Below are 57,671 nucleotides of genomic sequence, written 5' to 3'. Positions count from 1 at the left end.
CGGCGATTCCGGTGAAACTGTAGCGGATGTAGCCATTTATGAGCGGGTTGAATTTGTCCGTGGTGCAACCGGCTTACTGACCGGCGCCGGCGATCCTTCAGCATCGATTAACCTGGTGCGTAAACGTGCAGCCAGTAAAGAATTGAAAGGTTATGTAAACCTTGCAGCAGGCAGCTGGAGCAAAAAGCAAATAACGGCTGATGTTGCTAATAGCCTGAACAGCACAGGTTCTGTGCGGGGCCGTCTGGTAGCCAAATACCTTAACAGCGACTCTTACTGGGATTTCTACGAGGAAAACAGTGCCGTATTATACGGTGTAGTGGAAGCTGACATAGCGGCAGCCACCACCATACGTGTCGGCGGAAGTTATCAAAACCGCGATCCCAAAGCCGCCACCTGGGGAGCACTACCTGCACTGTTTACCGATGGCAGCTATACAGACTGGGATGTCGCTACTACTACCGGCACCGACTGGACTAAGTGGGACACTTCTAACACCAATTATTTTGCCAGCCTTAACCATGGTTTTAACAATGGTTGGCAACTGGTGGTGAACTACAACCGTATGGAATATGAAAAAGACAGTAAACTACTGTATGTATACGGTGCACTGGATAAAGACACCGGCGCAGGTTTAAGTGCCCAGCGCTACCGCGCTTATGGCGAAACCACGCAGGATAGCTTCGATGCGCAACTGAAAGGTGATTATCAGTTGTTTAATCAACAGCACGAGTTTGTTATTGGCGCCATTTCCAGCAAGCAGGATATTGCTACCGACTCCTATACCCCCATTGGTGGTGATATGAGCGGTGGTTATGACCGTGTCGATATTGATAATTTTTATCAGTGGGGCGGCTTGGCAGAACCAGAATGGCAAGCTACAGCGGTGCGTGCGGAAGATGTCAGCATTAAGCAAACCGGCGTTTATGCTGCTACCCGCTTATCTGCCACTGATGATCTGAAGTTTATCCTTGGTGGCCGGGTATCCAGCTGGGATCGTGAAGGTATTTGGTACGGTGCAGCAGAAGATTATGGTAACAGTGGTGCCTTTGTACCTTATGTTGGCGCCCTGTACGACCTGACAAGTCAACACCGCTTGTATGCCAGCTACACCGAGATTTTTAAGGCGCAAGACAGACGTGACAGCAATAACAGCCTGCTGGATCCGGTAGAAGGTAAAAGTTATGAACTGGGTCTGAAAAGCGCCTTCTTCGATGATCGTTTACATACCACTGTTGCGGTATTCCAAATCAAGCAGGACAACTTAGCCGTTGTTGATCCGACTTTTGTGCCGACAGCAGAACAACAAACAGCTTATTACGGTGCCAACGGTACCGAAAGCGAAGGCTTTGAGTTTGAAGTAACCGGAGAGCCGGTAACAGGCTGGAATATCAGCGCCGGTTACTCTCAGTTTGAAGCAGAAGATGCTGCCAATAATAAGGTAAACACCGACAGCCCGCGCAAGCAGTTTAAATTATTTACCACCTATCAGTTTGCAGAACTTCTACCGGAGTTAACTATTGGCGGCGGCGCAAACTGGCAAAGTAAAACTTACCTGGAAGGTGGCGGTGCGCGCTTAGAGCAAGGCGCATACACATTGGTGAATCTGATGGCACGCTACGACATTGCAGACAATATGAATGTGCAACTAAACGCCGCAAACCTGTTGGATAAAAAGTACTACAACTACATGACGGTTTTTGGCAGTGCTTACACTCAGTACCGTTATGGCACCCCACGTAACGTGACGTTGAGCTTTAACTACGCTTTTTAAACAGCGATATACGGCCCGGCAGTTTAAATAGCCGCTTTTGCGGCTATTTTTATACACCCTGTAAAGTTGATAATTATTCTTATTAACATTAATATGTCGGCATAAATTAAGGTACACCGTCTTATTACAGGCAGCAGCACTATGGCAAAACTCAGCAATCGTTTTTGGTTTCAGTTACATGGTTGGTTTTCACTGCCCATTTGGCTGATTTTCTGTTTTGTCTGTCTTACCGGTACTATCGCCGTATTCAGCCACGAACTAACCTGGCTCACCAACCCGGCTTCACGCGCCACTAACCCGGATAACCTGCCGGCAAAACCGGTGGCAGAGCTGGTGACTAAAGTGCAACAGGCATATCCAACCGCCGATGTCGGCACCGTGATGGTATTTGAACCTTATCTGGTCAATGCAGTGATCTTTACCGACCACGATAAGCCCTATGCTATTGCCTACGTAAACCAGTACAGCGGCGAAATTCAGCAAATAAATGAAGGCATTACCTTTATTGGTTTTATGCGCAGCCTGCATGGCTGGTTATTATTTCCCTGGCCGGGCAGTTACAGCGTGGGTTATTACCTGGTATCGGCCATGGCATTGGTGATGCTGGGCGCCCTGGTTACCGGCTTAGTGATTTACAAAAACTTCTGGCGCAGCTTTACCCAACCGAAAATACGTTTTAATCAGGGTAAAAAAACCATCCTTACTGATTTACACCGCTTAGCCGGCGTTTGGTCTATCTGGTTTTTGATGGTGATGAGCGCAACCGGCCTGTGGTATTTGGTGCAAGCCGTAATGTGGCATGCCGATATTGATATTGAGCCGCATGCGCCACTGGTGGCAGTGACAGATATGCCGGCGCAGCACAGCGCGCCCCCGGTTAGTTTTGCTGATGCCATGCAAATTACACTACAGCGCTTTCCGGATTTCAGCCCCAGCTATCTGATGCTGCCCGAGCATAACCGCGGCATGTATACCCTGATGGGTGGCGGCGAGCATATTTTCTATGATGAGCAGGCTTATACCCTAAGCATAAACCCCTGGACCGGCGACATTGCCCACGAAAAATCACCGGCTAATATGACAGCGCTGCAAACCGTTATGCATATTGCCGACCCGTTACACTACGGCACTATTGGCGGTATCTGGACTAAAGCCATCTGGTTTTTGTTCGGCCTGATGTTATCCGGTATGTCGATTACCGGCTTTATGATTTGGGGCAGCCGTACCGTTAAGGCCGTACGTGACAGCCGCAACGCCGCCTCACTGCAGGAGATTAACCATGGCGCGTAATAACAGTTTTTGGCAGCGACACAAATACAAACTGAACGGCCTGGTGCTGGTGTTGCCATTTTGGTTTTTGTATCAGTCACTGACGCCGGTGTTCCCGCCAGTCTGGCCGGCACAGCAAGTGGGCCAATTTGAAATTGCGCCCATGCCGCTTAATCTGGAGCCGCCTTATGCACACCACGACGAATACGTTAAAGACTTTATGCTGATGTTTAATAAAGGCGATATCAGTGCTATCCGTCAGGGCTATTTAAATATCGGCCCGGCCGCTTTACCGCTGGCGCAGCTGCAACAGGGCGAAGAAGGTATACTGCACGGCAGCCGCCACGGCCAACATGTGCATGCCATAGCGCCACAGCAGTTTAGCAGCACAGATAAAGTGTGGCTGACGCTGCAAACCTGGCAGGGCGAAACACTCACCACCAGTTGGACACTACCACCGGAACTGCTAACACCCTAAGTTGTACGTTTTTTAACCAACCATAGGCTATACTTGATGCTCTGATCTGCGCCGTGCCCGTTTTGTGATGCGGCGCTATTTTGCACAGGAGCGCAGCTATGGCAGCGGCAAAGCGGATAATTATTTGTTGTGACGGCACCTGGAATGAACCGGATGACATTCCAACCAATGTAACCAAATTGGTACGCAGCATTAAACCTACCGCCGGTGACGGTATGCACCAGGTGGTGTTTTATGACCAGGGCGTAGGTACCGGCGGCAAAATAGATAAGTTTATTGGTGGCGCCTTTGGCAGTGGGCTGGAAAAAAACGTGCTGGATTGCTACCGTTTTTTAGTGCACAACTACGAGCTGGGCGATGAAATTTATGCCTTTGGCTTTAGCCGAGGCGCTTATACTGCACGCGCCTTTATTGGCCTTATTCATGCCGTTGGCTTGTTGGAAAAAAGCTCAATGGATAAATTAAAACAGGCCTACAAGTACTACCGTACAGAACCGGATAAGCGGCCACAAGGCGAATATGACGACAATTACCGGCCGGACATCCGTATGGTAGGGGTGTTTGATACTGTTGGCGCTCTGGGCGCTCCCACGCCGTTGCTGGGCAAACTGACCCGTGGCTGGGTTGGCTTTTTTAATACCCATATTTGCGAGCAGGTAAAACATGCCTACCACGCGCTGGCATTGGATGAACGCCGGGCGCCGTTTCAACCGGATTTATGGACCGGTGAAATAAAAGCCGATCAATATATCGAACAGTGCTGGTTTTCCGGTGCACATTCCGACATCGGCGGCGGCTATGAACAATCTGGTTTATCTGATATTGCGCTGCAATGGATGCTGATTAAAGCCAGTGCGCTGGGGCTGGAGTTTAATGATGAATACTTGCTGAGTTTATGCCAACCGGATCTGGAAATGGTGCCACACAACTCCTACTCGTTCAGTTACAAACTGCTGGAGAAAATGGGAGCTGGTGAATCGCTGCGGCGTATTTACGGCGACCCGGCTAATCCGCCCATTAATGTCAGCATTCACGACAGTGTGTATCAGCGCATTACCACAGGTAAATACCAGCCAAAAAACCCGGATTTCCCTGCTGCCGATAAACTGGCAGACCGACGCAGTCAGATCCGCTATATGGCCACCGACACACCGCTGGCGCAACTGACGTTAAAAGAATTTGCTGAGCAATGCCAACTGCTGGACTTCAGCCAGGGCGGTGGTGCCCGCATTCAGTACAACGGCGAGCTGAAAAAAGGCGACAGCATCAGTATCGAATGTGAGCGTTTTGGCAAAAATACTGCCCAATGCGTATGGAAAAAAGGCAACCAATACGGCCTGCAGTTTGCTGCCTGACACAACAGGCAGCATTAACGGCTTACAAATAACGTAACCAGGCTTTTTTACTACTGTGTTTGTACCGGCTGAACCATTTTGTTGGCCGGTACAGCAGCAGCGCCAGTGCTATGCTGATAAGCCAGACAAGGCTTAACTGGTTTACCGCAAACAGCGTGCCCTGGTTAGGGCCAAATAACGCCATGCAGATACTGTACAGCGCCAGCAGCAGATATAAATGCAAAATATAGAAGAACATAGGCACCGAACCAAAGGTTACCAGTACCTGAGCCGCTTTACTTTGCCAGCGTTCCATTTGCGCCAGCAATAAAAACATTATGCCTAAGGTAACCAGCAAAAAATGTAATGATGGCGGGTACTTAGTAAAGTTTAGTATTGCCATCAGGCTGTCGGTAGCTGTGGTTTGCAGTTGCCACGGCAGCGTTTCGCCGTAAATATTAAAGCCGCGCAATAGCAGCAATAACAGCAAACAGGCGCCACCGAGGCGCAGCAGCCAACGCCGTCTTACTGCTGCGTCCAACTGATATAACGGCCCTGCAGTGTAACCCAGCAAAATAACACCTATCCACGGCAATACCGGGTAACTTACTTTTACTGTAAGCCAGTCGACACTGAATAAAATATTGCGGTCATGCAGGATAGTCCACAGGCTATAACCCCACTCGCCGGCTGCAAAGTTAATTGGTGTTAAGGCATTGTGGCCAAACACAATAAGCAGGCCAAGCAGCAGCAATAGCCGGTACGGCAGTGCCAACAAGGCCGCTAACGCCAGCATACTCAGGCCAATGGCCCAAATAACCTGCAGCCAGACAGTATGGTAACTGCCCATCCACGACACGGTAATTACTGTAACTTCCAGCGCAATTAAAAACAGGCCGCGTTTAAACAAAAAGCTTCGCGCAGAGCGCGCTGTCCCCTGCGCCGGGTGGGCATACAGCCAGGCCGACAAACCGGTTAAAAACACAAACACCGGTGCACAAAAATGTGCGGCAAAGCGGCTGAAAAACAGCCCTGGCTCCGTCACGCTAATGTCCATCGGGTCGGATACCTGTACATGGTAAAAAAAGCGCTCGCGCACATGATCCAACAGCATCAGCAGGATCACCAGGCCGCGCAGCATATCAATAGCGTCTATCCGTTTTTTTACTAAAGCCGTGGTCATACTGTTATCTTCAAACATACGGTTACCTTCAGAACTGATAGCGCACACTGGCCTGATAACTCAGCGGCTCGCCCGGCACTGTCCAGAGTTGATTGTAGGAGTTATGCACATAATGACGGTCGAACAGGTTATTAATATTCAGCTGCGCACTAAGCTGCTCACTAAGTTGAATGCTGGTGAACAGGCTAACCAGCGTAAAAGACGGCAGCCGGTAATCCGGGTTAACCGAGTCGCCTAAGCGCCGGCTGACATAACGCAAGCGCAGCCCGGCTTTACTGTCTTTGCCGGCCAGTTGCAACAGTTGGGTTAATACCAGGCTGGCATTATGTTTGGGTACATTTACCAGCCGGCTGCCGTCCGGCACCAGGCTGCCCCAATCCGCGTTTAATGCTTCACCTACGGTGCGGGTATCCATTAAGGCGTAAGAGAAATCGACGTACAGGCTGTCGCTGACATGGCTGTGTAAATCCAGCTCAATACCGCGGCTGCGCGCTTTGCCCAACGTAGCCTGAAAAGTCGCGTTCAGCGGATCTGAGGTAAGGATATTAGATTTTTTTGCATCAAACAGCGCCAGGGTGCCCTGAGTATTACCGACGCTGAATTTTGCGCCCAACTCCAGCGATTCACTCTCCTCCGGCTCAAACATAGTGCGGTTAAAGTCAGTGCCGCTAAGTGGCACAAAGCCTTCTGAGTAGTTGCTGTAGAACGTTAACGCGGCGTTGTACTCATACACCAAACCCAGGCGCGGGCTAAGCCGGCTGAACTGCTGGCGGCTGGCAACAGCAGACACTAACTCGGTTAACTTTTGGCTGATGCGGTCAAACCGTACCCCGGCAGACAAGTGCCAGTGTTCGGCTAAATCGATATGATCCTGCAGATACACACCCACACCATGTTGTGTTTCATCATTAATATATAAGTTAACCGGCTGTGGTTGCTGTTGGCCGTAAACCGGCTGATACATATTCAGGCTATAACTGCCGGCCGCGCCACGGTATCGATCAAGCCGGGTATACAGGCTGTAATCATAGGCATCAGCCCCCAACAGCAGATGATGCTGAAAACCGGCCAGTTGCACATTACCACTCAGTTCAAGGCGCAGTGTTAAATCTTCCGAGTCGTAATCGCGGTAACGTCGTTGCCGTGTCAGGGTCTCGCCGTCGCTAAGCAGGCTTTGCCGGCCGGCCGCCAGTTCAGCATCAGACGAGTAGCCCTCAAGCGCAGACTCGCGATAACCCAGCCCGGCCAGCAAGGTCCAGTCTTGCCATAAGCGGGTGTCCAATGTCAGCTGATGACCGCTGGCATCCACTTTAGTGGGGCCATCATCCGGCTCACCCAAATAGCGTGAACGCGGTAAGGTTTTCAGGTTATTGTTCAGCACCACCACGCCGCGGTCAAACAGCTGCTGTTGCTGCAGGTATTCAAACTCGTAGTTCAGCGTAGTATTTTCATTTACCAGATAGCTGAGCGACGGCGTAAATACGGTTTTTTCATTGCCGACGTAATCGCGAAAGCTGCCGTAATCCTGCACAGCTCCGTTGATGCGGAACGCCAGTTTATCGTTAACAGCGCTGGTGTAGTCACCTTCCAGCCGGTACTGATCAAACTTCCCGGCAGCAAGCTGCAAGTAGCCTTGCGGTACAAACTGCGGTTTTTTGGTAATAATATTTACCGTACCACCCGGCTCCGAGCGGCCAAACAGCGCCGAACCGGGGCCTTTCATAATTTCAATATATTCAATATTGGATAAATCACGGTTGCCGCTAAAACCACGACCGGCGTTAAAGCCGTTTACCAGATAACCGGACGGCATATTTTCATTACCCGGAAAACCGCGGATTGAAAAGCTGTCCCAAAGACCACCACCGTTATTTTGCCGCGCTATGCTGCCGGATAAATCCAGCGCCTGCTGAAAACCGCTGATGCCATTATCTGTCAGCATCTCCAGGCTCAGGGTTTCCAAAGCCTGTGGTTGTAACCGAAACGGTACATCGCCCCGATACGCCTGCTTATGCCGCACACTGATATGCTCAATAGCGGCCTGCTCCGTGCTTACTGCATCGGTAGCAGTGGCGTTAAAAGAAAAGCTGCTGCCAGCAGTGGCAACTAAGGTAAAAAACAACGCGGTATTAACTGGTGTCATCGGGAATCTTCTTACAACATCGAACAAAGATGTTATAACATAACACAATCACGAACAAAAATCGCTACCAATTTAACCTGCCGCAGACCAACGTTATGATGCCACTGGCAGCTTTATACTTTGGCACCTGTCATTCGCGTAAACGACCACGCCGCCAGTAATGCCAATAGCAGGCTGCTGACCAGCAGACACGACAGGTGCAGCCACAGTGCATGACCCTGGTCCATCGCAATAATTTTCAGGCCAATTTGTGACAAGTGGTAGCTGGGCCAGATCCAGCTGGCTTGCTGCAATAGCGTGGGCATTATATGAATGGGCAACCAGAGGCCGGATAACAGCGCCATTGGCAGGTAAATCAGGTTAACTACACCCGGCGCGGCTTTATCGCTGAGTGTTAAACCCAAAATAAGCCCGATAAGCGCAAAAGGCGTCGTACCCGGCAATAATACCAGCGCCAACAGTAGCCACTGGCCGCTGTGTAACCGCACATCGGCAAACACTGCGGCGATGCTGAATAACGCCACTATGATCAGCAGAGCAAACACCAGCGATGTGGTGAACTTAGCCAGTAAGTAAGCCGCGGCAGGCATCGGCGATAGCCGCTTTAACGTTAACCAGCCGTGGGCGCGGTCACTGGCAATATTCATAGCAAAATTAAACATTGCCGGGCCCATAATACCAAAGCAGCCGTAGGTGACCAGCATATAGGCGCTGGCTGCGCCGCTGTTAAATACCACGCCAAAAAACAGATAAAATACCGTTGGAAAGGCCAGCGACGGTATAACAAAGCCAGGGGTGCGCCAAACACTAATTAAGTCGTACCAGGCTTCTTTGCGATAGATTGCGGCTGTGTTCATGCGGCTTGCTCCTCTGTTGTTTGGCTAGCTTGAGTAAGCTGCAAGAAAGCCTGTTCCAGCGCTACCGGCAGCACTTCCAGCTGATGTAAGCTTTCGTCGGCCAGTAGGAGGGCTTTGACGGTTTGTTCAGGCTGGCAGCTATGTAATATGATGTGGTTGTTGTCACGGTTAAGTTGCTGTACGCCGGGTAGCGCAAGTAAAGCGGCATTGTCCAGCACACTGTGACAGCTGATCACCTTGTACTGCGTTAACGCTTTAAGCTCAGCCGGGCTGCCGCCGGCAACAATAACACCCTGATCCAGTACTAAAATGCGGTCTGCCAGTTGTTCTGCTTCTTCCAGATAATGGGTGGTCAGTACTACGGCAACGCCTTGCTGTTTTAATTGGCGTATTTGCTGCCATAAACTGCGCCGTGCGGCTACGTCCATGCCCAGCGTAGGCTCGTCCAGAAACACCAGTTGTGGTTTAGCGGCCAGCGCCAGCGCGAATAGCAGCCGTTGTTTCTGGCCACCCGATAAACGGCCAAAACGCTGCTTGCTGTGTTGTTCCAGCCCTGCCAGCGCAACCAGCTCTGCCGCGCTGTAACCGTTGGCATAGTAACTGCTGAATAAATCGCACTGCTCAAACACTGTCAGGTTGGCGCTGAGGCTGCCAATTTGCATCATTACGCCCAGTTTTTGCCGTAGCGCATTGCTACGGCTGATACCCGCTTGTAGCTGGCCAAATAGCCTGACTTCACCGCTGTCGGCCTTTAGCAGGCCCAGGATAATTGATATCAGTGTGGTTTTACCGGCACCGTTTGGCCCCAGAATACACAGCACCTCACCTGCTGCCAGCGTAAGATCAACACCGGCCAGCACAGTGTTGGCCGCGTAACGTTTGCTCAGGCCGTTTACCTGCAGTGGCAGTATATTCATTACAAAGCTCCACTGCGGTTGTGTTGCAAAAACTGCTGAATTTGCTGGTTTAACCACTGTGGCGCATCGGCCATAATAAAGTGCTTAGACTCAGGGGCAAACGCAAAGCTGTGATATTGCGCGGGGGCATTAGCTAACTGATTTTCATAGTTTTTCTGCACCTGCTCCGGCGTACTGTAGGGCGCGCCATGCTGCAGTGCACCCAGGGTTAGCACCGGTACGCGGATTTTGCCAAGCTGTGGCCGTAAATCGGCCCGCATCAGCTCGCCCATTACCCGGCCTGAGGTAGCGCCATCCGAGCGGTACATATCGGCCACTATACGCTGTTGCCATTGCTCATTGTTTGCCATGCTTTTCGCCATACTCATCGGGTCAAAGCCGCCCCGGTTTTGCTGTGGTTTGCTATCGCCTGTTGTGGTACCGGTTTGCCCGTTACCTTGAGCAAACAATGCACCCAGCGCCGGTAAACCATCGACGTTAATCGCGCCGCCAATTTGCTCTGGCGCCTTAGCGGCTAAGGCCAGCGCCAGATAACCGCCCAACGAGTGGCCGATAACCACCGGTTTGTCCAGCTGTTGTTCACTGATATAACGCAAAATAGCCTGCTGCTGTATTGCCAGGTAGCCCTCGCCCCAGCTTTGCATTGGTATAGGTTTTACTCCGGCAAAACCAGCCAAAGTAAAAATATGCAGCTGATAATCGGCCTGTAGTGTCTCGACAGTGCTTTGCCAAACGTCGCCGGACGATGCCACGCCCGGTATCAAGATAACTGCCGGCCCCTGACCGAGCACTTTAACGTCAAAGCAGGCGCAACTTTGTTGTTGCTGTGTTGCTGCCACCGGCTCTGGCGTTTGCGCTGCTGTGGCTGCCAGGCTAACTAAGCTGCCGGTTAAACCCAGTGCCAGAACCAGCGTGCGTAGTGTTGTGTTGAATGGTTTCATCTTGTATGCCCTGTTAGAGTTGTTGTGTGATGTTGATGCGGCCAGTTTAGGCGTCAGAGCTGGCGGGCACAGCTAACGCTTGTCATCAGTTGGCCATGACAAATGCCACCGCGTAATATGACCTTTGTCACTGGCGCTAAGGCCATGTTACTGATTACACTGACCGCCTGCCGATAGCGGGAGCGAGCAATGACGCCATACGATAGACTGGAAAGTAAACTGAGCTGGGTTTATCTGATAAACCTTATTTTTTATATTATTCCGCTTTTTACCGTGCGCTTTACGCTATGGCAGTACCTGAGTATGGCGGCGGCCTTGTTGTTGTTTCTGTTTTGCTACTTTTGGGCCTATCGCTGCAGTCGCCGCGACATGCACTGGCCGATAGCCGGTATCATAGTGGTTGCTACGCTTATCACCCCGGTTAACCCAGGCTCTATCTCAATGTTCGCCTATGCCGGCTTTTTTATCGGCTTTGCCTATCCACTGCGGCGCTTTTTGTTGCTGATGGCCCTGCTTATCACCTTGTTGGTAACATTGGATTTGACACTGACCATTCACTGGAACTTGTTTCTTATTATGGGCGTGCCGATAGTGCTGGCTGTAAGCTTGTTGGGCCGCGCTGAACAAGCCAAACACAAACACCGCCTGGCTGAGCTGCAAAGCGAAGATGAGATTAAACAGCTGGCCACCATGGTAGAGCGCGAACGCATTGCCCGTGATTTGCACGATATTCTGGGCCACACCTTATCCAGCATTATTTTAAAGGCCGATTTAGCGGAAAAACTGCTGGCACGCCAGCACACTGACGCGGCGCAGCAACAGCTTAGCGAACTAAGCCAGATAGCACGCGATGCCTTAAGCCAGGTGCGGCAAAGTGTGTCGGGCTATAAACATCAGGGGTTGGCAGCCGAAATAACTAAATTGCTCAGCCGTTTGCGTGATGCCGGTTTTCAGGCGGTGTTAAAAGGCGACATACCTCAGTTAGATGCCAGGCGGGAAACGGCACTGATTTTGGCACTGACAGAATTGGTTACCAATGTGATTCGCCACAGCAAAGGCGACAGTTGCAGCCTGAGCTTTTTGCAGCAAGGTAATGAGTTTAGCATTTGCCTAAACGATAACGGCCAGGCCATTGAGATTAAAGAGGGCAATGGTATTGCCGGCTTACGCGAACGTTTAGCCGCTATCGGCGCCAGCCTGGCGCTGCAACAACATGATGGTGTAACAGCCCGTATTCAACTGCCACTGCAAGACAACGCACTATGACAGGAAGCTACGCAATGAACATTTTACTGGCTGAAGATCAGGCCATGATCCGCACCGCACTGGCCAGCCTGTTGCGGCTGGAGGCGGGCTTTACGGTAACAGAAGCGGCCGATGGCAATGCAGCACTTACGTTGCTAAAGCAACAAAGCTTTGATTTACTGCTAAGTGATATTGAAATGCCGGGCAAAAGCGGTATTGAGTTGGCACAGTATATCCAGCAGCACAAATTGGCGACCAAAGTGGTTATTGTTACCACCTTTGGCCGTGCAGGCTATGTAAAACGGGCGATAGATGCCGGCGTGGGCGGCTTTTTATTAAAAGATGCCCCGGTAGAGCAACTGGTACAGGCGATACAGCAGGTAATGGCCGGTAAGCGGGTGGTAGACAGTGAATTACTGCTAAACTCGCTGGGCGAACAAGACCCGCTCAGCGACAAAGAGCGCCAGGCACTGCGCCTGGCAAGCGAAGGCAAAAGCACCAGCGAAATTGCCGGCGCGCTGTATATTGCCGAGGGCACAGCGCGCAATTATCTGTCAGAAGCCATTAGCAAACTTAACGCCGCCAACCGCATCGATGCCGCCCGCATTGCCCGGCAAAAGGGCTGGTTGTAGCAGACAATAATAGTCTATGGTCCCGATGCGCATTATTAGGGAATCTGAAACTGTCTTTTGACAATTAAAATTGGGTTTCTAACATCTTGAACCATCTGTTATTCTCTCAGCTCGATCAGGAAGATACTTAGTTAACTAAGATTGATGATTTAGTTCGTGTTAGAGGGAAACAACGAAATATGCACGCTGATTTGTTGGATGCTCACTCGAGACATTTAGAAGATGCAGATTGCCTTTATGAAGACGGGCGGTTAGCGAATGCGGATCAATTGTATGGATATTCTGCGGAATGTGGTTTAAAGCTCTTGATGTACAAATTTGATCCGGGAAACTATTGGGATTCGGTTAGAGACTGGCCAAGTAGTCGTGTCGACAGAGTGCACGCCAACGGTACGTGGGATCGTTTTGAAGCTTACAGAAGTGGGTATGTTGATGGGTCTAAATACACAATAGCAGCAGAAAATCCTTTTCATAATTGGGATGTATCCAATCGCTATGCTAGTAAAGGAAATTTCAATGCTGCTTACGTCGATCCTCATAAATCTGCAGCTCATTCAGTAAACTCATTAATCAAAAAGGCTCAAATTGAGGGCTTGCTATGATTACTTTTGATAACATCGTCAACATTGTTCGGGATGAGTTTACCAAAAAGGCTACAGAAATTAGCGCTATGGGTGCCATAGCCATTAACAGAGACCTTAATGGTAGAGTTCGGCTGATAGTTGACGAAAGGTGGAAAGACGATAAAGAGAAACAGTGCCACTTGAATGATTTATTAGGCTCACTAATACCAAAGCTGAAGCCTCATTGTTGGTCTGTAGATAAATCTGTTTTGTATGAGAAAGATGTTCAGGCTGCTTGCTTAGGAGCGCCACAGTATAACCTTGAGGGTTTTCCTGAAGTATTTGTAGTAGATAGGTTGGCGACAGAAACTGACTGGGCGTCTATTCAGCCAGCATCCATTAGATCACCAAGAGTCGTGTTTTTCTCCATTAAAGGCGGTGTTGGCCGTTCATCTGCCCTTGCAGCCTCGGCATGGTCTTTAGCTCAATCGGGTAAAAAAGTACTTATCCTCGATTTAGATCTCGAATCCCCAGGTCTTTCAACTGCATTATTACCCGAAAGTAAACAGCCAAACTTCGGCATTACAGACTGGTTATTGGAAGACTTAGTCGATAATGGAAATGCCGTCATTCAGAGTATGGTTGCTACCAGTGATTTATCGCATGATGGTCAGATTTATGTAGTACCTGCACACGGAGCAGAGCCGGGAGAATATATATCGAAACTCAGTCGAATATGGATGCCTAAACTTAAATCGGATGGCACCAAGGAGGCTTGGTCAAAGCGTTTGCATCGTCTAATTGACGAACTTGAGACTAGTTATCAACCCGATGTAATTTTGATTGACTCTAGAGCTGGTATAGACGAAGTAGCGGCAAGCTGTGTTACTGAATTGGGCGCCAAATTGATCTTGTTGTTTGCAGTTGATGGTAACCAAACATGGAATGGTTACAGGATCTTATTTGAACACTGGTGTAGGGCTGGTGTTATTGAAACAATACGTGAGCGTTTTCAAGTTGTTTCCGCTTTAACTCCAGATGTAGATACCATACCCTATATTGAAAGGCTGCGTGATCGAGCATACAACCTAATGGCTGAAACGCAATATGATGATATACCTGCAGGCGAATTAGCATCGAATGCTTGGAACTTTGAGGTGAGTGATGAGACTGCGCCCCATAACCCCTGGGTCGTTCATTGGCACCGAAGTTTTGCTGGAGTAAGCTCTTTACATGGCCGAATTCTCTCAATCGACAGCGTAGTCGTTCAGTCAATTTTTGGTGATTTGGTCAATGGTTTGTCAAATACGATTTCGGAGGAAGTTGATGAGTGAAGTAACCGACTTACGTAATGCGATTCTTGGTGCTCAACTTAACCCCATTAGCCATGGAGAAGAGCCTGTACCTGGGACTTTGTATGTACCTCCATCACATATTAAAGCGCTTAAACTGGAGGCCAGTGTTGTAATTGGCGGTCGTGGCGTAGGTAAAACTTTCTGGACATCGGCATTACAGTCACCACAATTAAGAAAAACAATAGGTTTATTAATTCCAGAATTAGACGGCCTCAAATCCCAAGTTGGTTTCTCAACTCGAGAAAGTGTTGATTACCCTAATCAAGATTCGTTTCATTTTTTGGTGGATAAAGCCATCGATCCATATGATATTTGGCGTGCCGTAATTCTACGATGGGTTGCCAAGGAAACCGGAAATAGCATACCTAAGGATAACTGGGAACAAACCATTTCCTGGTTGAAAAATGAGCCTGAGGCAGCTTCAAACCTTATGCTTCGTCAAAGAGATTGGAAAGGTTTGATAGTTTTTGATGCACTTGATCGTACAAGCCATGATTGGAAAAAAATGGATGAAATTGTGCGGGGGTTGCTGCGTACATTACTTTGGTTAAAGTCTTTTTCCGGATTATACGGGAAAGTCTTTTTACGTGAAGACCAAGCTGAAAGGACTGTGTTTAATTTTCCAGACGCGGCTAAGTTACAAGCATCCAAAGCTGAACTTAGTTGGGCTCGGCACGATCTACATGGGTTGTTATGGCAGTGGTTTATTAATGCTCAGGGAAGCAGTGGGCAAACACTTCGAAATGCCTTGACGGAGCATGTTGGAATGGAGCTTAGTCAAAGGGAAGGAATCTGGTTTCTACCTGATGACTTGAAGAGAGACAATGAGTTGCAGAGAAAAGCATTTGCATTTTTAGCAGGCCCCTGGATGGGAAACGACCCTCGTCGAGGAGTCCCATACACTTGGTCTGTAAGCCATTTATCTGACGGAAGAGGACTTACGTCCCCGCGCTCATTTCTTGCTGCAATAAACCAAGCAACGGAAGATTCTTTAGACCGATACCCACAACATACCTATGCATTGCATTACGAGAGCATTAAAAGGGGAATATTGCAGGCATCAGATATTAGAGTAAATGAATTAGCAGAGGATTTCCCTTGGATTAAAGACGTAATGTCTCCACTATCCGGGGTCACTGTTCCGTGTGAGTACTCGATCTTAGAAGATCGCTGGACAGTACAGTTTCCTATGGGCCCGTCAGGTATAGAGTCTGATCGGTTGCCAGCCCAACACGCTGAGCGAGGTTGGGATGGAATTCGCCAGGATTTGCAAAGGCTCGGTATGATTGAAACCAAAAAAGACGGCAGGATCGATATGCCAGATCTCTACAGGGTAGGTTTTAAACTCGGACGTCGGGGTGGCGTGAAGCCCAGAAACCGTTAGCCGCATGCATTTGCAATATCAAGTATCAAAGTGATTTCATTTAGTTATATTTTGGCACGAGCTTGGCTATGCCATAACGCAGGCAGTTTTTTGTAAGTTAAATATCGTTAGTCGATCATGTTCGTATGAAATTCTGGGGGCGCGGTGTTTCAGGCAGTTATTTTTGATATGGACGGCGTGCTGATCGACTCAGAGCCGTTGTGGCATCAGGCCGAACAGCAAATTTTAGGCGGCCTTGGCGTCGACTTTAACCAGCCGCCGTTATTGCAAAGCACCGGCTTAACTACCGCCAGCGTCATTGCGCACTGGTATCAGCACCAGCCGTGGCCTGAACTGACGCCGGCGCAGGTACAGCAGCGTATTATCGACTTTGTCGCCAGTGGCGTCGCCAGTGAGGGCAACGCCAAAACCGGCTTGCCGGCGCTATTAGAGGCCATTGCCGCACAACAGCTGAAAATTGCCGTGGCCACCAATTCACCAAAACTACTGCTTGATACCACGCTGCAACGGTTGAATATTACGCATTACTTTAACGCCCGTTGTCATATTGAGCTGGTAAAGCAAGGCAAACCGGCACCGGACATTTACCTGTTAGCCGCCGAAAAGCTGGGCGTAGCGCCGCAGCATTGTTTAGTGTTTGAAGATTCATCTGCCGGCGTTACTGCCGCTAAAGCCGCCGGCATGACAGTGGTTGCCATACCGGCCGCGCATGAATGGCACCACAGCAAATTTGATATTGCCGATCATAAAATCCGCTGTTTTACTGAGTTTGACTATCAGCACTGGCTGCAAGCTTCAGCTAAGGAGTAGCGATGGACTTTCGCCTGAAAATTAAAGCCGACCGGCCACTGCAAAGCCGTACCTCAGAGTTGCAACTGGCGGTAGAAAGCGACCGCGGCCGTATTATTAATTCAGCGGCGGTGCGGCGTTTACAGCAAAAAACCCAGGTGTTTCCGCTGGAGCGCAATGCCGCTGTGCGCAGCCGCTTAACCCATTCGCTGGAAGTACAGCAAAGCGGCCGTTTTATTGTACAAAGCATTTTCCGGCTGTTATCTGCCAAAGAGCAGGCAGAATACGGCTTAACCGATCTGGAGCGGCCGATTGAATCACTGGTAGAAATGGCCTGCCTGCTGCACGACGTGGGTAACCCGCCATTTGGCCATAGTGGCGAAAACGCTATTAATCATTGGTTTAGCAATGCATTACCACAACTGACGGCACAGCATCAGCTGCAGCACAACAGCTTGTGGCAGACATTGAGCACCGAGCTGGCACAATTTGAAGGCAATGCCCAGGCGATACGGCTGGTGCACAGCTTACAGCGGATGAATCTGACGTTCTCGCAACTGGCTTGTATCTTAAAGTACACCCGTATCGGCACCGCCGCCAAACCGGATAAAAGCCACAGCCAAAGCTATCTGCAGAAAAAGCCCGGCTACTATTATGCCGAACAGCAACTGGTCGAAACCCTGTGGCAACAACTGCAAACCGCAGCGCACTGCCGTCATCCGTTAACCTACATTATGGAAGCCGCCGACGACATTTCCTACTGTCTGGCCGATCTGGAAGATGCGGTAGAAAAAGGCTTGCTAAGCTTAGCTGAGCTGGCGCAGCAGCTAAATAAGGCTTTTACTGAACTGGAACCACAACAACGTTTAATCAGTAGCCACAGTAGTGGCAGTGAGAGCTTTTCGGCGCTGATAAAAGCCGCGCTGGATAAAGCGGCAGATGAGCCGATTAATAAAACCTCAGAATTTTTTATCAAATTGCGCGTAGGTATGGTCCACCCGTTGGTGCGCCATGCCGCACAGCAGTTTATTGGCAATATCGACGCGGTATATCACGGCACCCTGAACCGCGCCCTGCTGGAAGATGGCAGCCAATACCATGCCATAACGGCCACCTTTAAACAGGTAGCTCGCCGCTTTGTGTTTAACCAGAGCGAAGTAGAAACGCTGGAGTTGCAGGGCTTTCGTATTATTGCCGGTTTACTCGACAGTTATCTGCCGTTATTGCAGTTGGCGGCGGCTGATTTTAACGCGGTATTACAAAACCGGGCTTATCATCTGCCGCAGCAACAACGGCTGGCACATCGCTTGCCGAATAAACATCTGGCAGCCTATCAGTTGGCAGTGACGCAAATGGCTGCAAACGACAGCGCTTTGGAGCTGTATTATCGCTGTCGTTTGCTGCAGGATTTTATCAGCGGCATGACCGATCATTTTGCTTTTGATGAGTATCAAACATTAGTAAACTGCCACAGCCGCTGAAAACTGCCTTAACCGGCAAAGTACTGTTACGGCAATTGCATCTGGTTAAACAGCCAATCCAGCGCTGACTTAATTTGCTGCGGTTGCTGTAATGGCACCAGGTGATCGCTATCAGCCAACGCAATGTATTGGCCATTAGACAAAGATGCTTGCTCTGCGCTCCAGCTGCTTCCTTCTTGTTGCCACTGCAGCAGTGCGGCTGCCAGCTCCGGCTCGTTAGCTGCCTGCTCAATTTGCAGTTGTTCAAAATCACTGTCAATCACACTTACCGGTATGCTTGTTACCATTGGCAGTGCGGCATAACCATCCAGATCTGCAATATAAGCAGCGATCTCTCTGGCACGGGCCTGCTGCTGCGGAATAAGCAAGCGTAGCTGCATAATTTGTTCAAAGTAGGTCCAGTCCACTTGCACGTCATGCCCTGCCACTAATTGTTTTATCTCACTGTATTCCGTTTCCAGCTTCTCTTTCGTTCTGTCTGTCCAGTTACCTGCGGCAAGATGCGGTAATAACGCAGGCAGATTTTCCAAATACCAGTCTGCCGGATAGCCCTGATACAAGCTTAGTGAGTGTGGTAAAGGAATATCCGGATCGATATATAGCATGGCTTTAATATCAAACTGCTGTTGATACTGCTGATAAAACCAACGGGCACTGATACCGGCACTTGAAAATGACACCAGTGTTACTTGCTCCTCTTCCAGCTGCTGCAATACAGCGGCCAGATCATCGGCAAAACGACGGTATGACAATGTATCGGCAATGCTGCTAAAAGCATTGCCCAGCCGATCAATGCTATATACCCGATACTGCTGCGCCAACAGTGGCTGCAAAGCAGCAAACCAAGCGCTGTCACTATGGTAGTTATAATTAGGCCCCGCCAATAACACTACCGCCGGGCCGGGGTTATTCAGCCCCATAGCGCGGACATGGAATTGTCCTTGTTCAGTACTGACCAGTTGCGAGTGTTCAGGGAGTTCGGCTTGCTCTACCGTGGCGAAAAAATTCAGAATTTTCCGGCTGGTATCAAAACCATCAAACTGCCAGTTGTGGCCGCCGTCTTTAATGCTAAACAGCTGGAATTTCTGTTTGCCATTATGGTAGCTGCTCAGGTTAACGTTGGCGTGCAGTGATTTTTGCAGCACATAGGGTAAGCTGCTGTTTTTCTCTGCCAGCAAGGCGATAGCATCTGGTGAGCTAATTAAACCAAAGTTGCTGTGCACCATGCCATTGTAGGGCAGCACCGGGTCAGCCGTGCCGTGCACCATCATCATTGATACCGGTTGTGTTGGGGCGCAACTGGATGCCAGTTGGATAGACATGGGTGCCGCGACCACGGCCACAGCTTTAAAAGCGTGCGGCAGATTGCAGGCCAGGTTTTGCACAAACAGGCCGCCCTGAGAATAGCCGGCAGCATAAACTTCGCCCGGCGTTACATTGTGCCGCTGCTGAATCTCGGCAATCATGTTTGAGGTAAAGCCCAAATCATCAGCGCCCAGCCGGTGGGCAATATTGCACTCGCAACCTTCGTTCCACTCAACCTGCTCTGACTCGGGATAGGCGACGATATAGTCGTTGCTGATTTTGTCAAACTGACTAAGCGACTGCATCTCCTTGCCCCGGCCGCCCGAGTGGTGAAATGCCAGCAGTAGTTTGTAACTGTTAGCCGGCTGGTAATTGTCTGGCAGTGCCAGCCAATACTTGCGACCACCCAGCTGGATGAGCTGAGTCTGGTCAGTGGCGTTGGTATCGTCTTGCTTTTTGTCGGAAGACTGACAGCTTTGCAGTGTCAGCAGCATTATTATCGCGGCTATTGTCTTTATATGCGGTTTCATATTAGTTTCCTGTTAACCGATTGCATGGCAAGCTTAAGCCGCTAACCCGGATTTGCCGTGGCCTTAGTACTGATGATTTTGTGATGAAAAGCTTACCGGACACCTTATGACAACACTGTTAGCCGCAGCATGCCTTTGGCAGCTGGGGCCGCTACACTATGACGCCAACCAGCGCCAACTTAGTAATGCTGATAAGCAGCTCTATCTGGAGCCGCGTCAGCATCAGTTGCTATTGTGCTTGTTGCAGGACGCGGGGCAGGTAGTCAGCCGTGATACGCTGATTGCTAAGGTATGGCAGGGGCGTATTGTCAGCGATAGTGCAATTAACCGTGCAGTGTCGATGTTGCGCAAAGCCTTAGCCAGCCTGGATCAACACACCGACTATATAGAGACAATGCCGAAACTGGGTTATCGTTTGTTGGTAGCGGCCAATACCCGGGCAGGCACAGACGCAGCCGTGCCGCACGCGGCAGCGGCCGCGCCGGTCGCCCGGCGTCATCGCTTTTATGCGGTGTTATTGCTACCACTGCTCACAGCAATCGCAGTGATTGCATGGTGGTTTATTACCAAAGAGGTGCCACACGTCAAGGCCGGGCATGTAGCGCCACAAAGCAGTTTTAACGGTGTGGAAAGCCAGCTTAGTATAAATAACGCTGCTACGGTATTGTTGTATCAGCGCCAGGCAGATAATGGCCATCAGCAGATTTGGCTGCACAGGCTAACGGATAATAATCACAGGGTGTTGACGCCTGCAGAGCAGGAGAGCCGTAACGCGGCAATAAGCCCGGATGGCAGCCAGTTTGCTTATGTGCGCCTGGCTGCCGGAGGCTGTCAATTGATGCTGCAGCCGATACTACCGCAGCCAACAACAGAGCAGCAGACGACAAGCCGGTTGTTACATCATTGCCCAACCGATAATACGCCGTTGTTAAGCTGGCACCCGGATGGCAAGACATTGTATTTTCGCCAACGCACAGATAAAACTCAGCCGTATCAGATTTATCAGTTACATATCGCCAGCGCGGCGGTGCGCCAGCTAACCTTGCCGCCAGCGAATTACGCCGGCCTGGGGGATATTGCCGTAGCCGCGTCAGCTCAGCAGTTGGCCCTGCTACGTTACACCACGGCAGATAGGAGTGAATTACTGCTGCTGGACCCTAATAGTGGCAGCATCATTCAAACGCAGCCATTGCCGCTGCGGGCGACTGCGCTAACCTGGTATAACCAACAGATACTGTTGCTCAGTGCCGGCCAGATGCTGTACCAGTATCACCTGCCAACAGCTAAGTTAACGCCGTTGTATCAGGCGGCCGACCCGGTTACTTCCTTTGTGGTTGCCAGCAACGATACGCTGTATTTCACTACCGCCGGGTTAAGTGCTGACATCTGGCACATCGCCCCAGGTGCAGGTGCTGAGGCGCGCATTAACAGCTCGCGGCCGGATACTATGCCGCGTCTGTCGCATGACGCGACACAACTGGCTTTTCTCAGCACCCGTCAGGGCCACGAACAGCTGTGGTTGCAACTAGCAGATGGTACTGAACAATTACTAAGTGAATTACCCGGTCAACCGGGTTTTATCCGCCCGGAGTGGTCAGCAGATGATAACCATTTGTTATTTAGTAAAGACGGTGCCGCCTACAGTGTGGACATTAGCAATGCTAAGCTGCAAACGCTGCTAACTGCCGATAAACAAGTTGGCATAGCAAATTGGGGACCAGACAACAACACTGTATTATACAGCAGTCAGCGCGATGGTGACTGGCAGTTATGGCTATATAATACAGCCAATAATACCGAACAAAAACTCACAACTCATGGCGGCTACAGCGGCCGCATTTGGCAGGGAAAATTGTATTTCAGCAAGTATCATCAGGACGGCCTCTGGTACAAGGATTTGCCTTCCGGCAACGAACAGTTGCTGTTGGCACAGTTTGACAAAATAAACTGGCTGAACTGGCATATTGATCGAAATAACTTGTATTACTACGTGCCCGGTCAGGGTATTTACCGCTTTAATCTGGTTAACGGCGACAACACACTACACCTGGCTGAACCCGGCAGGTTTGTCCGGCATTTTAGCGTACGTCATGGTAAGACAGTATTTGTGCGCTACCGCGAACTGCAAGGCGATATTTATCGTCTGCCGCTGATACAGTCGCATTAACTCAGATCAATTGCTGTCGCCCTGCAATTTTGTCACACTCTGCTCCACCTTACCGGCCCAGACACCCGGTTTTTATTTACTACTACAGGATTTGCTATGTCAGGTAACAAATATCCACTGGCGCACTATATAAGCCGCAACAGTCCGCTGGTATTTGGCTGTATGGGTTTAGGCGGCGGTTGGAGCCGCGAGCCTATAAGTAATGCCGATGTACAACAAGCCCATGCTGCGGTCGACGCTGCCCTTGCAGCCGGTATTTGTGTATTTGACCATGCAGATATTTATACCCACGGCAAAGCTGAGCAGGTGTTTGGCAAGGTGCTGCAACAGCGGCCACAGCTGCGTGAGCAAATCAGCCTGCAGTCTAAATGCGGCATTCGCTTTGCTGATAACGCCACACCACAGCGCTATGATTTCTCAGCTGATTGGATCCTGCAGTCGGTGGACAATATTTTATCGCGGCTTAACATTGAGCAGTTAGATCTGTTGCTGTTACACCGGCCGGATCCGTTGATGGAGCCGGAAGAGGTCGCTGCGGCGTTTTTGCAGTTACAGCAAAGCGGTAAAGTAGGCCATTTTGGTGTATCGAATATGCAGCAACACCAAATGGCGCTGCTGCAGGACGCGCTGCCTATTCCGTTGGTGGCAAATCAGTTGGAGCTGAGCTTAAGCCATCTGGCATGGTTGGATGAAGGCACTACAGCCGGTTGCAGCGGCGAGCCGGGGGTTAATTTCAGTAGCGGCACTATTGAATACTGTCGCCGCAACAAAATACAGCTGCAAGCCTGGGGCAGTTTAAGCCAGGGTTTGTTCAGCGGTAAAGATGTCGCTGATGCCGCGGCGAATATTCGTGCTACGGCCGAACTGGTGGCGCAATTAGCGGCAGAATATCAGGTCAGCAAAGAAGCGATTGTACTGGGCTGGTTAATGCGCCACCCGGCCAATATTCAACCGGTAATCGGCACCACTAATATTCAGCGTATTAACGCCTGTGCTCAGGCGACCAAAGTACAGCTAAGCCGTGAACACTGGTATGCACTGTATCTGGCCGCGCGCGGTCGCGCCTTACCCTAGCGGTTTATTCCTGCGCCGCGCCCAACCATAACCGGCGCAGAGCCGCTGTCAGCTCAGCGCTAAAATCCCACTGCAATTGCGCCAACCCCGCTTGCTGCACTAACGTTTTTACTGCAGCAGGCAACTGTGTGCTTTGATACAGCCCCAGCGTTAGTGCATAGCTGTGCAGCAATAGCTGGCTGGCACGGACAGGGCTCAGGGTGGGAAAACGCGCCGCCAGTTTTGCGCCCAGCGCGTCCAGTGCCTGTGCCAGCTGTTGTTTAAACGCCAGCAACTGCGGCTGCGGCAGGTTTTGCTCCAGTACAGCACTCAGCAAAGCCAGCAACGGCAGTAAGGTCGGTGATTGTTGCAGCAGCTTAAGATAACCTTCGGCAAAAGGCGCTGCCGCCTGCGGTAAAGGCCGCGGTAGCTGCGTAATCAGCTGGTCCAACGCAGTGAACAATTCAGCAAAGTCTTGCGCCAGCAGCGCGAGGAATATCTGCTCCTTACTCTGAAAGTAGCGGTATACGGTGCCCTTGGCCAGACCGGCATCAGCGGCAATATCGGCCACAGTGGGTAAACGTTGTTGCTGTAAGAACAAACGCCGCGCGGTACTGAGAAAATCGGCCCGCCGCTGCAATTTCGCCTCTGCGCTGATGGCATTTTGTTTCATATTCAGCCTTTTAACTTAATCAGCCAGTCGGTTAGTTTATGCACCAGCTTACCGTATGGCGGCAACAACATTGCCACACTGTTATAAGCGCCCTGATAAAACACCGGCCTGAGCTTGCTGAAGGTTAAAAACCCTTCGTAACCATGATAATGGCCCATGCCGCTTTGGCCGATACCGCCAAACGGTAAATCGTGTTGGCCGACATGCAAAATGGCGTGGTTCAACGTAACGCCACCGGACATCACCTGTTCCAGATATTGCTGCTGCAACGCTTTGTCATGTGTAAACGGGTAAAACGCCAACGGCCGGGGCTTGCTGTTGATATAACTGATGACATCAGCGGCAGTGCGGTAACTTTTAACCGGCAATAACGGGCCAAAAATCTCTCGCTGCATCACCAGCATGTCATCGCTAACGTTAAACAGCAGCGTAAGCGGGAATTTGCGCAACCCCGCTTCCGGCGTCTGATCCGGCATCAGGTTTACTGCAGTGGCGCCTTTGGCAACGGCATCGTCCAACGTTTGTTGCAAGCGGTTGTAAGCCCGGTCATCGATGATGGCGGTGTAGTCGTTGTGGTTGATATCCGGATAGCGCTGCGCCACCAGCTTAAGCGCCAGCGCAGTAAATTGCGCTTCACTGCCTTCCGGCAAAAACAAGTAGTCGACGTTGGTACAAATTTGGCCGGCATTAAATGCTTTAGCCCAGATAATACGATCTACGGCTTTTTCCAGCGGAAAATCAGCTGCCACCACCGCCGGTGATTTCCCCCCCAGCTCCAGCGTTACCGGCGTGAGGTTTCTCGCAGCACTGGCCATTACCGCACGCCCGGTTTGTGCCGAGCCGGTAAAAAATAAATGGTCAAACGGCTGAGCGGAAAATGCCGGACCACTGCCGGCGTTATCAGCAAAAATCTGCAATTTTTCAACCGGAAAATACTGTGGCACCAGCTTAATAAGCAATTGCGCCAAATGCTCTGAGTTTTCTGACATTTTTACCATAGCGCGGTTGCCGGCAGCGAAGATGGAAACCAGCGGTGCCAGCGATAGCATTATCGGAAAGTTCCACGGTACTATAACGCCGACCACGCCCAATGGCTGCGGCAACACAACACAACGCGAGGTAGGAAACAGTAAGCGGTCAATATGGCGCTGTTGTGGCTTCAGCCATTTTTTCAATTGTTTTTTCGTGCGGGCAATATCTTCCAGCACCATTAAAATTTCCGAAAAGCGCGTTTCAAAGCGGCATCGGCTGCCGTAATCGGCATTTACTGCCGCAACTAAAGCCGCCTCGTTGTCGCGAACTAACGCCTTTAACGCATCTAAATCTGCCAGACGCTGTTGCAGCGCAGGCACCGGGTTAGCATGGTAAGCCAGGCGCTGCTGCGCCAAACAATCGGCAAATTGCGTAAAAGCAGGGTGTTGCGCGGCCGGATCTGCAGCGCTATCGTTGACGGGCTGGTGCATGCTAAACCTCAAAGTGACTGGCGGTCATTTATTCTCAGAGGTTAGTGACCAGCAGTCATTTTGTCAAATATGGTTAAGGGAACACGGCCTAAATGCGCCTGACTACAACTGGGTGTTGTAGCAAAAAAACAGAGCAGATTGATTGCCTCGCAGGAAAACCAATCTGCTCCTGAGCTGCTAGCGCTTAACTTTATGGCCGCTTAATCCGTAAAACACAATAAAGATGTAGCATAACAACGGCAGCATATATGACAACACTAAACCCAAGCTGTCTGCCATCATACCTTGTAACACCGGTACGATAGCACCACCCACGATAGCAAGGCACAACAAGCCGGCGCCCTGGCCGGTATATTTATCAAGCCCCTGCAACGCCAGGCTGAAGATAGTTGGAAACATAATAGAGTTTGCTAAACCAATAGCCAACAACGCCCACAACCCCACACTGCCTAACGATGTCATAGCAACGATTAACAGCACTATTGCCGCAACAGCGTTAAAAGCCAGCAACAAACCGGCGTTTATGCGCTGCATTAATACCGCACCGACAAACCGGCCAATCATGGCTCCGCCCCAATACCACGCTACATAGTGTGCTGCTTCAGACTCTTTTAATCCGGCAACTTCCGGCAAACCAATAAAATTCACTATGGTGGAGCCAATGGCCACTTCTGCACCCACATAAACAAAAATTCCTACCGCACCTAACAGTAAATGTTTAAATGGCAGTAACTCACGCAGCGCAATTTTCTCAGCCGCAGTGGTATTTCTCACTACCGGCAAATTTAACCTGGAGAAAATGAACGCGACGGCAAACAGTGCAACAGTGAGTATCAAATAAGGTAATTGTACCGAACCGGCATCGTCGCCGGCTTTAAACTCACTCAGAATCAAAAGTGCCCCAAATAACGGTGCCACCGTAGTGCCTAAAGAGTTAAACGCTTGCGTCATCGTTAAACGGCTGGATGCCGTTTTCTCACTACCCAGCACCGTAACGTAAGGATTTGCTGCCACTTGTAAAATGGTAATACCTGAAGCCAAAACAAACAGCGCTGCCAAAAACCAGGCATAACTGTGAAAGCTGGCTGCAGGCAGAAAGTTCAAGGTACCGATGCCGGCTATGGTCAGACCAAGCACAATGCCTTTTTGGTAGCCAACGCGGTTTATTAATGCACCGGCCGGTAAAGACACCAGAAAATAGGCACCGAAAAAGCAGAACTGGATTAGCATTGCCTGGGTATAGTTTAGATCGAATACCGCTTTTAAATGCGGGATCAAAATATCATTCAGGCAGGTAATAAAGCCCCAAATAAAGAACAGAAAGGTCAATGCAGGAAGCGCCCAGCTACTTACATTCCCGCCACTGTCCGGCGTTGCAGAGGTGTTGATGGTTTGCATACTAATCCCCGGTAAAGGCAGCAAATGCTGCCATTATTGTTTAATTACTATTGTGCACAACCGATATCTGAGCGAATGTTGCCTGACGTCAATCTGATATTTGCCAACGTTAACTGAAACGGTGCTTTGCTGCTTATCAGAAACGGTTGTTGCAAATGATTCAGTGCTGCGCCTTTGCCGGCAAAACAGCTTAAGTCAATCGACACCAAACGCCATTGGTTAAGCGCTTTATCTTTCAATAAACCGGATAAATCGACTTCAGCACCGCAACCTGAACCACATGACATACCCAGCATTACCGGTGCTTCAGGCGCTGCAGACCATTTCATATCCAGCACGAGTTGGTTGTACCCTGAGGCATCCAGAGGTTTATCAGTATGCAAACCAAGCGTAGCTGATGAAGACGTTTGCCAGTTAAGTAATATTGCATCTTCCTGCTTTTGCCAATTCACCGCAGCAAAGGTCAGGCTGCCATCCGGGCTTTGGCTTTTATTACCACTAACCAATGCCGCACCGCTGGCATCTTTAAGTTGCAGGCTAAAACCTTCTGCCGGACGGCGTTCAAATAAATTCAGTGTACCGGCTTCGGTAACCACTACAATGTCAGTTTGCTCAGAAAGGTCGTTTGGCAGCATCACGGAATCGGCGTAAGTTAAACCATAACCAAAAGCAAACAGTGGATCATAGGCTTTGTCACCTACATTTAATGGTTGGCTGTTTGCATCTTTGGGCCAGGAAAACGACAATTTACCGCTAAAGTCATAGCGGACTTCGTCGTTGCCGTCGCGTAGTAACACATCAGCTACAGCCTGACCTGCGGTACCCGGCAACCACGCCGCAACAAACGCATCTGATTGATTCAGCTCAGGGTTGACCCACAATGGCCGCCCGGATAAGAATACCGTAACAACCTTAATGCCGTCTGCTTTTAACTTTTTAAGAAGCTGTAAGTCACTGTCTGTACCGGATTGATAGTCTAGCGTCGGAACATCACCATCAAATTCGGCGTACGGGTTTTCACCAATTACCACTATCGCTACATCGGGCTTTTGTTGATAGCTGCCATCAACACTTAACTCTGCCACGCCACCAGCTACAGTAACTTGATCAGCAATACCTTGATAGATTGTCTGACCATTCGGAAAGTCGGCATTCAGGTTGCCGGTACCTTGCCAGCTGATGGTCCAACCGCCGGTTTGTTTACTCATGTTGTCCGCACCGTCACCCGCGATTAAAATTCGCTGTTTTGCGGATAATGGCAAAATATTGTTATTGTTCTTCAATAATACTAACGATTCGCGTACAGCTTGAGCTGCCAGCGCCTGATGTGCCGGTACAGCTGTTATTTGTTGCTGCGGTGCATGTGTTGACGGCGCGCCGCGCTCAAACAACCCTGCACGCAATTTAACGCGCAAAATCCGCGTTACGGCATCATTTAATCTATCGGAAGGAATAACACCAGACTTTGCCTGCTCCAGAGTATTGTAATAGAGCGCCTTCCAATCCTCAGGCACCATCAAAATGTCCACACCGGCATTCACTGCAGCAGCGCAATCAGTGTTGCTGCAGCCCGGAATTTGGCCATGACCATTCCAATCGCCAACTACCACACCATCAAATCCCATACGCTGTTTCAGCACTTCAGTGAGTAAATAATGATTGCCATGCATTTTCTCGCCATGCCACGTGTTGAAAGACGCCATAATGGTTTGTACACCCGCTTCTATCGCGGTGATATACCCCTGAGCGTGCACGCGCACCAAATCAGCTTCGTTGTCGAGATTATTTCCCTGGTCTTTGCCGCTCAGTGTGCCGCCATCACCCAAATAGTGTTTTGCCGTAGCGATAACACGACCACGCTGCATAAATTCGGCGCCAGGAGCCCCTTGAATACCTCTCACCAGAGCTGCACCCAGCGATTTAACAATAGCCGGATCTTCTGCATACGCCTCATAAGTGCGCCCCCAGCGGTCATCTCTGGCAACCGCTACAGTAGGAGCAAAAATCCAGTTAATGCCGGTAGCCATCACTGTTTCGGCGGTTACCTTACCGATGTCCTCAACCAGTTGCGGGTTATTCGAAGCACCAAGGCCAATGTTGTGTGGAAATACCGTCGCGCCATATAAATTATTATGACCATGTACTGCATCTGTGCCCCACATAGACGGGATAGCACTACCATCAATACTGTCGTCAACGGATGCATGATAATAGGCATCGGCTAAAGCTGACCAATCTGCCGCAGTGGATTTTTTATTGTCGTTGGGATAAGCACCTCCTCCGTTAAGGACGGAACCAAAGCCGTATTGACGCATATCCTCCAGGCTAACCCAGCGTATATCCGGTTGAATCAATTGAGCCACTTTTTGCTCTGGTGTCATGGCCGCTAAAATTTGCTGAATTTGCAGCTCCAATGTCGGGTCTTTTTTAACCGGGCTACTTACAGCCGGCCAGTACTCAATATTATGCTGCAACTCCGCTTTAGCAGACGAGGCCGTATTTGTGGCTGCCGGATCGTTATTACAACCTGCCACAGCGAGCGCAATAGTTGACAACAGCAAAGCCTGTTTTGTGAGATGATACATAGTCAAAATCCTATACTGGCCTTGCTAAATATAAGTTGGCAAAGCGTTTCTATAGAGGGGAATATATTTAGAAATGGTCAATACAGAACGATAAAGCGCTGCTCTGTCGCCAGTTGAATGTCCCCGCGTCCGGATGTCATGTCATGCATGACGGCAAATCTGAGATCTGCTCTGTTATTATAATTTTCGCTTATTAGCGGCAAACCGACAATGTAAGCGTTTACATTTTTATCGCATATCGTCGGGATTGCCAACTGTTATTTTTTAAGCTTTTTGCGAAATGCTGCGCAAAAATCAGACTAAAAAATTAAAGAAACACAAAAAGACGAAAATAAACACATGATAATAAACAAATTATTATATTTGCCATTAAAGATTAATTTTTTTGTATTGACGGTTGAAAAAAAATCACCTAAGTTTATGAAAGCGCTTACAGATGCGTCATCCTGTTTTTTGGCGACCTGTTCGGCGTTTACTCATTAAAAACAAGAATCAAACATTGTCGACAGGGAACTAACATGAAATTGCACACCTTTAGAAAGACCAGACTGGCTACCAGTTTATCTTTAATTCTTGGCATGGGCGCATCTATGCCTGTGCTGGCTCAGGAAGCTCCTGCTTCATCCCCCTCTGAAATCGAAATTATTGCCGTAACCGGTATTCGGGGCAGCTTAACAAAATCTATGGATGTTAAACGCGGTTCTACCGGCATAGTCGACGCTATTTCAGCCGAAGACATAGGTAAATTCCCCGACACCAACCTGGCAGAATCACTACAACGTATAAGCGGCGTATCGATTGACCGCGTCAATGGTGAAGGCAGCAAGGTATCGGTGCGTGGTTTCGGCGCCGACTATAACCTGGTTACACTAAATGGCCGCCAGATGCCGGTGACCACCGGTTCGCGTTCTTTCGACTTTGCCAATATCGCTTCAGATTTGATCAGCGGCGTTGAAGTACATAAAACCAGTTTTGCATCTGACCCAACGGGTGGCATCGGCTCTACCATTAACATACAAACGCTTCGTCCACTGGCTTATGGCAGCACTAAAGCCATTATCAACGTAGCGGCCGTCAACGATTCATCTACTGAGGAAGGCTCATCTGTAACGCCTGAGCTATCGGGTATTTACTCCACAACCTTTGATGACAACAAATTCGGTGTACTGGTATCTGCCAGTTATCAGGAACGTGACAGTGGCAACCAACAAGCAAACGTCGGTACGGGCTGGCGTAGCTTCCCGGGCACTACCGATAACGATTTCGCCGGTGGTACCGGTGACTGGGGTGGTGTGCCGCAGGATAACCAAGTGAACCGGCCAGGTCCGGATGACGTTTACTCGGTGCCACAAACCACTATATACAAATTTGAAGAACAGCAACGCACCCGCACCAATGGTCAGTTAGTGCTGCAATATGCACCAACCGACGCGGTAAAAGCCACGCTGGATTACACCTACATGCGCAACGATATCGACACGCAATACAACGATGTGTCGGCCTGGTTTACCTTTGCGCCGTCGCAAAACGTCTGGACAGATGGCCCGGTATCATCACCACTTATTTACTCAGAAACGTATGACACCCCAGCCGATCTTTCAATGGCTGCAGGCGACTACGGTGTGCGCAATGAAAGCGGCTCGCTGGGTTTCAATATCGAATGGCAAGCCAGCAGCGCTCTTAAGCTTACTTTTGACGCGCATCAATCCAGTGCTGAATACAAACCTAACCATGAATTTGGTTCAAATAACAGCTTAAGTACCGCTGCGTTTATCCGTACCAGTGCGGCAACCGACTTCAGCAGAGATTTACCTTTGCTGGCAGTAGGTGGCGGCAACAGCGTGCAGCCATCCGATATGGTTGTTACCGGCAGCGTGTTTGGTAACGCAACCAATAAGTCTGATATTGATCAGTATCAGTTAACCGGCGAATATGTGTTTGAGGAAAAGGGTAGTATCGACTTTGGTATTGCGTTAAACAACGTCGATAACCACTCTAAATCAGTAAACGTACAGCGTAACGATTGGGGCGGTGTTGGTCAGGCAGGCGACTTTGATGAGTCATTCTTCCCGGCAGATACCATTCACGACAAATTCACAGCGAATAAAGGTGACTTCTCGTTAGCACCGGGCCAAACGTTTGAAGTGCTTGACCGCATCTTTATGTGGGACTTCGCTAAACTGCGCGACCGTGCTGAAACGCTATACACCCCAGCCGGTTATGTCGGTGCCGGTGATTGTGGTACCGATTTTTGCCCATCCACCGATTACGCCAGTGATGTCGATCGTTACACCGAAGAAAAATCGCAATCGGCGTTTATTCAATACAACTATGAGTCAGACTTTAACGGTCGCCAATACGACGTCCATGTTGGTATGCGTTATGAAAAAACCGATGTCACCTCAACATCTGCTGTAGCAAGCTATGATGGTGCCAACTGGATTGCTGAAACAGAAATTGAACTGCAGGCTACCGGATTACGTAATTTCCAGACGCAAAAAGGCGACTACGACTACTTTTTGCCAAGCATCAACTTTAATATCGAAGTCATAAACGATGTTATGCTGCGCGCGGCGTACAGTGAAACCATTGGCCGACCTGACTATGTGTCTATTCAGGGTGGTACCGTGGTGAATACGTTGGCAAACCGTGGTGGTGGCGGTGGTTCGTCAGGCAACCCAGGCTTGCTGCCGTTGGAGTCGAAAAACATCGATTTCTCCGCAGAATGGTACTATGCACCTTCAAGCTACGCCTCTATAGGTTACTTCCGTAAAGATACATCGAACTTCATCAGCAATACCGTGGTTGAATCGACAATCTATAACATTCCTAACCCGGTTGATGGTGAAAAATACGCAGAGGCCATTGCTGCGGTCGGCTCAGATGCATTAGCCATTCGCAACTACATTTTTGCTAACTACCCTAACGCCCCGGGCGTAGATGTTGCCAATGGAGTGATTAGCGGCGTAGCCGGTGAAGATAACGACTTAGTGTTCAAAATCAACACGCCGTCGAACAGCAACGCGTCTGAAGTTATCGATGGCTGGGAATTTGCCATACAGCATGTGTTTGGTGAGTCGGGCGTGGGTGTGTTAGCCAACTACACTTTGGTGAACAGCGAAAATGAATACAACAACTTCATCTTAGCTGACCAACCCGCCATTTTGGGTATCAGCGACACGGCTAACGCTGTGCTGTTCTATGAAAAAGACGGCTTCCAGGCCCGTATCGCTTACAACTGGCGTGACGAGTTCTTAAGTTCTCGTGGCCAGGAAACCGGCGCAAACCCACAATACACTGAGGCTTATTCACAAATTGACGTGTCAGCCAGTTATGACCTGCCAATGGTTGAGGGGTTAAGTCTGTATGTTGAAGCGTTAAATATCACCGATGAGTACAAACGTGTACATGGTCGCGCGAAAGATCAGGTGTTAAGCCTGGTTGAAGCCGGTCCACGTTACAGTATTGGTGCGCGTTACACCTTTTAATACCCAAGCAATACCTAACAAGGCCATAGCAATATGGCCTTTTATTTGCCGATAACTTCAATGCTGCAAACAGATACGTTATCTTAGATATGTTCTGCAAAGCAGCCAGACCTGCCTTTGGGTCTTTATAGCGGTAGATTGTCAGATGGATACAGTAATTAAACATATTGTGATTGTCGGTGGTGGCACTGCAGGCTGGTTAACTGCGGCAATACTGGCGGCTGACCACAATACTGACAATGGGCAATTGCTTAACACTGGCGCACTGCACATTACGCTGGTCGAATCCCCTGACGTTGCCACCATTGGTGTAGGAGAAGGTACTTGGCCATCAATGCGAAATACCTTGCAACGTATCGGGATCAGCGAAGCTGAATTTATTACTCAGTGTGATGCCAGCTTCAAGCAGGGCTCACAATTTAACAATTGGCGCAATAACAGCGGTGACAGTTACATTCACCCGTTTAGCCTGCCGGCGGGGATGCCGGATTTTAATATTTGCCCCTATTGGCTGCCATTTAAACAGCAGGTCAGCTTTGCCGATGCTGTTAACGCGCAGGCCCGCCTGAGTCTGGCAGGTCTGGCACCTAAACAAATCTCCACGGCTGAATACAGCTTTATCAATAATTATGGGTACCACCTGGATGCCGGTAAGTTCAGCAGCTTGTTACAACAACATGCCACCCGGGTTTTGGGGGTTAACTATGTTCGCGCGCACATTGCAGACATTACTAACACCGTGCAGGGTGACATTGCTGCCATCATTACCAAAGATGGTGCAGCAATAACGGCCGACCTGTTTATCGATTGCAGTGGTACGGCATCTTTACTGCTGGGTCGTCATTTAGCTGTGCCTTTTGTGCCACAAAAGCAGGTGCTGTTTAACGACTCTGCGATTGCTGTGCAGGTGCCTTACCAACAGCCCGATGAGGCTATTGCCTCTTGCACTCAGTCCAGCGCACAGCCGGTTGGCTGGATTTGGGATATCGGCTTACAGTCCCGTCGCGGTGTTGGCCAGGTATACTCATCAGCGCATTGTGATGATAAGCAAGCTGAGCAGCAGTTGCGTCGCTATCTGCAGCAATCAGGCATTCTGGACACTGACCAACTCACTTTACGAAAACTCAGCTTTACGCCGGGGCATTATGCGCGCTGCTGGCAGAATAACTGTGTTGCCATTGGCATGGCCGCCGGGTTTATCGAACCATTGGAAGCGTCAGCGCTGACACTGGTAGAGTGGAGCGCAAAATACGTCTCCGCCCAGCTGCCCTTGCCAGCCTCTTTAGTGTCAATAAGCGCAGCGCGAATGAATCAGGCATTTAGCCAGCATTGGCAACAGATAATTGAGTTTTTAAAGCTGCATTATGTCTTGAGTAAGCGCAGTGACCACGACTACTGGCATGATCACCGTGAGTCTTCCGGTATTCCGTCTGCACTGCAGAACCTGTTGCAGTTATGGCAGCACAAAGTACCGTCTGCCCATGATGTTACTCACAGTGATGTATTATTTCCTGCGGCCAGTTATCAATACATACTTTACGGTATGGGCTTTGAAACCCGGGGTTACCCTGAGTTAAAACCCACATTACAGAAAAAAGCCCATGGCTTATTTGAAGAGAACGCTAAACGTATACAGCAATTGGCAGCGGCACTGCCAGGTAACCGGCAATTGTTGGACAAAATACGTCAATATGGCCTACCACCCATTTAACCAGAATAATAATAGATAACCGATATCAACAGGATAAACGATGAGCAAGCATGTATTACTCAACAGCGTAGAGCATCTGGATCTAAAGGTGATTACCGCACGCGGTGCAGAATTTGGTGACAATGTCTGGTTTACTCCCACCTTTCCACTGGAGTTTCGCAGTGTGCAGGCGCATTACCCCATTTTTTTTCATAAAGATGCTGCGACCGGGCAATTTTTCTCTGTCGCCGTGTTTGGTTTTACGCACCACGAAAACCTGTTTTTACATGACGACAACTGGCGCGGCTACTATGTGCCGTTAACACTGCGCCGCCAACCGTTTTTAATTGGCAAACAAGTGGTGCGTGAAGACGGTACAGAACAGACGCAAAGCGTCATTCACCTTGATTTAGACAGCCCGCGCGTCAGTAAAGCACAAGGCGAAGCGTTATTTTTACCCTTAGGTGGCAGCAGCCCATATTTGGATGAAGTGTCCAGTATGCTCAAAACCATTCATCTGGGTTTGCAAGACAACGCCGCTTTTGTCGCTTTGCTGCTGGAGCACAAATTGCTGGAATCGTTTACCTTGGATATTCAGCTCGATGATGGCAGCAAACACCAGATGATTGGTTTTTACACCATCAATGAGGACACGCTGGCGGCATTACCTACTGACGTACTGGGCCAACTGCACGCTAAAGGTTACCTGCAGGCTATTTATATGCTGATTGCTTCGCAAGCCAATGTGCGCACCCTGCTGAAGCTGAAAAATCAGCTAAATGCCAGCGCTGCAGCCTAAGGTTACTAATATGACTGCGGCCCTTACTCCCATTGCGTCACTGCCCGCCTGCGACAATGCCAGCCTGCAGCAGATCATTGCCGGGGCAACCACTCCATTAGTGTTTAAGCAGCAATGCAAACATTGGCCGCTGGTGCAAGCAGGGTTACAAAGCGCCATGGCCGCAGCAGACTATTTACGCCAGTTTTATCAGGGTGAACCGGTAACGGCTTGTTTACTGCCTGCCGAACACAACGGGCGGATTTTTTACAATGACCAGTGCAACGGGTTTAACTTTCAGGCTGGCAAGATTGATTTTAATCAATTCCTCGACCGTTTACTGGCGCTCGCTGCCGAAGATGCCAGTACGCTGTATATGGGCTCTACCGAAATTGAGCGCTGGTTTAGTGGTTTGGCAAACGATAACAGCATTGCGCTGCAAGGTATTACCCCGCTCACCAGTGTCTGGATCGGCAACCAATCGCGCATCGCTGCGCACTATGACTTTCCACACAATTTAGCCTGTAATGTCGTAGGCTCACGCACTTTCACGCTGTTTCCACCCGAGCAAATTAGCAATTTATACCCGGGCCCAATGGAGTTCGCCCCCGGCGGTCAGGACATCAGTATGGTCGATTTTGATCAGCCTGACTTGCAGCAGTTTCCGCGTTTTAGCAAGGCACTGGCGGCAGCACAAAGCGCCACGCTGGAGCCGGGCGACGTACTGTTTATTCCCAGCATGTGGTGGCATCACGTTAAAGCGCACACGCCGTTTAATGTGCTGATAAGCCACTGGTGGCGGGACACTCCGGCGTATTTGGGCAGGCCGAACAACGCGCTATTAATGAGCGTACTGAGCTTACGCAGTTTACCCAAAGCGCAGCGCCAGGCGTGGAAAGCCATTTTCGAGCATTACATTTTTGAGCATGATGACGTCTCGCAGCAGCATATTCCCGCCGACGCGCAGGCCATGTTAACAAAACCGATAACCGAATTGCAGGCGCGCCAATTACGGGCTGACCTGCTGAACAAATTAAAGCGTTGACTGACAATGACAACATACAACGCCATAGCAGCACAGGGGAAAGCATGAATGCTTTGCAGCGTATAAAAAAAGTGGTGATCGCCGGTGGCGGTACCGCAGGCTGGATGACCGGCGCCGCCATCGCCAAGCTAATGGGCAAAACGATTGAGGTAGTGCTGGTCGAATCTGATGAGATTGGCACTGTTGGTGTTGGTGAAGCCACGATCCCGACACTGCATATCTTTCATCGCCTGTTGGGTTTGAAAGAAACCGAAGTCATGGCCGCGACCAACGCCACCTTTAAACTGGGGATCTCGTTTGAGAACTGGCATGACACAAACAAAAACTACCTGCACTCCTTTGGTTATTTAGGCAAAGATTGCTGGGCTTGTGGTTTTCAACATTTTTGGCTTAAAGGCCGCCAGCGTGGCATCGCCGAAGATATAGGTGCATACTGCACAGAGCATCTGGCGGCACGTGAAGGTCGTTTTGCTGTGCTGCCAAATCAGGATCTTAATCATGCCTATCATATGGATGCCTCGCTATATGCAAAGTACCTGCGCCAATTGGCAGAGCAGCATGGTTTAACGCGTATTGAAGGCAAAATTGCTACCGTTAAACAACATGCAAATGGTGACATTGCCGGGCTGACTCTGCAAAGCGGTGAGGAAATAGATGGCGATCTGTTCATTGATTGCACCGGCTTTAAAGCACTATTAATAGAGCAAACTCTGAACACCGGCTTTGAAGACTGGAGCCACTGGCTGCCCTGCGACAGTGCAGTCGCTGTACAAACTAAAAGCATTGCAGCACCTATTGCTTATACCCGATCTATCGCACGGGATGCTGGTTGGCAGTGGCGCATTCCTCTGCAAAGCCGGGTTGGTAATGGCTTAGTGTACTGTAGTAAATACCTTAGCGATGATGCGGCAATTCAGAGCATTACTGACAATGTTGACGGGGAGATGTTAACCAACCCCAGGCTGATCAAATTCCGCACCGGTACCCGGCGTAAACACTGGCATAAAAACTGTGTTGCTATCGGGCTGTCGGCGGGCTTTTTAGAGCCGTTGGAATCAACCAGCATTCACCTTATTCAGCGCAGCATTATTCGCTTGCTGCAAATGTTTCCTGCACACGGTATTCAAAGTGCTGATGTGGATGAGTTTAACCATCAGACTGAAGTTGAACTACTCAACATTCGTGACTTTATTATCCTGCACTACAAAGTGACAGAGCGCAGCGACACGCCATTCTGGCGTTACTGCCGAGATATGGACGTGCCAGAGTCACTGGCACATCGCATTGCGCTGTTTAAACAAAGTGGCAAAGTATACAAGTTTGCCCAGGAACTGTTTGGCGAAAGCTCTTGGATCCAGGTGATGTTAGGGCAAGGTTTAATGCCGGAGCAGTATCACCCGATAGTCGACGCCATGACAGACAGCGAACTGGACAATTTTTTAAAAACGATTCAGGCGAACGTGCAACGCAGTGTGGCGAAATACCCGCCCCATAACGACTTTATTCAGCATTACTGTAAAGCCACGGCGATGTAACCATGCAGCACTTTGATTTTGGCATAAATAACGCACTGCAACCCGTGATAGTACATCTGGGGCAGGAGCGCACGCCATTAATCATCATTGATGATTTCGCCACCGACATTGATACACTTAGGCATACTGCGCAGCAAAGTGACTTTCAACCCGATGTTAAAGCCTATTATCCCGGCCTGAAAGCACCATTACCCAAAGACTATATCGGCGCCACCCTAACTACACTTTATCCGCTTATTTACGATGTTTATCAGGTACCTAAGCAGCTAAGATTAAAACCTCAAAACCTGTTTTTCGCACTGATCAATCAACGCGGCGACAGCTTGAAACCGCTGCAATGCCTGCCGCACTTTGATACCTCCGACAGTTATTATTTTGCCTTCCTGCACTATATAAACCCGCAACCGCATGGCAGCACCGGCTTTTTCCGCCATATCCCGACAGGGTATGAGCGTATCAGCGATGCGCGCCGCGAGCACTATTTTAACTCTGCTCAACGATTTATCGACAAGCACGGCAACCCTAGACAACAGTACTTTGTAAAAAGCGACAACCATTATGAGCTGTACTATCAGGTGCCTTATCAAGCCAACCGGCTGATTATTTATCCCGGCAACTTGCTGCACTCCACTCTGGTAGATGACGCTACCGACATTGATGGCTCAGCTGTCAGTGGGCGCCTTACCGCCAATATCTTTACTAATTTTAGTTAACCCCCGGGCGAGCATTAAATGAAACGGACGTTACGCCTTTTTAGCAGACAAAAAATGAAAGCGATTACATTATGAAATATAGCTTACCTAAAGCGTCAAAATTGCTTGATAAAGCCTTCACCTACGGTGTGGCTACAGCATCCTTCCAAATAGAAGGAGCCTCAGACAGCAGGCTACCATGTATTTGGGATACCTTTTGCGCCACCGCAGGCAAGGTGCGTGACGGCTCCAACGGAGATGTTGCTTGCAACCACTACAACTTGTGGCAGCAAGATGTTGAGCTGATAAGCTCACTGGGTGTCGATGCCTACCGCCTGTCGATATCCTGGCCGCGGGTGATTCACAAAGATGGCAGCCTGAACCAGCAAGGTGTCGATTTTTACATTAATTTACTCGACGCGTTAAATGCGAAGCAAATCAAAACTTATGTCACCTTGTACCACTGGGATTTACCACAACACATTGAGGACAACGGCGGTTGGCTAAACCGGCAGACAGCCTATTTGTTTCGCGATTATGCTGACAAGATAACGCAGGCTTTAGGCAACAGGGTATACGCTTACGCCACCTTTAATGAGCCGTTTTGCAGCTCTTATCTGGGTTATGAAGTGGGTATTCATGCTCCGGGATTGGCAAAAAAAGCTTTCGGCCGGCAAGCAGCGCATCACTTGTTATTGGCGCACGGCTTAGCTATGCCGGTGCTGCAAAAAAACAGCCCACACAGCCTGAATGGTATCGTACTTAATTTTACACCAGCCTATCCGCATACCGACAGTGAGGCCGATAAAACCGCTGCCCAACTGGCCGATGACTATTTTAACCAGTGGTATATTAAGCCACTGTTCGATGGCGCTTACCCGGACAGTTTTGCCCTGTTATCTGATGAGGATAAACCGGTTATTCACGATGGCGACTTTGCCATTATGCAGGCGCCACTGGATTTCCTGGGCATTAACTTCTATACCCGTACGGTTTATCAAGCCGCCCCCGGTAAACCCTTTGCGGAAGTGAATATGGTGGATGCGCCTAAAACGGATATGGGCTGGGAAATTTATCCGCAAGCGTTTACCGATTTACTCGTATCATTGCACCAGAAATATCCATTACCGCCGGTTTATATCACTGAAAATGGCGCCGCTATGCCGGATAAGCTGGTAGATGGCATTGTCGAAGACCAGGATCGTATCGATTACTACCAGCAACATCTGTTAGCAGTGCACAATGCCGTAGAACAAGGTGTCAATGTGCAAGGCTATTTCGCCTGGAGCCTGATGGATAACTTTGAATGGGCAGAGGGCTATCTGAAACGCTTCGGTATTGTTTATGTGGACTACGCCAACCAAAAACGTACGATTAAAAACAGTGGATTGGCATATAAAGCGCTGATTGGCTCACGCTAGTCGCTTCCACAACAGGGTAAAAATAATAATAATTTTGAGGTAAGTATGGTTAGCATCAAAGAAAAAATGGCCTACGGGTTGGGCGACACAGCCAGCAATATCGTGTTCCAAACCGTAATGTTGTTTTTAACCTTTTTTTACACCGACATTTTTGGTATTTCACCGGCTTTTGTCGGCACTATGTTTTTACTGGTTAGAATAATGGATGCGGTTACCGATCCCTTAATGGGAGCTTTCGCCGACCGCACTCAAAGTAAACACGGTAAATTCAGGCCCTACTTACTCTGGTTTGCCCTGCCTTTTGGCGTGATCAGTGTGCTGGCATTTACCACACCGGATTTATCTGAAAACGGTAAAATGATTTACGCCTTTGTCACCTACACCTTGTTAATGATGGTTTATACCGCCATCAATATCCCTTACTGCGCACTAGGCGCGTCCCTTACCGACGACCCTAAAGAGCGGGTATCGGTACAAACTTATCGCTTTATTTTTGCCTTCATCGGCGGTGTACTGGTTTCAGCCTGCACCTTGCCGCTGGTGGAGTATTTTGGCCAGGGAGACAAAGCAAAAGGCTACCAACTTACCATTATGGCAATGAGCATTTTGGGCGTGATGATGTTTTTAATTTGCTTCTACGGCACTAAAGAGCGTGTTATCCCGCCTAAGGAGCAATCCGGCACTTACCTGCAGAACTTTAAAACCCTGTGGCAAAACGACCAATGGCGTGTACTGGCGACAGCAACACTTTTCTTAATGAGTGGCTTTGTCTTGCGTACCACCCTTGCTATTTATTACATTAAATATTACCTGGAAATGCCTGACAGTATTTCACTGATTATTACGCTGGGTATGTTTGGTAGCATTATTGGTTGTATTGTCGCTAACCAACTGGCAAAGCGATTTTGTAAAGTTAAACTGTATATTGCCATTCAACTTGTTGCGGCAACCTTATGTGCAGCTAGTTTCTTTGTGCCGGCAGAGCAGGCCATACTGGCGATAACCTTGTACGTATTGTGGAATATGGTGTTTAACACCGGTACGCCTTTGTTGTGGGCAAAAATGGCTGACGCAGTTGACTACGGCCAGTGGAAAACAGGTATCAGAACCACAGGCATGGTGTACTCTTCCATTGTATTTTTTATCAAATTAGGTATTGCTATAGGCGGTGCCACCGCAGGTTGGCTGTTAGCAGGATACGGCTATCAGGCTGATGTTGTGCAAAGTGATGCCACTAAAACCGGTTTATTATTGTCATTTAGCCTGTTCCCGGCTATCGGTTCAATTGCCGTTGCCTTTATAATGCGCTGGTACTTGCTGGACAATAACAAAATAGCGGTAATTAGCCGGGAATTGAAACAAACGACAGAATAGTGTCGGCAACTCCTTTGCATTTTTATTGGAAAAATAAGCGACTGCACAACTATGGCAACAATTTATGATGTGTCTCAACTGGCTGGGGTGTCATTAGCCACCGTATCCAGGGTGATGAACAAAAACACCAATGTCAGTGAAAAAACACGGCAAAAGGTGCTTGATGCCATGGATAAGTTGGGTTACAGGCCCAACACCTTTGCCCAGTCGCTGGCGTCTAATTGCTCTAACAGTGTTGGCGTGCTGGTATCGCAATTAGACGGCCCTTACTATGGCCCGATGATGGCTGAAATTGAAGCATCTCTGCGTTTAGAAAACAAACACGTTATTATTGCCGTAGGCCACAGCGATGCTGCGCAAGAAAAAGATAGCGTGGAGTTTTTATTAGACCGCGGCTGCGATGCATTAATTTTAGACGTGGAAGCCGTATCCGATGAATACCTGATCAATCTGAGCAAAGGCCCGACGTCGATTGTACTCATCAACCGGTACATTGAGCAAATTAACGAGCGCTGTATTTATCTGGAGAATGAGTTAGGCGGTTATATGGCTACCCGGCATTTGATCTCGCAAGGCCATCGTAATATTGCCTACATTTCCGGACCCGCCAAAAAACACGATGCCATTGAACGCTTGGTGGGTCACAAGCGCGCGCTAAGCGAAGTGAATGTCGATTTTGACCCTGCGCTGTGCTTCGAAGGTGATTACCGCGAGGAAGGCGGCGTAGACGGCATGACTTATTTGTTGCAACAGCGGCCGACAAAACCCTTTACCGCAGTAGTATGCGCCAACGACCAAATGGTATCAGGTGCAATATCAGTGTGCTTAGAACGGGGTATGTATATTCCGCAAGATTTATCTTTCGTCGGCTTCGATAACATCCCCTTCGCCCGCTATGTGTCGCCTAAGCTAACCACGGTAAACAACCCCATACATGAAATGGGAAAAATGGCGGCACTGTGGCTACTGAAAAACCTTTACAACAAAAACATCGAAGTTAATAACGTTTTTATGCCGGAACTGGTAGAGCGCGAATCGTCAATACCGGTTTAAAATATCAACTGCTTTGATATCGGTTACAGGACACAAAGTAATGTCCTTGCTCGCCCGGTCGGATAACATGCATAAGTCAGCCGGAATATCCCCCTTAAACGAATAACATACTTTTTAAGATAACTGCCTTGTCGCTATGGACTGCCTGATATGACGAAACCGCATTATTTTTACGCCACGCTACTGATTGCAATACTGATTTTTATTGCCTGCATTATGATGAACGGCCCGATGCGACCGGGCTTACCGGTAGGTGATGACCTTGCTACAAGGCTTAATTACATCAATAACAACCTTCTGCTATGGCAACTGGGCTGGCTAAGTTGGATGCTGGCCGCGCTCAGTTTACTCGCCTTTGCCGTTATGCTGTCTACCGCGCTGGAGCCGGGCGCCGCCCGGCAGTATGGTGTGTTGCTGGTGGCGCTTGGCATGGCGCCGGATCTGATGGCCGAAACCCTGTACGCCTTTGTCATGCCTCATATCGCCATTACCGATGTTGCCACACTGCAGTTTATTGATTTACTTGCCATGCACCTGACCGGCTTTCTTGGTAACGGCTTATACAACATCGGCGGTATGCTGCTAACGTTGGCGCTGTTAAAGCAGCAACCGGCGTTAAAACTCTGGCTATACCCCGGCATAGTGGTCTGGCTATTGGGCCTGGGTTTGTCGGTTAGCGTAGCGTTGCAGCAGCTGAAACTGGCGGAGTACTTTACCGCCGCCAGTATGGTGCTTAGCACCGCCTGGTTTGTACTGATTGCCTGGAAGCTGTGGGGGGGCAAACCATGTACGCCGCGCTTAAGGTTATTCATATCGGCTCACTGGTGATGTGGTTAGGCCCGGCGCTGGGATCCTGGTTGGTACTGCGCTATATGCAGCAGCAGGAAGGCGAGTTATCAGCTGCCACCGCCAAAGTGTACCGGGTATTTTTCTGGACGCTAACACTGGAACATATTGCACTGGTTACCCTGCTGTTAAGCGGCGCCGGCGTGGCTTTTATATTCGGTTTTATCAGCATGCCGTGGCTGCAACAAAAGCTCTGGCTGGTGCTGCTAATCATAGTACCGCTGGAAATAGTCGATATCTGGCTGGGTAACTGGAAGGTAAACCGGCTAATCGCCAGGCGCAGTGCCGGTACCGCCTTAACAGCACGCCAGCAGGCGCTGGTGCAGTTTTACCATAAAGCTTTTACCAATCTGGCACTGATCACCCTACCGGCAACCGTGCTGGTGATTATGTGGCTGGCCGTGTCGAAACAAGCGCTTTGGTGAGTTTAGAGTAAACAGCTCTAATTTCTACCTACCCCCGGGCGCCAACTTCGGCCGGGGTCTGCAAGTTCACATAAGTGCCGTTATCAAACCACAGTGGCGGCGGGTTGTCGCCGCTGCCGGCATTAAACTTGCCAGAAGCTGGGGTTATGCGGTGTGGTGGCGCGAAAGCGCAGTGTTAATTCGCTGCTTGTCGCCAGATCGACAGTGGTGCGCTGCCATTCAGTTGACGGAATATCGATACCGCTCTTGCGGCTGTCGCCGGCAGCGCACAGGCTGCCATCGCTAACCACGCTTTGTACGGCGGCCATATTGCGGTAATCGCCGACGTTAGCAGAAAATTCATGATGTTGCGTCAGCATATAGCCGCCGGATTGCTGGTAAGCAGCACGGCAAGCTGCATTGGGAATACCGCTGCCATCGGCCGGCCACCAGTAGCCGCCGTCGTCTTTACAAATTTGCTGCCGGGCTTTGGGGTAGTCGACATAGCCATGGCTGCTGGCCTGCAGGCTGATAAATAGCAGGCTGGTTGATAGGATTGCTGGGATTAAATGGTTGGGTTTCATCTTTGGATCTCCTATGCTGCCAAGACGTTTCAAGGCTGCACTGAATTCGATATTGGTGAGGGGCGTGACCTTGGCAGGGCGGCGCAGAGTGTCTGAGTGCCCGCCCGGGCGCGAGTTGCTGCGACGAGCCTGAAAAGTGTTACCCGCTCACCGCATTACCCGAAACCCAAAACCTGGGAAAAGCGGTGAGCTTTCAGCCCAACCGCCCGGATTATTAAGTGCTATAAATTACAGATAAAACTCCAGCTGCCATCACTGCCCGGCACCGAGTTAGTCCACCAGTTGGCTTTATACACGCCGCCCTGGTAAGACAAATGATCACCGCCACTGGCGTGACTTGGGTTGCCGGCCCAATCGGTTTGCGGCCACTGCGGGTAAGGGTGAATGGTGGCCGTAATACCACCGCAACTTTCACCGTTACCACCGTCGCCGCCGTCACCACCATCTCCTGTGCCAATACTGACAACAGGCAGCTGCGGATACTCTTCGGCAAAGGCATAGTCGCTGCCATTAGCGGTTAATACCCAGTTTGACGGCATTGGCATTGGCAGCTGATAATTCAGTGTTACCGTGACACTTTCACCGCTGGCGACAGCTAAATAGGCCGGCAAAGTAAAGGCGACGCGGTGCAGATTGTTGTCAAGGCCGCCGATATTATTGCCACTGGCGTTGCGGCCACTCTCTATTACCGTTAAACCAAAGCCACTTTGATCGCTGATGCTATCCGGTATGGCGGTGGGCACATCAAAGCTGATACTGCTGCCACCCGGAATAGTGCTGTCGCTATGGTTGGTTAAGGTCAGCTTGGGGTTAATCGGAAAGTTCTGATCGCCCGGTTTAAAATCGCTGATGCTCAGACGGATATCGGCTGCCTGTGTTGGCATAGCGCGTTCAGCTTTTACTGCACCATAAGGTGTGGCGCCGTTAAAGCTGTTATAGAACTGCGTGGTCAGGGTGTTGCCGATAAAATACTCGCCTTTGGCAGCATTCCAGCCGTAGTCGCCGGCCAGCTCCCAAAACATTACACCGCCGATGCCGTTATCAATCACATACTGCGCTTTGGCGGCGATGCTTTGCTCGGTTTCTACCGATAAAAACACCTGTTTCTGCGCATTCCACAACCAGGGCGCCACGGCCGTCGCATCATAATGCCGGCTGTAGCTGCCGGTTAGTTGATGTTCAGGATTGGTCGGGTCTAAATCATACAGGCTGAAGTAGCTGGCGCTGATGCCTTCGGCCAGGTTCATGGTATGCCAAAGCGGGTTAGAGCCAGCCGGCATTTCATTGCCCATGGTGTTTTTATCGTGCCACAGGTTGTCGATGCCCACAGCGCCGTTACCGCATTTGCTTACTGTGCTGCCACCGGTGCCGGGTGGGCACTGGCTTTGGTTGGGTAAGGCTGCGCTGCCCCAGAGGCCAAAGTTACCGCCTTGCACATCTTTCCAACCGCGGCTGTAGTAAGGAATACCAATATTAATACGGCCGGCGGGCATGGTGCCGCGGAAATAGCGGTACGCCCAGTCGGTATTCAGATAACCAATATTTTGGTATTGCGCGGTATTGTAGTAGTTCCAGGCGACTAACTCTGCATCTTCGCCGGTATCGAACAGCGCGGCGTTATGGCCGACAAACTGGTTCCAGGCACCGTGCAGGTCGTAACTCATAATATTAACGTAATCCAGATACTGGGTAACCTGAAATGCTTCCATACCGCGCAGCAGGTAGCCGGACGACGGTGAGGCGATGGTCAGCAGATAATGCTTACCGTCTGCCGCACCGGCGGCGTCCAGTTTTTGCCGCAGTACCTTCATCAGCTCAACATAAGAGCGCATAAGGCCGCCACGTAAACCATTTGCCAGTGCAAAATCGTCCGGGTTACCTGCGTCGTTCATGCTGGTGGGGTATTCGTAATCAATATCGACACCGTCAAAGCCGTATTGGCGGATAAAGGCCACGGCTGAGTCGGCAAAGGTGTTAATACCCTGATTGTTAATACTTAAGTCGCTGTTGGTGGTCATGGTATAAAAACCGCCACTGGCAATGCGTTCGCCGTTACTGTCAAAATAACCGCCGCTTTCTGCCCAGCCACCCACTGAAATCAGCGTTTTAACATGCGGATGCTGCTGTTTGTACTTTTGCAGCAAGTTAAAGTGGCCTTTGTAGGGCAGGTTGGGGTCAAGCTCTGCGCCGGCGATACCCGGCCATTCCATGCCGGTAGAGGCATTGTTGGCGTCAGTTGCATCGCCAACCGAGATTTGATTAGCGCCATTAACATGGGCAAAGGCGTAGTTAATATGGGTAATTTTGTCCCACGGAATATCGGAGGCTAAATAGGCCGGCTGGCCGTTTTTACCATGACGCCAACTGGTAAAGTAACCAATAATGCGCCGCGGATGATCCGGGCTGATAATCTCGCGGCCATTGGCGTCATACACCGTACAGTACGGCACCGTAATGCCGGGGGTTTGGTATAAGCCATCGGGCCGGCAGCTGCTGTCGCCCGGTACGCCGGGATCCGGCTCAGGTTCTGGATCCGGCTCGGGTTCCGAGTCTGGTTCAGGATCTGGCTCAGGCTCCGGGTCTGGATCCGGTTCAGGCTCAGCACCATCACAGGCACCAAGCAAGCTCCACTCCTGATAGGGCGCAGAATGGCTGAGCGGGTCGTTGCCTTGTGTCCACCAGTTAGCCTGAAAGGCCTGTTGTTGCTGTTGTACCTGAGCGCCGCTGCTATAGGCGGCATCGTTTTGCCACTGCGCCAGATTGCTGCAATCAACCGCGCGGGCAGAAAAAGCCGCTGTACTGGCCAACGCCAGCAGCGACAAGGTTGTAGTTAGTTTCATATTTAAGTTCCTGCAAAATGCCGGCTATACCCGTCGTGCTTGAAGCGGCAGCTTTGTTGACTTCGCTTGCTCGCCCCAATCACATAGTTTGTCTATGCTCATGGGGTCTCGCTCACTCGTCGCCTCACTGCAACTCCAATCACTTAGGTTATAGAGCCCGAGCCAACTAAGTAGCATAGGGCCGCGGCAATATTAGTTATTGCTGCGTATGGCCTAAGCCTTCATGCATCGCGTTTAAAATATGGCCGTTATCGGCATCGATTTCCCAGGCGAAAATGCCGCCCAGCTGATGCTGCAGAATATAGGCGCCTTTCTCACGTACCGAGCGCTTGGTATCGATACTGATCAGCGTGTTGGTCGCAGGGTTCCAGACGTAACTGGCCTTGGCAGTGTCATCCCAGCCTACAGTAAAGCCATTAACGCCACTGGCATCCGGCCCGCCCATAAAGTCGGCTTCTATTTTCTTGTAGTCCATAATGCCGCGCTCCCAGCCGCCGGTAATGCCATCACCGCCGGTGCCGGTAAACGGATTACCGCCGCTGGTGCCCGACACATTCTGCCAACCACGACCATACATAGCGGCGCCCAGCGCTATTTTGCCGGCCGGTACACCGCGATTAAGCAGGTACTGCACCGCTTCATGCGCACTAAAGCCACTGATAGGTGAGTTAGGTGATGGGTAGAGCCCGGTTTGGTGGCCTAACACGCCGTTCCAGGCACCGTAGTAGTCGTAGGTCATCAGGTTGATGTAATCCATGTAAGGTGCGGCATCTTCCCAATCCACTACGCTAAGTTTCTCCACGCCGCCCGACATCGCTGCGGCCAGCTCGTATTCGCGGCCTGTTTCCACTTCAAGTGCATCCAGCGCAGCGCGCAGTTCTTGCATTAAAGTGGCAAAACCGGCGCCATCCTGCGGGCTACCCAATTCTGGTGTGGCACCGCCGCCGCCCGGGAATTCCCAGTCGATATCAATGCCGTCAAAGAAATCGTAGGTGCGGATAAAGTCAATGATGGAGTCAATAAACACCGCACGGGCTGCCGGGTTTACGCCAACCTGATACAGCGGATCAGATAAGGTCCAGCCGCCGACAGACGGCAGAATTTTGATATGCGGATGCGCTTGTTTCAGCCGGTACAGCTCAGCAAAAATACCGCGGATTGGCTGATCCCAGACATCACCCGGGTAGCCTTTTTCCAGCGCGGCAAACTTGTCGTGCACCACCACTGAATAATCCGGCTTACCAGCGCACTGGCTGTTTAGCGCGGCATAACCTTCCGGATTCGCCTGGCGCAAACCCTCATTCGGGCCGCACAGCGGGATAAAACCATAGTAAATATGGGTCAGGTTTTGTGCTGGTATATCAGCAGGGTTAAAAGCGCGGCCATAAATGCCCCATTCAACAAAATAGGCACCGACTTTTTTGCCTGTGCTGTTGTTATAAGCGACGTTATTTTGCTTTAACGGATGCGGCCAGGCGGTCATATCCAGATCGGTCCAGGGGTCAAAGCTGCCATCGCCGCCATCTCCACCATCACCACCGCCGGCGCCGCTGATATTTATCGTGGTGATGCCGCTTTGCGCGCATTCTTCAGTGGCGCCATTTACCTGACACAGGCTGACTTGTAGCTGGTAACTGCCGGGCTGGGTAAAGGTTAAGCTGGTGTTGCCCGTTTGCGCATTTTGGCCGTTTGGCGTAAGTATTGCGTCATAGACAACGCTGTCATTTTTCTGCAAATACCACTTATTGCCGTTGGTGCCCCACCACATATCCCAACGTATCGGCACCTGCACACTGCCATTTTGCAGTTGGTAATCGGCCGGCATCCAACTGATCACCGGGGCGTTAGGTGTGGCAGCCTGAACACTGGCTGCCAGTAACAGCAATGATATGCCACTGTAGATTTTAACTGTTTGTTTAAACATAACTTCCTCCAATGGTGTCGCTTATTTTTTTATCTTTTTTATTCAGGAGACGTTGCTTGATACAACCGTGTAGCAATGCCTTGTTTTGCACATTTTATCTGTTGCCTGCCTGACGTTACTGCTCCGTGTCGTTTAGAAAATGAGCGGTATTGACTATGGCAACAATGACAGCGTTGTCAAAAAATGCTGGTAAGATTTCGATGATATTTTTATGATGAATAATTAACTGACTGAATTAACTGTAAAAATAATTAATTTGACGTGTCAGAAAATCTTACACATTATTGGGCCAAAAATGCGGTTTTCGGGAAGGTTGTAAACGGATGCCACAGTGCTGTAATCATCAGTTGTGGCATCATACCGGTTTAGTCGAGGATAATATGTGGGATAAATCTTGAGCTGTCTTTGGTGATCAGGCTGTTGTCTTCGCGGATACAAATACCGGCCGCGCTGTCGCCAACTACCCAACTGCCAATCAGGGTGTAGCTATCGCCAAATTTTGGCAAAGGTGCCAGCTGTTGGCGAATATAGCCACTGTCGTTGTAAGGGCCATCTTGCTTAAACGTTTTGCCCTCAGCAGTAAGCAGTTCAATGTTAGCGCCTTCACGCGATAACAGTGGCTTACGCAGCCAGCCGTTTTGCAAGCTACTACCATCATCAAAAAAGGCCGGCAACAGGTTGGGGTGGCCCTGATACTTTTGCCACAGTAGTGGCAATATACCTTTGTTTGACAGCAGGCACTTCCACAGCGGTTCGATAAACTGCGTTTGGCTGGTTAAAATAGTGCCGGCGAAATCTTCCTGCAGCATAAACTCCCACGGATACAGCTTAAATAAGCCGTGAACAGGAAAGCCGTCTAAATCGACCAGTTGGCCATCGATATCACCCAGTTGCTCCAACTGAATATAGCGGCAGTTCAAACCGGCCTGCAGCGCAATGTCCATCAGGTAATCTACTGTGCCTTTATCTTCGATACTTTCGGTCACACTGGCAAAGTAGAACGGCTGTGCCAGGTTAAGCTCGCCAAAGGCTTGCTGCAGTTTGTCTTGCAGCGAATTGAACTGGTCGGCGCCTTGTGGCAGCTCGCCGCGCATTAATTGATCTTCTAACCACACCCACTGAAAAAAGCCGGTTTCATACAAGGAGGTGGGGGTGTCGTAGTTTAGCTCTAACAGTTTGGCGGGCCCGCTGCCGTTATAGCTAAAATCCATTCTGCCGTACAAATATGGCTCTTTTGCCCGCCAACTGGCAAGCACCGCATCCCAAAAGCGTGGCGGTATTGCCAGTTGCTGCAGCTTTTGCTCATCGCTAACGATATCATCGACCAGATCCAGCGCCATCTGATGCAACTCTTCAGTGGGCTGTTCCAGATCCTGCTCTATCTGCTCAAGGCTGAACTGATAGTAAGCTGTTTCGTCCCAGTAGGGTTCGCCGTCAAAGGTATGAAAATTAAAGCCGACGCTTTCGGCAAAGGCTTTCCAACCCGGCCTGGGGTTACTGTTTATGCGTTTCATCAGCGATTAACCACCATAACTGCCAACATTACGCTTGGCCGCCTGGGCACCAAAGCCGCCACGGCGTGCCATAGTGGCCGGTTTCGGTTGCACTGCCGACGGACGGATACTGGTTGCGCCGGGTTGTGACGCTACCGGTGTGTTAGTGGCAGTGCGGAAAGTACCGCGGTCGTCGCGGGATTTGTACAGCGGCTGGTTAGCTACCGGCGAGCGGTTGGTGGCAGCGGATTGCTGCTGCGGTGTGCCGGCCATACCGCCGCGGTTCAACATTTGCCCGGCCATAAAGCCCATCATCATTGGCATAAAAAAGCCGCTGCTTTGCTGGCTTTGCGGTTGGCTTTGTTCGCTACTGCCTGTTGCTACGCTATTGTTTGCTGCCAGTACCGGTGCAGTCTCGCATTGGCCGCTGCCAAAGTCGGTTTCGCATTCTTGTTTGCTGGCATAGCGCGGCGCTACCTGTGGGTGCAAGGCTTTAGCCTCGGCAAAGGCGGCTTTGCATTCTGCCGGCGGGTTGTAATAGGCGGCGCATTCGTCCGGCGTATTAAATACCTGTACCTCTACCGGTTTTTCGCCACAGCCGGCCAGTACCATGCCGGCGGCCGGCACCATCATTATTAAACGGGCCGTTTTGCTGCGTTTAAATGTTTTGCTCATAGGGTGCTCCTTAATAACTCATACAGGCGGCGTTTAGCATACCGACAGTAATTGAACAGCCGGCAGAGAACATGCCTGCCGCCAATTCACCCCGGGTAATACGTTGTGGCAGTTGTTTTAGTGCGGCGCTACCGATTATAAACGTCAACACTTGCACCACTAAAGCCACGCCGCCCCAGATGGCGCAATCGAGCAGCGACATAGAGTGGGTAATAGCACTGGCCAGCGGCCAGGCAAAACCAATAATAGCACCGGCAAAGGCTATTGCGGCGGCCGGGTTATTAGCGCGGATAAGACCGAACTCGTCATGTGGCGTTACCCAGGTATACAAACGGATAAACAGCAGCAGTAACACCACGGCCAGGGCAAAATAAGCGGCGAAGGCGGGTAAGCCGGCAAGTGAAGATAAGGCGGTATCTAACATGGTAAGTCCTGTGGTTAAAACGTCTGGCGTTGATCCTGCGCAAAAACATGGTGCAGTTCAAGTTAAATCGGCTGCCTGCGCTTGGTTATTTATCGCAGCCAGGCTTGCGCTTAACGGCTATTGGCTGGACAGCGCTGATCCGCGCTCTACACTGGCACTGTAATTAGCAGAACAACATTAGTTAAAAATAACAATAGAGTTTGACCGAACCAGGAACCCAAAATGAAAAAAATAACCACCGTCGCGCTAAGCATTGCGCTGGCATTGAGTGCAATTGGCTGTACTCAAAGTACAACACCTGCCGGCAATGCAGCAGAGCAAACCAGCACCGCACAGAACCCCGCCGGTTTAAGCTCGGGCATTACGCTGGCCAATATGGATACCAGCGTGGCACCGCAGCAGGACTTTTTCCGCCATGTGAATGGCAAATGGCTGGATAGTACCGAAATTCCCGCCGATAAAGCGCGTTGGGGCAGCTTTGATGAACTACGGGAGAACGCCGAGAAGCAGGTATTAGCCATAGTGCAGCAACTGGCTGCAGAGCAGCATGCCAAAGGCTCGGACGAGCAGAAAATTGCTGATTTATATCAATCATTCCTGGATGAGCAACAGGCCGAAGTGTTGGGCTTAAACCCACTGCGCGACGAGCTGGCGGCGATTGAAAATGTAACTGATCATAAAGAACTGACTACATTGTGGGGCAACTGGCAGCGTTATCGTATTGGTACGCCGGTAGCAGTCTATGTTGGTCAGGATCAAAAACAGTCAGATCAGTATATTACCGGCGCTTCGCAAGCGGGTTTAGGCTTGCCGGACCGTGACTATTATTTAAAAGACGATGCGCGCTCCAAAGAGCTACTGCAACAATATCAGGCCTTTATTGTCAAGCTGTGGACTCTGGCTGGCTTTGATAACGCCGAACAAGCTGCTGCGGATATCGTCGCGCTGGAGAAGCAAATTGCTGCGGCCCAGTGGAGCCGGGTGCAAAACCGCGATCGTAACGCCACCTATAATAAACTGACGCTGGCTGAGCTAAGCAAATTAGCGCCGGGTTTTAACTGGCAAGCATTTTTAACGGCTGCTGGCCTTGGCAATATTAATGAACTGGTGGTGCGTCAGCCAACTTACTTTACTGCTTTTGCCAAATTGCAGGCGCAAACATCAGTTGAGCAGTGGCAGCAGTATCTGAAGTTTCATTTACTGCGCAGCAATGCCAATAACCTGAACAAAGCCTTTGCTGATGCCAGTTTCGATTTTTACGGCAAAACCTTAAATGGTCTGCAAGAGCAGCGTAGCCGCGAGAAGCGTGCTGTTAGCCTGGTCGACAATAATCTCGGCTTTATGGTGGGTAAAAAGTATGTCGAACAATACTTTAAGCCGGAAGCCAAAGCGCGGATGGATCAGATGATTGAAAATCTGCGCGGTGCGTTTCGCCAGTCGATTGACGAACTGGAATGGATGAGCCCGGTAACGAAAAAGCAGGCACAAATTAAGCTGGCTAAATTTAATACCAAAATTGGCTATCCGGACAAATGGCGTGATTATAGCTGTGTCGAGATAAACGCTGCAGATTTAATCGGTAACTTGCGTCGCAGTGCTGAGTGTGAATATCAGCGCACTATCGAGCGTTTAGGTAAGCCGGTTGACCGCAGCGAGTGGGGCATGACACCGCAAACGGTAAATGCCTATTACAGCTCGACCATGAATGAAATTGTGTTTCCGGCGGCTATTTTGCAACCGCCATTCTTTAACGTCGATGCAGACGATGCAGTGAATTATGGCGCTATTGGCGGCGTTATCGGCCATGAGTTTACCCACGGCTTTGACGACCAGGGCCGTCGTTCAGACGGTGACGGTAACCTGCGCGATTGGTGGACAGAGCAAGATGCGGCACAGTTTCAGCAACGTGCCCAGTTAATGGTCGATCAGTACAGCAGCTTTAATCCGATAGATGACTTACACCTGCAGGGCGCACTGGGCTTAGGTGAGAATATCGCCGATCTGGGCGGCTTAACGGTGTCTTATAAAGCCTATCAAAACTCGCTGCAGGGTAAGCCGGGCGAAGTAATCGATGGTTTCACGCCGGAGCAGCGCTTCTTTATGGGTTGGGGTCAGGTATGGCGTATTAAATTCCGCGACGAAGCACTGCGCCAACAAGTGATTACCGGGCCACATTCACCGGGCATGTATCGCGTGCTGGGTACCTTGTCGAATATGCCGCAGTTTTATGATGCGTACGATGTAAAACCGGGCGATGGCATGTACCGCGATGACAAAGTGCGGGTAAAAATCTGGTAAATTTTGCTAATTTAGCCGGTAAAGTACAGGGGCGTTAAGCCCCTGTTTTATATTGACTAATTTACCGGGTGTGTTGCTTAAAAGCGATAATTAAGGCCAACCGTCATCAGCGATACATCAGACTCAAACAGGCCATCGTCTTTGTCTTCCAGCTCTGGCAAAATAGTGTAATCCGCCACCAAACTCAGTTGCTCTGTCAGGTTAAAGGCAGCACCGGCACCATAGATAACACCTTTTTCTGTGCTGGTTTCTGACCCTGTCAGCCCCGGGATATTATAGGTAAGTGCGTAGCGGGTTTCGCCGTAACCGGCGGTGGCGAATAGAGAAAAACGCTCGCCCAGTGGAATACTGCCGCGTGCCATTAACGCCATATGGCGGTCAATTTCAAACTTAGCTGAATCGCTGCCGTCAATGATATCTTCGTCCTCAATACCTTCAGCATAACGGGCTTCCAGCGCCAGAAACTGATTTAACTGATAACCGGCGCTGACACCGGCAACGCCGAACTTTAAATCTGTGTCGGCAAAATCAGACTCCAACTCTACTTTATGCTGACCGTAGTGCCCGCCAAGATAAAAACCGCTGTCCTGCGCTTGTGCGTAACCCGCTGTGGCAACAAAACTACCTGCAAGCACAACAGTAGGGATTAGCTTAAACATAGTGACTCCTCATATGAGTTTGCGAAAATCACTAACAGGTATAACAGGTGGCTGATGAATCAATGATTAATGAGTTGTAAATATATGTAGAGCAAAAAACCGCCGTTAGGCGGTTTTTACTTGCAATAACTTTATTATTGTCGCGCGGTTTTTATTGCCGCCAGTAACGTCAGTACATCGGGGCGGGTTAATATCTCATCGATATTATGTTCCAGCTTACGCCGCCAGTTAGGGTACTCGGTACTGGTACCCGGGATATTCACCGGCGTGTGCATCAACAGTAAATCTTCCAACTGAAATGCCAGTAGTTTAGCCGGTTGTTGTGCGGTAAATAAATGGCTGGCCTGCACCAGTTGGGCGTAGTCACCATCGCTTAATTGCAAACGCTCTGCCATCAGGCGCTTTTCATCGGCGCGCAGCTGGTACAGGCTGTCGGCTACTTGTGGGTTGGGGAATAAATCCAGCTTGTGGCGCAGGGCTAAATCATGCTCCTGCCAATAACCCACTAAGGTAGGCATATCGTGGGTGCTGACAGTTGCCAATGCCAATTCAGGATAGGTTTGCGCTGCGTGGTCATAACTGCCGGCTTTTTGTTCCAGCATAAACACACGGTACGACAACACCTGATATTGTGCCATTAAATGGCTGATCTCTACCGGAACGGTGCCGAGGTCTTCACCGATAACCACACAGCTGTTGCGCTGGCTTTCCAGTGCCAGAATGGCAAATAAATCGGCAGCCGGAAAGCGGATATACGTGCCGGCAGTAGCATCGGCACCGATAGGGCAGCACCACAGGCGCAGCAACGCCATCACGTGATCCAGCCGCAAGGCGCCGGCATAGCGCATATTGGCTTGGATCAGTTCAATGAAAGGCCGATAGGCTTTTTGCCGTAACGTTTGCGGATTATAAGCCAGCAAGCCCCAGTTTTGGCCTTTCGGCGCCATAATGTCGGCCGGTGCTCCTACGCTTAAATCCAGCAGATAATCTTCCGGTGCGCCCCAGCTCTCGGCGCTGCTACGGCTGGTACCTACAGCTACATCGCAATACAAACCAATCGCCATGCCGTGTTGTTGACACAGACGCTTTACATCGGCTAATTGCAGTTGGGCTTGCCATTGCAGATAGAGTTGACGTTGTATCGCATCGGTATGTTCGCGGGCAAAAGCGGCTACTGCGCTGCTGTTCGGGTCGCGCAGCTCCGGCGGGAAATTTTGCCAGGCAGCCATACTCCAATCGCGGGCAAATAACTCACCTTGCAATACCTGATGAATAGCCAATTGGTGCAAACTTATCCCACTGTCGCTGACAAAGCGTTGAAACTCTGCTGCACGAGGCGTATTTTTCGCCAGATGTTGTTGCTTAAACTGCTGAAATAACAACACAGAAATGTCTTTTTTCAGCGCAGCTACACCGATGTAATCTACATCAGAACAATTGCGCAACTGCTGTAAGCGTTGTTGAAAGTTTTCTGTGGCAAAGCGTTGTTGTGCTGCGGCACATTCACGATATTCTTCTGTATGTTCCAGCGCAACATATTCGGTATTCAACCACAGCCGGCTGTTCGGGCTGTAAGGGCTGCAATCTTGCGGTAGCTCCGGATACAAAGCATGCAAAGGGTTTAAACCGATAAAATCACAACCCTGCGCCGCCAACGGTGCAATCATCTGCTGCAGGTCGATAAAATCCCCGATACCCCAGTTTCGCTGAGACTTTAGCGCATATAACTGAATGGCCGGGCCAAAGGTTTTGTGCAGCACCGCTTTGTCATGCAACTGGAAGCAGCGTTGCGGTGTGATAATCAGCTGTTGCTGATAGCTCTGTGTGCCGTTGCTCAGACTCAGTTGATGGTAACCCAATGGCAGGCTCAGCTCTAAAGTCAGCTCTGCGGCCAGTATCTCGCCTTTGCCGGTAGTCCGTTGTTCAACAATGTCTTTCGCGGCAATGGTGATATTACCGCTGAATTGCTGCTGCTCTTCGGTAACAATATGCCACTGCCAATCGCTTATGGCTTCATGTTGTAACTGCTGCAGGCGAAAGCGCAGTAGCTCGCCCTGGCGGCAAACCGTTACCGGCGCAATCACCTCCAGCCAGGGCTGCTCTGTCAGAGCAGCAATATGCTGTTGTATGCTGTTGTCAGAGCTCAGATCAAAGCCCATGGCGGCTAGTATGGCCTGCTGTTTTTCCAGGCTGACATGCTCAGTATGGCCCTGGGCATGCACGTAGCTGTCTTGCAGACCCGCCAACGCGGCGAGTTGCTTAATTAATTCCATAATTCACCTGTAGCAGCGCGCTGTGCGCGGAAAAATGATGTGTCCTGCCCGCTTGCGGCAGCTTGTGTTGGCGAAATGCGCCCGGTGAGCAACCTTGCCAGCATTTAAATGCCTTTTGAAAACTGCTTTGCTCTTCAAACCCTAACTGATAAGCAATTTGCTGCAAGCTCAGGCTGTGGTCATGTAAATATTGCTGTGCCAGCCGATGCCGGCAGTCAGTAACCAGTGAGCGAAAGCTGCTACCCTGTTGTTGCAACAACCGTTGCAGGGTTCTGCTACTGATATGCAAGACATCAGCAGCATCGGATAAACGCGGTGCCCGCGGTAAGCAATCAATGATATAGCTGCGCAGCATTGCCAATAGCTGCGACGTAGCTGCAATGCTCTGTGCGCTCTGCTTAGCAGCAGTGCAGTGCTTAATGCTTCTGGTTGTCATAATGTGCTCCGGCGCGGCAGCAAAGCAAGATCCACATATTTGCTACCGGCTGCCATATACTGGTGCAAGCATAAATCAGCCTTGTACAATTATTAAACCTGCTGCATACGTATGCATTGAAAATATCACTAAAACCAGCTCTGTATCTTCTCTCCACTCTGCTACAACTAAGCGGTATATCTAAGAAAATATGGTGTTTCAGACGAAAGCGAGTTTTGCA

General features: G+C 50.0%; 44 protein-coding genes (1 of these 44 cut by a window edge). 25 read left to right on the top strand and 19 right to left on the bottom strand.

Translation table 11 applies throughout. The features are described 5' to 3' along the window. From HRH59_RS04190 to HRH59_RS04175, 4 genes are all read left to right on the top strand, one after another. On the top strand, positions 1 to 1,774 hold the 3' portion of the coding sequence (locus tag HRH59_RS04190) for a TonB-dependent siderophore receptor (protein WP_231702391.1). Its footprint begins 371 nt before the window's first position; only the last 1,774 of its 2,145 coding nucleotides appear in the window; its start codon lies beyond the left edge, outside the window; it ends in the stop codon at positions 1,772 to 1,774. Between the two features lie 141 nt (positions 1,775 to 1,915). Then, complete coding sequence (locus HRH59_RS04185) at positions 1,916 to 3,064, top strand: PepSY-associated TM helix domain-containing protein (protein WP_173500018.1); 1,149 nt, start codon at positions 1,916 to 1,918, stop codon at positions 3,062 to 3,064. Next, complete coding sequence (locus HRH59_RS04180) at positions 3,054 to 3,521, top strand: hypothetical protein (protein WP_173500017.1); 468 nt, start codon at positions 3,054 to 3,056, stop codon at positions 3,519 to 3,521. Before HRH59_RS04185 ends, HRH59_RS04180 begins: the two co-directional genes overlap by 11 nt. Positions 3,522 to 3,619: 98 nt before the next feature. Next, positions 3,620 to 4,876: a phospholipase effector Tle1 domain-containing protein gene (locus HRH59_RS04175; protein WP_173500016.1), complete on the top strand. Its 1,257-nt coding sequence runs from the start codon at positions 3,620 to 3,622 to the stop codon at positions 4,874 to 4,876. A 22-nt stretch (positions 4,877 to 4,898) separates the two neighbouring features. On the opposite strand, the gene HRH59_RS04170 is transcribed toward HRH59_RS04175, so the two are convergent. The 5 genes from HRH59_RS04170 to HRH59_RS04150 form a co-directional block, all read right to left on the bottom strand. After that, positions 4,899 to 6,056, bottom strand: coding sequence for a DUF1624 domain-containing protein (locus HRH59_RS04170; RefSeq protein ID WP_231702390.1), 1,158 nt, complete (start codon positions 6,054 to 6,056; stop codon positions 4,899 to 4,901). A 10-nt stretch (positions 6,057 to 6,066) separates the two neighbouring features. Continuing rightward, on the bottom strand, positions 6,067 to 8,181 hold the full coding sequence (locus HRH59_RS04165) for a TonB-dependent siderophore receptor (RefSeq protein WP_173500015.1): 2,115 nt from the start codon (positions 8,179 to 8,181) through the stop codon (positions 6,067 to 6,069). Between the two features lie 113 nt (positions 8,182 to 8,294). Further along, positions 8,295 to 9,038, bottom strand: a complete 744-nt coding sequence (locus tag HRH59_RS04160) for an ABC transporter permease (protein ID WP_173500014.1) — start codon at positions 9,036 to 9,038, stop codon at positions 8,295 to 8,297. Further along, positions 9,035 to 9,955 (bottom strand): ABC transporter ATP-binding protein, encoded by a 921-nt coding sequence (locus HRH59_RS04155; protein WP_173500013.1) that lies wholly within the window; start codon positions 9,953 to 9,955, stop codon positions 9,035 to 9,037. Before HRH59_RS04155 ends, HRH59_RS04160 begins: the two co-directional genes overlap by 4 nt. Continuing rightward, entirely contained in the window at positions 9,955 to 10,896 is a 942-nt protein-coding gene (locus HRH59_RS04150; RefSeq protein ID WP_173500012.1) for an alpha/beta fold hydrolase, read from the bottom strand. Before HRH59_RS04150 ends, HRH59_RS04155 begins: the two co-directional genes overlap by 1 nt. 189 nt (positions 10,897 to 11,085) lie before the next feature. Between HRH59_RS04150 and HRH59_RS04145 the strand changes: the two genes are divergently transcribed. The 7 genes from HRH59_RS04145 (at position 11,086) to dgt (ending at position 18,345) form a co-directional block, all read left to right on the top strand. Continuing rightward, positions 11,086 to 12,162 (top strand): sensor histidine kinase, encoded by a 1,077-nt coding sequence (locus HRH59_RS04145; RefSeq protein WP_173500011.1) that lies wholly within the window; start codon positions 11,086 to 11,088, stop codon positions 12,160 to 12,162. 14 nt (positions 12,163 to 12,176) lie between these two features. Next, positions 12,177 to 12,773 carry a response regulator transcription factor gene (locus HRH59_RS04140; protein ID WP_173500010.1) on the top strand — a complete coding sequence of 199 codons (597 nt, stop codon included), beginning with the start codon at positions 12,177 to 12,179 and terminating at the stop codon, positions 12,771 to 12,773. Between the two features lie 179 nt (positions 12,774 to 12,952). Continuing rightward, the gene (locus HRH59_RS04135; RefSeq protein ID WP_173500009.1) at positions 12,953 to 13,375 is read left to right on the top strand and encodes an SAM-dependent methyltransferase; all 423 of its coding nucleotides are present in this window, start codon (positions 12,953 to 12,955) and stop codon (positions 13,373 to 13,375) included. Then, complete coding sequence (locus HRH59_RS04130) at positions 13,372 to 14,670, top strand: KGGVGR-motif variant AAA ATPase (protein ID WP_173500008.1); 1,299 nt, start codon at positions 13,372 to 13,374, stop codon at positions 14,668 to 14,670. The genes HRH59_RS04135 and HRH59_RS04130 overlap by 4 nt, the downstream gene beginning before the upstream one ends. Continuing rightward, positions 14,663 to 16,075, top strand: coding sequence for a hypothetical protein (locus HRH59_RS04125; RefSeq protein WP_173500007.1), 1,413 nt, complete (start codon positions 14,663 to 14,665; stop codon positions 16,073 to 16,075). The genes HRH59_RS04130 and HRH59_RS04125 overlap by 8 nt, the downstream gene beginning before the upstream one ends. Before the next feature lie 144 nt (positions 16,076 to 16,219). Then, positions 16,220 to 16,885 carry a hexitol phosphatase HxpB gene (gene hxpB / locus HRH59_RS04120; protein ID WP_173500006.1) on the top strand — a complete coding sequence of 222 codons (666 nt, stop codon included), beginning with the start codon at positions 16,220 to 16,222 and terminating at the stop codon, positions 16,883 to 16,885. Positions 16,886 to 16,887: 2 nt separating this feature from the next. After that, the gene (gene dgt, locus HRH59_RS04115) at positions 16,888 to 18,345 is read left to right on the top strand and encodes a dGTPase (protein WP_173500005.1); all 1,458 of its coding nucleotides are present in this window, start codon (positions 16,888 to 16,890) and stop codon (positions 18,343 to 18,345) included. 26 nt (positions 18,346 to 18,371) lie between these two features. On the opposite strand, the gene HRH59_RS04110 is transcribed toward dgt, so the two are convergent. After that, complete coding sequence (locus tag HRH59_RS04110) at positions 18,372 to 20,180, bottom strand: alpha/beta fold hydrolase (protein WP_173500004.1); 1,809 nt, start codon at positions 20,178 to 20,180, stop codon at positions 18,372 to 18,374. Positions 20,181 to 20,286: 106 nt separating this feature from the next. Between HRH59_RS04110 and HRH59_RS04105 the strand changes: the two genes are divergently transcribed. After that, positions 20,287 to 22,347 carry a winged helix-turn-helix domain-containing protein gene (locus HRH59_RS04105; protein ID WP_173500003.1) on the top strand — a complete coding sequence of 687 codons (2,061 nt, stop codon included), beginning with the start codon at positions 20,287 to 20,289 and terminating at the stop codon, positions 22,345 to 22,347. A gap of 96 nt (positions 22,348 to 22,443) precedes the next feature. After that, positions 22,444 to 23,421 carry an aldo/keto reductase gene (locus tag HRH59_RS04100; RefSeq protein WP_173500002.1) on the top strand — a complete coding sequence of 326 codons (978 nt, stop codon included), beginning with the start codon at positions 22,444 to 22,446 and terminating at the stop codon, positions 23,419 to 23,421. Positions 23,422 to 23,425: 4 nt separating this feature from the next. Here HRH59_RS04100 and HRH59_RS04095 read toward each other — a convergent pair whose 3' ends face one another. The 4 genes from HRH59_RS04095 to HRH59_RS04080 all read right to left on the bottom strand — a co-directional run bounded on the left by HRH59_RS04095 (position 23,426) and on the right by HRH59_RS04080 (position 29,519). Continuing rightward, positions 23,426 to 24,073: a TetR family transcriptional regulator gene (locus HRH59_RS04095; RefSeq protein WP_173500001.1), complete on the bottom strand. Its 648-nt coding sequence runs from the start codon at positions 24,071 to 24,073 to the stop codon at positions 23,426 to 23,428. 2 nt (positions 24,074 to 24,075) lie between these two features. Further along, on the bottom strand, positions 24,076 to 25,536 hold the full coding sequence (locus HRH59_RS04090) for a coniferyl aldehyde dehydrogenase (protein WP_173500000.1): 1,461 nt from the start codon (positions 25,534 to 25,536) through the stop codon (positions 24,076 to 24,078). A gap of 177 nt (positions 25,537 to 25,713) precedes the next feature. Next, the gene (locus HRH59_RS04085) at positions 25,714 to 26,934 is read right to left on the bottom strand and encodes a sugar MFS transporter (protein WP_173499999.1); all 1,221 of its coding nucleotides are present in this window, start codon (positions 26,932 to 26,934) and stop codon (positions 25,714 to 25,716) included. Positions 26,935 to 26,981: 47 nt separating this feature from the next. Continuing rightward, a complete protein-coding gene (locus tag HRH59_RS04080) occupies positions 26,982 to 29,519 on the bottom strand; it encodes a glycoside hydrolase family 3 protein (RefSeq protein WP_173499998.1) in 2,538 nt (845 codons plus the stop codon). A gap of 518 nt (positions 29,520 to 30,037) precedes the next feature. Between HRH59_RS04080 and HRH59_RS04075 the strand changes: the two genes are divergently transcribed. From HRH59_RS04075 to HRH59_RS04025, 11 genes are all read left to right on the top strand, one after another. Beyond that, positions 30,038 to 33,007 (top strand): TonB-dependent receptor, encoded by a 2,970-nt coding sequence (locus HRH59_RS04075; protein ID WP_173499997.1) that lies wholly within the window; start codon positions 30,038 to 30,040, stop codon positions 33,005 to 33,007. A gap of 145 nt (positions 33,008 to 33,152) precedes the next feature. After that, positions 33,153 to 34,718 (top strand): tryptophan halogenase family protein, encoded by a 1,566-nt coding sequence (locus HRH59_RS04070; protein ID WP_173499996.1) that lies wholly within the window; start codon positions 33,153 to 33,155, stop codon positions 34,716 to 34,718. Positions 34,719 to 34,758: 40 nt separating this feature from the next. Beyond that, positions 34,759 to 35,496: a SapC family protein gene (locus tag HRH59_RS04065; RefSeq protein WP_173499995.1), complete on the top strand. Its 738-nt coding sequence runs from the start codon at positions 34,759 to 34,761 to the stop codon at positions 35,494 to 35,496. Positions 35,497 to 35,506: 10 nt separating this feature from the next. Further along, positions 35,507 to 36,520 (top strand): cupin-like domain-containing protein, encoded by a 1,014-nt coding sequence (locus tag HRH59_RS04060; RefSeq protein ID WP_173499994.1) that lies wholly within the window; start codon positions 35,507 to 35,509, stop codon positions 36,518 to 36,520. 44 nt (positions 36,521 to 36,564) lie between these two features. Beyond that, positions 36,565 to 38,055, top strand: coding sequence for a tryptophan halogenase family protein (locus HRH59_RS04055; protein WP_173499993.1), 1,491 nt, complete (start codon positions 36,565 to 36,567; stop codon positions 38,053 to 38,055). 2 nt (positions 38,056 to 38,057) lie between these two features. Beyond that, positions 38,058 to 38,768: a DUF6445 family protein gene (locus tag HRH59_RS04050; RefSeq protein ID WP_173499992.1), complete on the top strand. Its 711-nt coding sequence runs from the start codon at positions 38,058 to 38,060 to the stop codon at positions 38,766 to 38,768. A 71-nt stretch (positions 38,769 to 38,839) separates the two neighbouring features. Continuing rightward, positions 38,840 to 40,168 carry a GH1 family beta-glucosidase gene (locus HRH59_RS04045; protein ID WP_173499991.1) on the top strand — a complete coding sequence of 443 codons (1,329 nt, stop codon included), beginning with the start codon at positions 38,840 to 38,842 and terminating at the stop codon, positions 40,166 to 40,168. Between the two features lie 45 nt (positions 40,169 to 40,213). Next, a complete protein-coding gene (locus HRH59_RS04040) occupies positions 40,214 to 41,542 on the top strand; it encodes a glycoside-pentoside-hexuronide (GPH):cation symporter (RefSeq protein ID WP_173499990.1) in 1,329 nt (442 codons plus the stop codon). A 51-nt stretch (positions 41,543 to 41,593) separates the two neighbouring features. Further along, on the top strand, positions 41,594 to 42,595 hold the full coding sequence (locus HRH59_RS04035) for a LacI family DNA-binding transcriptional regulator (protein ID WP_173499989.1): 1,002 nt from the start codon (positions 41,594 to 41,596) through the stop codon (positions 42,593 to 42,595). Between the two features lie 150 nt (positions 42,596 to 42,745). Then, a complete protein-coding gene (locus HRH59_RS04030) occupies positions 42,746 to 43,423 on the top strand; it encodes a hypothetical protein (protein WP_173499988.1) in 678 nt (225 codons plus the stop codon). Next, positions 43,381 to 43,866, top strand: coding sequence for a DUF2269 family protein (locus HRH59_RS04025; protein ID WP_173499987.1), 486 nt, complete (start codon positions 43,381 to 43,383; stop codon positions 43,864 to 43,866). The genes HRH59_RS04030 and HRH59_RS04025 overlap by 43 nt, the downstream gene beginning before the upstream one ends. A 122-nt stretch (positions 43,867 to 43,988) precedes the next feature. Here HRH59_RS04025 and HRH59_RS04020 read toward each other — a convergent pair whose 3' ends face one another. The 6 genes from HRH59_RS04020 to HRH59_RS03995 all read right to left on the bottom strand — a co-directional run bounded on the left by HRH59_RS04020 (position 43,989) and on the right by HRH59_RS03995 (position 51,785). After that, positions 43,989 to 44,429 (bottom strand): lytic polysaccharide monooxygenase, encoded by a 441-nt coding sequence (locus HRH59_RS04020; RefSeq protein WP_173499986.1) that lies wholly within the window; start codon positions 44,427 to 44,429, stop codon positions 43,989 to 43,991. Between the two features lie 221 nt (positions 44,430 to 44,650). Beyond that, positions 44,651 to 47,269 (bottom strand): glycosyl hydrolase family 18 protein, encoded by a 2,619-nt coding sequence (locus HRH59_RS04015; protein WP_173499985.1) that lies wholly within the window; start codon positions 47,267 to 47,269, stop codon positions 44,651 to 44,653. Positions 47,270 to 47,465: 196 nt separating this feature from the next. After that, positions 47,466 to 49,193: a glycosyl hydrolase family 18 protein gene (locus HRH59_RS04010; protein ID WP_173499984.1), complete on the bottom strand. Its 1,728-nt coding sequence runs from the start codon at positions 49,191 to 49,193 to the stop codon at positions 47,466 to 47,468. 365 nt (positions 49,194 to 49,558) lie between these two features. Next, a complete protein-coding gene (locus tag HRH59_RS04005; RefSeq protein ID WP_173499983.1) occupies positions 49,559 to 50,707 on the bottom strand; it encodes a glutathionylspermidine synthase family protein in 1,149 nt (382 codons plus the stop codon). Positions 50,708 to 50,713: 6 nt separating this feature from the next. After that, entirely contained in the window at positions 50,714 to 51,361 is a 648-nt protein-coding gene (locus HRH59_RS04000; protein ID WP_173499982.1) for a DUF1190 domain-containing protein, read from the bottom strand. Positions 51,362 to 51,371: 10 nt separating this feature from the next. Then, on the bottom strand, positions 51,372 to 51,785 hold the full coding sequence (locus HRH59_RS03995) for a DUF350 domain-containing protein (RefSeq protein WP_173499981.1): 414 nt from the start codon (positions 51,783 to 51,785) through the stop codon (positions 51,372 to 51,374). Positions 51,786 to 52,007: 222 nt separating this feature from the next. On the opposite strand from HRH59_RS03995, the gene HRH59_RS03990 reads away from it, so the two are divergent. After that, a complete protein-coding gene (locus HRH59_RS03990) occupies positions 52,008 to 54,083 on the top strand; it encodes a M13 family metallopeptidase (protein WP_173499980.1) in 2,076 nt (691 codons plus the stop codon). A 77-nt stretch (positions 54,084 to 54,160) separates the two neighbouring features. On the opposite strand, the gene HRH59_RS03985 is transcribed toward HRH59_RS03990, so the two are convergent. The 3 genes from HRH59_RS03985 to HRH59_RS03975 all read right to left on the bottom strand — a co-directional run bounded on the left by HRH59_RS03985 (position 54,161) and on the right by HRH59_RS03975 (position 57,451). Further along, positions 54,161 to 54,742 carry a porin family protein gene (locus HRH59_RS03985; protein WP_173499979.1) on the bottom strand — a complete coding sequence of 194 codons (582 nt, stop codon included), beginning with the start codon at positions 54,740 to 54,742 and terminating at the stop codon, positions 54,161 to 54,163. A 134-nt stretch (positions 54,743 to 54,876) separates the two neighbouring features. Continuing rightward, entirely contained in the window at positions 54,877 to 57,015 is a 2,139-nt protein-coding gene (malQ, locus tag HRH59_RS03980; protein ID WP_173499978.1) for a 4-alpha-glucanotransferase, read from the bottom strand. Further along, positions 57,002 to 57,451, bottom strand: coding sequence for a helix-turn-helix transcriptional regulator (locus HRH59_RS03975; RefSeq protein ID WP_173499977.1), 450 nt, complete (start codon positions 57,449 to 57,451; stop codon positions 57,002 to 57,004). The genes malQ and HRH59_RS03975 overlap by 14 nt, the downstream gene beginning before the upstream one ends. Positions 57,452 to 57,671 lie beyond the last annotated feature (220 nt).

Origin of the sequence: Rheinheimera lutimaris (genome assembly GCF_013283795.1) — a bacterium.
GTDB classification, from domain to species: Bacteria; Pseudomonadota; Gammaproteobacteria; order Enterobacterales; family Alteromonadaceae; genus Alishewanella; species Alishewanella lutimaris.
The sequence above is the reverse complement of the archived record's forward strand: the minus strand, read 5'-3'. Positions and strand labels throughout refer to the sequence as shown.

Excerpts from the sequence above, each read along its gene's own strand:
- HRH59_RS04015 (WP_173499985.1), bottom strand. The coding sequence starts at position 47,269 with ATGAAACTAACTACAACCTTGTCGCTGCTGGCGTTGGCCAGTACAGCG.
- HRH59_RS04185 (WP_173500018.1), top strand. The coding sequence starts at position 1,916 with ATGGCAAAACTCAGCAATCGTTTTTGGTTTCAGTTACATGGTTGGTTT.
- HRH59_RS04045 (WP_173499991.1), top strand. The coding sequence starts at position 38,840 with ATGAAATATAGCTTACCTAAAGCGTCAAAATTGCTTGATAAAGCCTTC.
- HRH59_RS04035 (WP_173499989.1), top strand. The coding sequence starts at position 41,594 with ATGGCAACAATTTATGATGTGTCTCAACTGGCTGGGGTGTCATTAGCC.
- HRH59_RS04050 (WP_173499992.1), top strand. The coding sequence starts at position 38,058 with ATGCAGCACTTTGATTTTGGCATAAATAACGCACTGCAACCCGTGATA.
- HRH59_RS04060 (WP_173499994.1), top strand. The coding sequence starts at position 35,507 with ATGACTGCGGCCCTTACTCCCATTGCGTCACTGCCCGCCTGCGACAAT.
- HRH59_RS03990 (WP_173499980.1), top strand. The coding sequence starts at position 52,008 with ATGAAAAAAATAACCACCGTCGCGCTAAGCATTGCGCTGGCATTGAGT.
- HRH59_RS04155 (WP_173500013.1), bottom strand. The coding sequence starts at position 9,955 with ATGAATATACTGCCACTGCAGGTAAACGGCCTGAGCAAACGTTACGCG.
- HRH59_RS04145 (WP_173500011.1), top strand. The coding sequence starts at position 11,086 with ATGACGCCATACGATAGACTGGAAAGTAAACTGAGCTGGGTTTATCTG.
- malQ (WP_173499978.1), bottom strand. The coding sequence starts at position 57,015 with ATGGAATTAATTAAGCAACTCGCCGCGTTGGCGGGTCTGCAAGACAGC.
- HRH59_RS04140 (WP_173500010.1), top strand. The coding sequence starts at position 12,177 with ATGAACATTTTACTGGCTGAAGATCAGGCCATGATCCGCACCGCACTG.
- HRH59_RS04030 (WP_173499988.1), top strand. The coding sequence starts at position 42,746 with ATGACGAAACCGCATTATTTTTACGCCACGCTACTGATTGCAATACTG.
- HRH59_RS04070 (WP_173499996.1), top strand. The coding sequence starts at position 33,153 with ATGGATACAGTAATTAAACATATTGTGATTGTCGGTGGTGGCACTGCA.
- HRH59_RS04165 (WP_173500015.1), bottom strand. The coding sequence starts at position 8,181 with ATGACACCAGTTAATACCGCGTTGTTTTTTACCTTAGTTGCCACTGCT.
- HRH59_RS04055 (WP_173499993.1), top strand. The coding sequence starts at position 36,565 with ATGAATGCTTTGCAGCGTATAAAAAAAGTGGTGATCGCCGGTGGCGGT.
- HRH59_RS04080 (WP_173499998.1), bottom strand. The coding sequence starts at position 29,519 with ATGTATCATCTCACAAAACAGGCTTTGCTGTTGTCAACTATTGCGCTC.
- HRH59_RS04005 (WP_173499983.1), bottom strand. The coding sequence starts at position 50,707 with ATGAAACGCATAAACAGTAACCCCAGGCCGGGTTGGAAAGCCTTTGCC.
- HRH59_RS04180 (WP_173500017.1), top strand. The coding sequence starts at position 3,054 with ATGGCGCGTAATAACAGTTTTTGGCAGCGACACAAATACAAACTGAAC.
- HRH59_RS03995 (WP_173499981.1), bottom strand. The coding sequence starts at position 51,785 with ATGTTAGATACCGCCTTATCTTCACTTGCCGGCTTACCCGCCTTCGCC.
- HRH59_RS04075 (WP_173499997.1), top strand. The coding sequence starts at position 30,038 with ATGAAATTGCACACCTTTAGAAAGACCAGACTGGCTACCAGTTTATCT.
- HRH59_RS04135 (WP_173500009.1), top strand. The coding sequence starts at position 12,953 with ATGCACGCTGATTTGTTGGATGCTCACTCGAGACATTTAGAAGATGCA.
- HRH59_RS04000 (WP_173499982.1), bottom strand. The coding sequence starts at position 51,361 with ATGAGCAAAACATTTAAACGCAGCAAAACGGCCCGTTTAATAATGATG.
- HRH59_RS04095 (WP_173500001.1), bottom strand. The coding sequence starts at position 24,073 with ATGAAACAAAATGCCATCAGCGCAGAGGCGAAATTGCAGCGGCGGGCC.
- HRH59_RS04125 (WP_173500007.1), top strand. The coding sequence starts at position 14,663 with ATGAGTGAAGTAACCGACTTACGTAATGCGATTCTTGGTGCTCAACTT.
- HRH59_RS04175 (WP_173500016.1), top strand. The coding sequence starts at position 3,620 with ATGGCAGCGGCAAAGCGGATAATTATTTGTTGTGACGGCACCTGGAAT.
- HRH59_RS03985 (WP_173499979.1), bottom strand. The coding sequence starts at position 54,742 with ATGTTTAAGCTAATCCCTACTGTTGTGCTTGCAGGTAGTTTTGTTGCC.
- HRH59_RS04105 (WP_173500003.1), top strand. The coding sequence starts at position 20,287 with ATGACAACACTGTTAGCCGCAGCATGCCTTTGGCAGCTGGGGCCGCTA.
- HRH59_RS04090 (WP_173500000.1), bottom strand. The coding sequence starts at position 25,536 with ATGCACCAGCCCGTCAACGATAGCGCTGCAGATCCGGCCGCGCAACAC.
- HRH59_RS04085 (WP_173499999.1), bottom strand. The coding sequence starts at position 26,934 with ATGCAAACCATCAACACCTCTGCAACGCCGGACAGTGGCGGGAATGTA.
- HRH59_RS04170 (WP_231702390.1), bottom strand. The coding sequence starts at position 6,056 with ATGTTTGAAGATAACAGTATGACCACGGCTTTAGTAAAAAAACGGATA.
- HRH59_RS04150 (WP_173500012.1), bottom strand. The coding sequence starts at position 10,896 with ATGAAACCATTCAACACAACACTACGCACGCTGGTTCTGGCACTGGGT.
- HRH59_RS04025 (WP_173499987.1), top strand. The coding sequence starts at position 43,381 with ATGTACGCCGCGCTTAAGGTTATTCATATCGGCTCACTGGTGATGTGG.
- HRH59_RS03975 (WP_173499977.1), bottom strand. The coding sequence starts at position 57,451 with ATGACAACCAGAAGCATTAAGCACTGCACTGCTGCTAAGCAGAGCGCA.
- HRH59_RS04010 (WP_173499984.1), bottom strand. The coding sequence starts at position 49,193 with ATGTTTAAACAAACAGTTAAAATCTACAGTGGCATATCATTGCTGTTA.
- HRH59_RS04040 (WP_173499990.1), top strand. The coding sequence starts at position 40,214 with ATGGTTAGCATCAAAGAAAAAATGGCCTACGGGTTGGGCGACACAGCC.
- HRH59_RS04065 (WP_173499995.1), top strand. The coding sequence starts at position 34,759 with ATGAGCAAGCATGTATTACTCAACAGCGTAGAGCATCTGGATCTAAAG.
- HRH59_RS04160 (WP_173500014.1), bottom strand. The coding sequence starts at position 9,038 with ATGAACACAGCCGCAATCTATCGCAAAGAAGCCTGGTACGACTTAATT.
- HRH59_RS04110 (WP_173500004.1), bottom strand. The coding sequence starts at position 20,180 with ATGAAACCGCATATAAAGACAATAGCCGCGATAATAATGCTGCTGACA.
- HRH59_RS04130 (WP_173500008.1), top strand. The coding sequence starts at position 13,372 with ATGATTACTTTTGATAACATCGTCAACATTGTTCGGGATGAGTTTACC.
- dgt (WP_173500005.1), top strand. The coding sequence starts at position 16,888 with ATGGACTTTCGCCTGAAAATTAAAGCCGACCGGCCACTGCAAAGCCGT.
- HRH59_RS04020 (WP_173499986.1), bottom strand. The coding sequence starts at position 44,429 with ATGAAACCCAACCATTTAATCCCAGCAATCCTATCAACCAGCCTGCTA.
- HRH59_RS04100 (WP_173500002.1), top strand. The coding sequence starts at position 22,444 with ATGTCAGGTAACAAATATCCACTGGCGCACTATATAAGCCGCAACAGT.